Here is a 54,945-nt window from a genome sequence, read left to right on the forward strand (position 1 = left end):
CTGGTGTTGCAACGATCAACCTGGCCGATGACACCAACGGAAAGTCGGTAGTCACTACTGGTGCAGCCGCTGACGTGGTAACCATCTCTGCTTCTGACCTTGGTGACAACATCACGACTGGTCTAGAGGCTGACACCATCAAGGCTTCCAACGGTCACTTGACGGTACTTGACACCATCTCTGCTGGTGGCGGTACTGACATTCTTGAGTTGCTTACAGACGGAACAACTCTTGCTGATGCTGCATTTACTAACGTCACGAGCCTTGAGACGGTTACCTCTACAGCCGGCTCTCAAATTACCGCTTTGACACTGAGCACCCTTGCAGCTGCAGCTGGTGTTGAGACAGTTACCTTCAACGATGCAACAGCTGCCGATACCCTCACGGTTCAAGCAGGCTTTACTAACAACCTCACTGTCAACCTCGACGCAGATACCAACGCCAACAAAATTGATGCCACTAACTACACGAAGGTGTTGACTGTGGTTGCAGAAGCAGATGAATTTGACACCACTGCTTCAACAGTTACCGGTGGTACTGGATCTACTGACAAGATCAAGTTTGCTGGTGGTGGTAACGCCATTGTTGCCGCTGATTTGGCCAACGTTACTAACGTCGAAACCTTTGAAGCTACCGGTATTACCGCTGCATTCGGTCTGGCACTTAACAATGCTAATGCCACTTTTACCGATATCAGTAACTACCAAACCATTACGGTTGATGCTTCTTCTCTCACGACTGGTGTCGCAACGATCGATGCTTCAGCTGAGAATGATGCCAAAGTCGTAATTACAACTGGTGCAGCTGCTGACGTTGTTACTGCATCAACATCAGCTCACATTGGTGACAACATCACTACTGGACTAGAGAACGACACTATTCATCTTTCTGCTGATGGTGTTTTAACTTCCGCTGATACTATTGCTGCTGGTGGTGGTACCACTGACACAATTAGTATTTCGGCTGATTCTTCCATCGCTGATGCTGCATTTACCAACGTCACTGGAGTCGAAGTTCTTACGACGGCTACCGACATTGATTTCACAGCCCTGACATTGGGTGCCCATGCTATGGCTGCAGGCATCGATACAGTCACCTTCGTTGGCGATGGCACTAACACTTTGACGGTTGGATCTGGTTTTACCAACAACCTTGCAGTCAATCTGAGAGATGCCACTGTTAACGACAATGTTGACGCTTCTGGTTCTTCAGCTGCTATTGCTGTTGCAGCTAATTCAGATGATGTTGCTGCAACAGATACGATCAAAGGTGGTTCTGGCACCAGTGATTCGCTCACACTTACTGCTAATGACGGTACTTCTACCATCACATTGGTGACTGGTATTGAGACAATTACCGTCGCCTATGCAGCAAACAAGGACGCCACGATTGTTATGGGTGCCAATGACACCCAAATTGCATCCGGCAAGACTCTCACTGTTGATGCTTCTGCAATGACAGAGACTGATGAGATTCTTACTTTCACCGGTAACGCTGCAGAAACGGATGGCTTCTTGAACATCACTGGTTCAGCTGGTGCAGACGCTATTACAGGTGCTGGTGCAGCTGACACAATTACTGGTGGTGCAGGTGCCGACACTATTACTTCTGGTGCAGGTGCTGACTCCATTGTTGGTGGTGCAGGTGCCGACTCCATCACAGCAGGTGCTGGAGCTGACACCCTGACAGGTGGAACCGAGGCTGATACCTTCGTCTACACCGCAGTCGCTCAGTCGAATTCTTCAGCTACTGACACCATCACTGACTTCACCAGTGGTGCTGACAAGTTGAATATCACCTTGGATTACAGCGGACTCGGCGCAGGTTCTCATGCAACAGTCAATGCAACTGTTGTTACTGCAGCTGCTGGTATCACTGCTGTGCAAGCATCTCTCTCTGCTGAGCGTGGTCAGTACATCCATGACACGACCAACAACAAGTTGTACGTCAATGTCAACGATGACAACCTGATCACCACACTTGATTATTCGATTGCTACCACTACAGCTGCTGCTGATGGTGATATCAATTTCACTATCAGTGGTGGTGCTGGCAATGACACAATCACTGCAGGCGGTGGTGCAGACACGATTACAGGCGGTGCTGGTTCTGACAGCATTGTTGGTGGATCTGGTGCAGATACCTACATTCATGCTGGTACCGGAACTGGTGATGGCTTCGACTTGATTACTTTCGTTGCCGCCGATGACATCATCGACTTCACAACCAATAGTGCGTTGGTTAATGGAACAGCAGTGACTGCTTATGCAGAGGGAGCAAAGGGTAACCTTGGTGCTACTACGGCCTTCCAAGTCTTCTCCGACGACATTATTGTTGCTAACTCTCTTGTCGGTCCTACAGCAGCTGAGATTGAAACCTATCTGGCTGCTACAGAGGTCTTCAACAATGGTGCTACCAACGATTCGGTTTACATCGCCGCTGACAATGGTACTGACACCTTCATCTTCCTCGTTACTGAAGGAGCTGATGGTACCAACAAGCAGTTTGACGCTGCTGATGATTCCAGTATCGCCATGATGCGTCTTGTTGGAGTTGACGATGCTACAGGTCTGTCAGCCGCCAACTTTGCTGACTTCACCTGATCTGTCTTCCATATATTTCCCCTCCGAAAGGAGGGGTTTTTTTTGTCTAATTCTTTTTTGCTATGAATATTCTCTTTGTTCACCAAAACTTCCCTGCACAATTCAAGTTCCTAGCTCCTGAATTGGTCCGGCAAGGGCATAAGGTATATGCTCTTACCCTTCGTGAAGGCCTTGAAAATAGCTTTATGGGAGTCAAGGTAATTTCCTATCAACCCTTAAGTGGTAGTTCAAAAAGTATTCATCCTTGGATATCTGATTTTGAGACCAAGGTCATTAGAGCAGAATCGTGCTTACGTTCTGCTCTTGACCTCAAGGAAGCTGGTTTTACACCCGATTTAATTATTGCTCACCATGGATGGGGAGAACCTCTTTTTCTCAAGGAAGTTTGGCCTTCTGTAAAACTTGCTCTTTATTGCGAGTTTTTTTATAATACTTTTGGCTTCGATTTTGGTTTTGATAATGAGTTTCCAAATAATTCAATTGATGATATCTGCCGATTGCGACTAAAAAATCTTAATAATTTTATGCATTTTGAAGTAGCAGATGCTGGTATATCTCCTACTAAATTCCAAGCATCTACTTTTCCTGCCCCTTTCCGTTCTAAGATATCTGTCGTTCATGATGGTATAGATACTGCTCGTATTTCCCCCAATCAAAATATCCAATTAACTCTCAATAATAATCTTGTTCTCACCAGAAAGGACGAAGTTATCACTTTTGTCAATCGTAATCTTGAGCCCTATCGTGGTTATCATATCTTTATGCGCTCCTTGCCACGTATTTTGCGCGAACGTCCTTCAGCACGTGTTCTTATCGTTGGTGGTGATGATGTTAGTTATGGTCGCAAACCTGTTGCTGGTCAATCTTGGAAAACCATCTTTATAAATGAAGTTCGCCCTTCAATTCCTGAGCAAGACTGGCTGCGTGTTCACTTTCTTGGCTCAATTCCCTACCAGCATTTTATTGGCCTTTTACAACTGTCCTCTGTCCATATTTATCTTACATATCCGTTCGTATTGTCTTGGAGTCTCCTTGAGGCAATGAGTGCCGGTTGTTCAATCGTTGGGAGTAATACTGATCCCGTCAAAGAAGTCATAATGCATAACTATAATGGCTTGCTCGTCGACTTCTTTGACAGCGATGCACTTGCTTCTGAAGTATGCTACTTATTAGAAAATCCGATTAAAAGAAAGGAGCTTTCAACGAATGCTCGAAATTTCGCTATTGAACACTTTGATGTTAAGAGCAAATGTTTGCCTGAACAAATTGACTGGGTTAATCAGCTGTTAGACAGTTAGAGGTACTTGTTTTTATATATAATTTCCTAGATGAGAATGTCAATTGTTTTCTATTAATTGCTTTAGGGAGAGGGCATATGTTTTTTCAGCCGTTTTGTATACAGCGATTTGCGCTTCAAGTCTCCTCAATTCGGCTTGAACAAATTGCAGGCTGATTACATTCGCCTTTGCCTCTTCATTCATTTCTTCGGTGTTGTATTCTTCTCCGTTAATGTTGACAATTGTCATGATTGATTTCTTTTTTTTATTATATATCAGTTCGCTGGCCGATCATGTCTTTTCTTTACTGCGTAATATAGTGCAACAATTCTTTTATTTTCAGATTACGCATCAGCCGACTCTTTTCTTTAATATACTTTTCACTTTTCTTAGAATTCTATATGCTAACCCCTTTTTGTATATGTTTAATACCTTTTCTTTTTCTTTTATTTGTTTAGTAAGTTCTGATGTATGTAAGTTTAGTTGTTCTTCTCTTTTTTTCTGCCCTTCGTTTCTTAGATTTGCTATGGCTAATTTCTCTTTTGTTCTTCGTAGTTCATCAAGTAGGCACCCTTTAGCCTTCAGCACAGGTAATATCTCTATTAATTCATCATGCCATATTGGTTTTTGAATTGTCTTTGTGGCTATTGCTAATCCATGTCCGTTGGTTATTTCAATACAGTGAAATTCCCCTTTAGATTTTATTTCCTCCCATAATTTCCATACTCCAAAATCCTTCTCTCTGACATTCCAGTCGTGAAACATCATCGTTCCTCCTTCTTTTAACTTACTCTTCCATTTGTTGTAATCATGACTTACCGCTTCATATGTATGTAGGCCGTCTATATGTACTATGTCAATAGTATTGTTCTCGAAATGTTCTGCGGCTTCGTCAAATGTTGATCGTATTAGCCTGCCCCGTGTCTTATGTCTTGAGTTAAAGTGCTCGTATACTCTTTCATATACTTCATTATTGTAGTATCCGGCTTGACTATCTCCCTCCCATGTGTCAATTGCATATGTAAATGTGTTTGTAGCTAGCGTTTCAGCTGCTTCGCAAAAACTGAAAAAAGATACACCATAGTGTGTTCCCAATTCAACTATATATTCTGGCTTGAGCTTATCAATCAACCAATGCGCAATCGGTACATGTTCCCACCATGATGAGGGTGCATCATATCTAGGTATTAACTCTAAACTGCTTATATGCGCTTGATTCATAATTTCTCTACCTCAATAGAGTGCATTGGTACTCCAGCTTGTCCTGCTGCAATACTAGTACATCTTGACCTCAAAATTACGGCATCATTTACCCAATGCAGTATTTCATGGTTAATTTGATCTCCACTTGCCAATGCTGCAGTTATTGAATAATCTCCTCTGCTTAGCAACGGTAAGGTAAAAATAAACGTTGTTTTTATTGTATCTCCTTTTGTGGCCTCTCCTATTTTTTTAGATGGTAGAGCACTCAATGTATTATCTCCTAATAGAGCTAAGCCTTTGCTATTTTTCAAGATAAATCCTATGATTAGCTCTGTTATTTCTTCTTCTATTGCTGCTACTATAGTCAGTTCTACGACTTCTCCTCCTAATATTGTTTCTATCATGGTATTATCTTCCTCATTTTTTATTCTTGTACTTATTATCCTTGCCTTTCCCCCTCCATAGCTCTCTTTATTTGTAATATGTATTCCTATGGGTACAATATCAATAAAATTCGCATATTTGCTTGCATTTATTGCATGTTTTCTATAGTCGCTCCATTTCATTCTTTCAATATTATCTTCTCCCTTTTTATATTCTGGATTAGTGGAAACTCTCTTTGTTTTTCTATTATTTGTTTCCCCTTCATATATTGTTTTGTCGTTCTCCTCTTGATTTGTTCTTTGAAGTTGTTTTGTATACTCCTCCATGACTTCTTTTGGGGTTCCAAGTACTTGTTTTTCTCCATTTTGTAACAGTAATGCCTGATCGCATAAGCTCAATACTGCATTTGCATCATGGCTTACAAAGATTAGAGTTCCATTTTCCCTAAATCGTTCAATAAATCTCATGCATTTTTGAGTGAAGTATGCGTCTCCAACTGAAAGTGCCTCATCTATTATTAATATATCTGCATCGACATTAGTTATTATTGAAAATGCTAGTCGTACGACCATTCCACTTGAGTATGTCTTTGTTGGTTGGTCAACAAATTCACCAATTTCTGAAAATTCTACAATCTGTTGTATTCTTGCTTCAATTTGTTTCTTGCTTAGCCCAAATAATGTTGCATTAAGGTATATATTCTCTCTTCCTGTAAATTCCGGATTAAATCCACTCCCGAGTTCTAATAAAGCTGCGATCTTTCCATCTACTCTTACGCTACCTTTTGTAGGCTCCATTATATTGCAAATTATTTGCAGTAAAGTACTTTTGCCACTCCCATTCTTTCCTATAATTGCCAATGCAGTTCCTTTTTTCAGATCTAGAGATATGTTATCTAGAGCATTTATTTCCTTGTAGTTATTCTTGTCTTCCTTAAGCATCTGCTTTATTCTTGCTATTCTGCTTTTATATATTCTAAAAGTCTTTCCCACGTTTTTTAGTTCTACTATTGATTTTTCCGGCCTTGGGTTGCCATCATTCATAGTATATCGGCAAGTGTTTTTTGTGACTTTTTGAGAATCCTAAAGCAAATTTGACACCATAGTAATGAAACAAATATAGAAGTTATTAAGCCTCCAATTTTGGGTAACTCGCCTGCAATCAAGATGCTTCTTGTTCCCTCTATTGATGACACTAGTGGGTTTATCGCTGCTATCCATCTTATTTTTTCTGGCAACATTGAAGTCGGATAGAAAATTGGACTTAAAAACATAAGCATACTTACGGCTGCATTGATGACTTGACTTGTATCTTTTATTATTACACCAATCCATGAAAGGATCCATGTCATTCCTAAGCATCCAATTATTAGTGGCAGCCAAACTATTGGTAACAATGCCGCTGTAAGTGGCGCTTTTCCATCCCATATGATTTTTGCCATTACCAATATTACTGCGCTTATTGCCCCATGTATACATGCGCTTCCTGTAATCATTCCCCCAAGCGTATGGATTGGAAATATTATTTTTTTTACGAAGTTTGGGTTGCTCGTTATTAGTGTTGGTGATTTTGTTGCGCATTCCGCGAATATGTTAAAAACAATCAGTCCTGCGAACAAATTTAGTGCAAATGTTATCGGGGTTTCATCCCCTGTAGTAGTTCCTCCCCATCTAGCTTTGAATACTTGAGAGAATACTAAAGTATATACACTCAGCATCATTAGTGGATTAATAGCCGTCCACAAAATTCCAAGCATCGAACCCTTGTATCTGCCATTTATGTCTCTCAGTATGAGTTGCCTCAATAATGTCCTGTTCTTTAACATGTAACTCAAGAAGTCTTTTTTCATGTCTCTCCTTTCTCTTTTTCTTCCTCCATGTCGCCTAGTAATTCCAGTATTTCTCTGTCTTTAAGGTTTTGACTTTGGCCTCCTATGACTTTTGTTGTTCCTTCCATATTTGTTGTCAATCCTTGAAGCCTTCTTAGGTTTCTTACATCATTTTCTAGTTCATCAATGCGTTGCATTAGGTTCCTAATTATTGCAGCTTCTGCGTCTGGCAGTGCTGAGTGTGCTAATGGATTTATGCGTGTCCCGCTTTGATGAATTACTCGACCTGGTATTCCTACCACTGTACAATTAGCATCAACATTTTTTACTACTACTGATCCTGCGCCAATTCTGGTATTAGTCCCAATTGTTATTCCTCCTAATACTTTTGCTCCTGCACCTACAACTACATTTTCTGCCAGGGTTGGGTGTCGTTTTCCGTGTTCTTTTCCAGTTCCTCCTAATGTTACGCCCTGATACAGCAAGCATCTTTCCCCTATCTCCGCTGTTTCGCCGATTACTACGCCCATACCGTGATCGATAAAAACGCTGTGACCAATATGGGCTCCCGGATGAATTTCTATTCCTGTAATGCTTCGACCCACTTGGCTAAGTATGCGTGCCAATAGTTGAAGCGGCAGCCGGCTATTCCATAATCGGTGGCTCAGTCGATGTAGGCAGATGGCTTGAAAGCCCGGATAGCAACATATGATTTCAAGCCAGCCCCGGGCAGCAGGATCACGGTCGCGGATGATTGCGAGGTCAGTACGTATATAATCAAACATCTTGGAGAATTTAGCTGCCGGCGGTTTGTGTCTGTATTCCAATCTCCTTGCGAAGCTGATTAATCGTATCGGTGCTTAGGTAGTTTTCTGCGCAATGTACTTGTGGCATGCGCATTAATTGGGATCTGTTTTGTCGCAGGCATTGTTCTACCAGGGGCTGGCTTGGCCTATCACACAGCACATGACTTGACGCCCTCAGTAGGGCAAGTAAGCGGCTTCCAATATCTGGCGTGGCGGTCATCAGTAGCAATTCGTTGCCGCGCATCGAATGGAGAATTACTTCCGCAGCTCTTAGGATACCGGGGCTGATGCTCACTAGGCCGACACAGCTGCCGGGCCGTAGTTCTTTCAGCATTGCCAGCTCTTCCCGGAAATCATTTAGATCTATGGCCACGGCCCTCACACCGTGTTTCTTTGCGAGTGCCTCAATTGGTTGTAGGAAATAGCGGCTTGTCACCACAGTCCCATTGCTTGAATTCTCAAGTACGTTTTCTAGCTCTTCCATTGGCACCACTTCCACCGGTACGTTTAGGCACGGTTGGAGTTCTTCGGCGATCAGCATCGAGGCGCCGATGTCTTCCCTGGGTGTGCTGACCAGCACACGGGCACCGCAGCGTAGGCGCCAGTCGATCTCCCGGGTTAGCAATTCGCGGGTTTGCTGCAGAGTGCATCCAGCATTGAGCAGGCCGTCTACACATTTGCGCACTTCCCGGTCGAGGTCGGTCACTCCTCGATTGCGGATGTGTGGTGGGGTTTTTATCTCTCGCAATTTTTGTTGATCCCGCACGTAGATGCCGGAGCCCGCCATTGCTTCCACCACGCCATCGGTTTCTAGCTGTCGGTACACCTTGCTGATCGTGTTCCGGTGCAACCCGGTCTGCATCGCGAGCTGGCGGGTGCTCGGTAGACGATGCCCTGGCGGGTAGTGCCGCGCTGCAATGGCGAAACAGATCTGGTTGTAAAGCTGCGTTGAGGCCGGTATGTCGCTTTCCTGCTGGATATGAAATCGCACGCCGATGGACAGGTTCGAATGCGGCCACCATACGGACCGATTCGTCTGGTGACAATTGGGTGTGTGTCCTGTGACCCTGTGACAATTCCCAACTTGCTTCACCCTCGCTGGATTGACTGGCTGTTTGCGGTGTGCCACTCCGCTGCTTTCGTGTACCGCCGCCAGTCAAGCTGAACGTAACTGTCACGTAATTGTGTTAGCTTCGTGTATAGATCGTTCTTTTCTTGATTTTGGCATCTAATGCCTGGTTCCGCAGCGTTGTCGATTGCCCGACCGCTCACGGGCATCCGTTTCCTGTAGTCCCCCTTGTTTGACCGCTCGGCGTCTGATTTGTACTTGGTTTGCAAAGCGTCCGATCTGCCTCAAGGGCGACGCCACAAAAAGGCAACTACTGCTCGAACATGCTTTTGGTGGTGTCGCTCCAGTGCTCAGCTGGTTTCAAGTCCGTTTCCCATAAATTGCAACTCATCTGGTTGGGTTCTGCTTAGTTAGGTATGCCGCTTCTTCGGTGATCACGTTGCCCGGTGAAGAGCAGGCCTTCGATTTTCCCGCGCAGGTGTTTGTCGGATGCGGCCCTGTGGCGGCGAACCCTCCTTAAATCTGTTGCCTGAGGTAAAGGCGCGGCTCCCCTGTGTAATCGGCGCAGCAGACCGTCTGATCTCCGCCAAGAATCGCGAATCGGTAGTGGCTGCTCTGAGGAAGGACGATCCCACTCGGCGGCGCTTGCGCTTTGTGGTGTAGACCGGCGGCGTCCACGGCTCATGTACGAGGTCCGCAGCTTCAATGTCCAGGCCTCAGCCAGGTGATGGCGTTTTCTGCTGGGTAACGACCATATGGTCTACCCTTGGGAGTTGACCACTTTGGCGGCGGTGGGTCTCGGCGGTGCAGGTATGGTTCGCACAGCCTTGTTGGCGGCCTGCTGCTTTTCCTCTTTCTTCACCAGCGGCGTTTTGCGCGGGGTTAGGAACATGATCATGTTCCGGCCTTCTCGTTTAGGAGCCTGCTGGATCTCTGCCTTTTCTTCGAGATCTTTGGCCATTCGCCGCAGCAGAGTTTCCGCCAGCGCCGTGTGCTGAATCTCACGGCCGCGGAAGATCACGGTGCACTTCACCTTGTCGCCCGCCTTGAGGAAGCGCTGGGCTTGACCGATCCGTACATCGTAGTCGTGCTGGTCGATCTTGTAGCGCATCTTGACCTCCTTGACTTCTGTCTGGTGCGACTTTTTCTTGGCCTCTTTGGCTTTCTTTTCTTGCTCGAACTTGAACTTGCCGTAGTCCATGATCCGGCAGACCGGCGGGTCTGCCTTCTCGCTCACCAGCACCAGATCCAGTTCCCGGTCGCGGGCTACATCCAGGGCCTCTTCGCGGCTGATCACGCCGAGCTGAGCGCCGTCTGAGTCGACTACCCGCAATTGGGGGTAGTTGATCCGGTCGTTGATGTTGGGCAGCTCCCGAACCGGGGCACGACGGTCAAAACGGGGACGTGGGGGCATTCAGGCGGTGACGGGGACAGGTGCAGACGACTTCAGTGAACACACAATCTGCTTTTTTTACTTTAGATGTTGCTCGATCAATGTCATCGCATCCGTCAGCGTTGACGGGTCGTGCAGCCAGTGGGGGTTGTGCTGACGCCGGAACCAGGTGCGTTGGCGTTTGGCGAACTTGCGGGTGCGTTGGCTGGTGATTCGCACTGCATCTGCAGTGCTCAGGCTTCCGGTGATCACCTCTAGTGCTTCGCCATAGCCGATGGTCTGCAGTAGCGGCAGGTCAGCGCCGTAGCGTTCGCTCAGGCGCCTGGTCTCGTTCACCAGCCCATCGCGGTAAAGCTGCTCGGTGCGTTGTTGGATGCGCTGGCGCAGGTTGGCGGGATTGAGGCCCAGTTCCAGCACCCGCCACGGCGGAGGCGTGGCTGTGGCCTGGCGGCTCATCGGTTGTCCGGAGGCGTAGAGCACCTCCAGGGCGCGCTGGGTGCGCACGGCATCGGCGGGGGCGATTTTGGCGGCAGCTTGGGGATCGGCGGCCTCTAGCAGGGGGTGGCAGATGCTCTGGCCTAAGGCTGTCAGCTGCTGTCGCAACTGCGGCTGGGGAGCCACTGCCGGAGGCTTAAGGCCACCGGTGAGGGCTTTGAGGTAGAGGCCGCTGCCGCCCGCCAGCAGGGCCAGGCCCTGCTGCTCCAGCGCGTTGTTGATGCAGGGGGTGGCGATCGCCTGAAATTCCTGCAGGGTGATCGGCTGATCTGGCGTGCGCAGGTCCAGTAGATGGTGCGGCACCCGCGCCTGTTGCTCCGCCGTCGGCTTCGCGGTTCCGATGTCCATCTCCCGATAGAGCTGGCGGGAATCCACGTTGATCACGGGCAGATTCAGCCGTTCGGCGATGTCCAGCGCTAGGGCGGTTTTGCCACTGGCGGTGGGCCCGAGCAGCGTGATCACCAGGGGGTGGGAGCTGTTCAAAAGGGTGAGGGGGTGCAGCCAGGCGTGGAATGGGCGCTGAGAGGCCTCTGAAAGCCTCTATAGACAGCCGGTGGTAGATTGACATTGTCAGGTCGAGGTTTAGAGCCGTTGCGCCCGCCCATGACCCGGTTTCCTGGCTTGAGACTTTCTGAATGAGCGACGCTTCCAAGGTCCAGAACGCTTACGGCGCCGAGCAGATTCAGGTGCTGGAGGGGCTTGAGCCAGTTCGGAAGCGCCCGGGCATGTACATCGGCTCCACCGGACCGCGGGGCTTGCACCATCTGGTGTACGAAGTTGTTGATAACTCGGTTGATGAAGCCCTGGCGGGCCATTGCGACCGCATTGTTGTGGTCCTGGGGGAAGACGGTTCCGCCTCGGTGAGCGACAACGGCCGGGGAATTCCCACTGATGTGCACTCGCGCACCGGCAAGAGCGCCTTGGAGACGGTGCTCACCGTTTTGCACGCCGGAGGCAAGTTTGGCTCCGGTGGTTACAAGGTTTCTGGCGGTCTGCACGGCGTTGGCGTGTCCGTGGTGAATGCCCTGAGTGAATGGGTGCAGGTGACGGTGCGCCGTCAGGGCCAGGTGCATCGCCAGCGTTTTGAGCGCGGCGCGGCCATCGGAGCGTTGGCGTCGGAGTCGCAGCCTGCATCGGAGTCCGGCGAGACCGGAACTACAGTCTGTTTTAAGCCCGATCTAGAAATTTTCACCGGTGGCATTGTCTTCGACTACGCCACCCTCTCGGCCCGTTTGAGGGAACTGGCTTACCTCAACGGCGGCGTGCGGATCGTTTTCCGCGATGAGCGGCAGTCAGCCCGCGATGAGGAGGGGAGCCCCCATGAGGAGACCTACTTCTACGAAGGCGGCATCAAGGAATACGTCGCCTACATGAACAAAGAAAAGGACTCCCTTCACCCCGAGATCATCTATGTGAATTCCGAGAAGGATGGTGTACAGGTGGAAGCCGCGCTTCAGTGGTGCTCAGATGCATACTCCGACAGCATTCTTGGCTTTGCCAACAACATTCGCACCGTGGACGGTGGCACCCACATCGAAGGTCTGAAGACGGTGCTGACCCGCACCCTCAACGCCTTCGCTAAAAAGCTGGGCAAACGCAAGGAATCGGATTCCAACCTGGCCGGGGAGAACATCCGCGAAGGCCTGACGGCGGTGCTTTCGGTGAAGGTGCCAGAACCTGAATTTGAAGGACAGACCAAGACCAAGCTCGGCAATACTGAGGTGCGCGGCATCGTCGACAACCTGGTGGGCGAGTCGCTCGGCCAGTTCCTCGAGTTCAATCCCTCTGTAATCGGCCTGATCCTGGAGAAGGCGATTCAGGCGTTCAATGCCGCTGAAGCCGCTCGCCGGGCCCGCGAATTGGTGCGGCGCAAGAGCGTCTTAGAGAGTTCAACCCTGCCCGGGAAGCTCGCCGACTGCAGCTCCCGCGATCCCGGAGAATCCGAGATCTACATCGTGGAGGGCGACTCCGCTGGTGGCTCCGCCAAGCAGGGCCGCGACCGTCGCTTCCAGGCGATCCTGCCGCTGAGGGGCAAGATCCTCAACATCGAGAAGACGGACGACGCCAAGATTTACAAGAACACGGAGATTCAGGCGCTGATCACCGCCTTGGGTCTGGGCATCAAGGGTGAGGACTTCGATGTGAAGAACCTCCGCTACCACCGGGTCGTGATCATGACCGACGCCGATGTGGACGGTGCCCACATCCGCACTCTGCTTCTCACGTTCTTCTACCGATACCAGAAGGAGCTGGTGGAGGGTGGCTACATCTACATTGCTTGCCCACCCCTCTACAAAGTGGAGCGTGGTAAGAACCACACCTATTGCTACAACGAGGGCGATCTGCAGAAGACTCTGGCGGGCTTCGGTGAGAAGGCCAACTACACGATCCAGCGCTTTAAAGGCCTTGGCGAAATGATGCCCAAGCAGCTTTGGGAAACCACCATGGACCCCACCACCCGCACGATGAAGCGAGTGGAAATCGAAGACGCTCTCGAGGCCGATCGTATTTTCACGATCTTGATGGGCGACAAGGTTGCTCCTCGCCGGGAATTCATCGAAACCCACAGCGCTGAGCTGGATATGGCATCCCTCGATATTTGATGGGGCCTGTTCTGCGTTGGAGTTGGCTGCTGGGGGTGGCGTTGATTGCCCCGGCAGCTCTGCCAGCCGGAGGTGCTGACTGGCGACAACCGCAGCCCCGTCGCCGTCTGGCGTCTGGGCCCTTACATACGTCGACCGACCAGCCCCTGCACCTCAGTCCGCTGGAGGTTGCTCCACGGCTACGCACTCTCAAGGCGGGATCCTCCCTGCGGCTTCTGCGGCGTTGGTCCGCTGCCGATGGTCAGGATTGGTTGCACGTGCAAACGCTTTCGGGAGATCAACGCCGTGGTTGGCTCCGTGCCTGAGGCGGTTTTGGTGGGTCTTGGGGCGATCCCCGGGGCCTGGTTGCGCCTCAAGGTGGTGAACCACTTCCAGCCGATGGTGCCGAAGAAGCACTGGGGCACCTTCCTTGTGAATGTGGTTGCCTGCTTCGCCCTGGGTCTGGTGCTGGCGCTCAATGAAACCTGTGCCCCCAGCAACGGCATTGCTTTGCTGATGGGGGTCGGCTTTTTCGGCAGCCTCAGCACCTTCTCCACCTTCGCGGTGGAATTGCTGAACGAGTTGCGTGCTGGCCAGGCCCTTACGGCATTGGTGCTGGCGTTGGCTTCGATAGGGGCGGGCCTTTTGGCTTGTGCCGTTGGTTACGGATTAGGGACCCATGTCTGAAACCAAACCCAGCCTGCGATTGGAATTGCAGGAGCTGTTGTTAGTTGGTGCGGGTGCCGTGCCCGGAGCCCTGTTGCGCTGGCAGGTCGCTCTGCATATGGGGGATCAGAACCTTCTGGTGAATGTTCTGGGGGCTGCCCTCTTGGGCTTCCTGGCCGGGCTCCCCGCCGCGCCGCGGCTCCAGTTGTTCATAGGCATCGGCTTCTGTGGTTCGGTCACCACCTTCAGCAGCTGGATGCTGGCGGCCATGAAGCATCTGAGTTCAGGTGATTGGGCCGCCGCACTGGGCTTGATCGGGCTGACCGTCGGGCTGGGGCTTGGTGCCGCAGCCCTGGGGTTCAGCTTGGGACGACGGCTTAAGCCGCCAGAGCCGCCTCAATCTCTGACTTGAGGTCTTCAGGGGTGACGCCGCTCTTGAAGCGGGCGATCACCGTGCCGTCCTTGCCCACCAGGAACTTCTCGAAGTTCCACTCCACATCACCAGCGGGATCCATCTGGTTGAGGGTGGTGTAGGGCTCGGTGGTGCTTCCTTTGGCGTTCACCTTCTCAAACAGTTCGAAGTCGGCGCCGTAGGTGGTGGAACAGAAGGCCTTGATTTCGTCCAGGCTGCCGGGCTCCTGGGCGCCGAAGTCGTTGCAGGGGAAGCCCAGAACTGCCAGGCCCTTGGCGGCATAGGTGTCCTTGAGGGCCTGCAGACCCGCGTATTGCTTGGTGAAGCCACAGCGGCTAGCCACGTTCACGATCAGCAGCACCTTGCCGGCGTAGTCGCCCAGGGATTTGCTGCTGCCGTCAGGGGTGGTGACGGAGACGGCGCTGACGCTGATCGCCATGGTGGAACAGAGATGGAGCGCAGAGGTTAACTGGCTGTAGCGGCCATACACTGGGCTCCCGGCCGGAGGAGGGCATGACGGAGGCATCGGGGCTGAGCAGTGCTTGCGTGAGCGTGGAGCCCGAGTTACTGGCCGAGGCGGTTTCCCATGAGCTCGTCGCGATGCTCCAGGCGGGTAACTACGACGCCGTGAAACTGTTGCTGGAACCCGTGCAGCCGGTGGACATCGCTGAAGCGATTGGCAATCTTCCAGCCAACCTGCAGGCCATTGCTTTTCGTCTGCTCAGTAAAGATGAAGCCATAAGCGTTTATGAGTACCTCGACACTGTTACCCAACAGAGCCTGCTGAGCCTGCTGCGTTCCGGCGAGATGCGGGAGGTGATGGAGGAGATGTCGCCGGATGACCGCGCCCGATTGTTTGAGGAACTGCCTGCCAAGGTGGTGCGCCAGCTGCTGAGCGAGCTCAGCCCGGATGAACGCAAGGTGACCGCTGAATTACTGGGTTACCGCGCGGAGACGGCCGGGCGTCTGATGACGACCGAGTACATCGCCTTCAAGGAAAACCAGACGGCAGCGTTGGCGTTGGAGATCGTGCGGCGGCGTGCCCGCGACACCGAGACGATTTATTCGTTGTATGTCACTGATGCGAAGCGACGCCTCACCGGCATTCTCTCGCTCCGGGATCTGGTGACGGCAGAGCCCCAGGCCCGCATCTGCGATGTGATGACTGCGGAGGTGCTCAGCGTCAGCACCGACACGGATCAGGAAAAGGTGGCGCGCACGATTCAGCGCTACGACTTCCTTGCTGTTCCCGTGGTGGATCTGGAACAGCGTCTGGTGGGCATCGTCACGGTGGACGACGTGATCGATGTGATCGAGCAGGAGGCCACCCGTGATCTTTACGCCGCCGGCGCGGTGCAGGCTGGTGACGACGACGATTACTTCAGCAGCAACTTGTTCACCGTTGCTCGCCGCCGTGTGGTGTGGCTGGCGGTGCTGGTCCTCGCCAGCTTTTTCACATCAGAAGTGATTGCCGCGAATGAGGACGTGCTGCAGCGGGTGGTCTTGCTGGCGGCATTCATTCCCTTGCTCGGTGGCACCGGCGGCAACGTGGGGGCCCAGAGCTCCACGGTGGTCATCCGCGGTTTGAGTACCCAGAGCATCTCCAACCTCGGACCCTTGCGGGCGATTGGCCGCGAAGCAATGGCGGGGGCGTTGCTGGGGGTGTTGATGCTGCTGCTGGTGGTTCCCTTTGCCTGGTGGCGCGGGGAAAGCGCTTTGGTGGGCCTCTCCGTGGGGATGAGCCTGCTGGCGATCACCACCCTGGCGGCGACGGCCGGTGCAGCGTTTCCGCTGCTGTTTGACCGCATGGGTCTGGATCCAGCCCTGATGTCGACGCCCTTCATTACCACCTGCACCGACGTTGCTGGAACGCTGATCTACTTGAAGACGGCGGGGTGGCTTCTGATCCACCTGCCGCAGCTGGTGCAAGCCACAAGTATTTCTACTCATTTCTTCCTCCTGGGAGCTTTCTGAGAGTCTGTTTACGTTTCTTAGGAGTACTGTTCACATAACTCAAAGAAGCACTCCATGGCTCCGGCTGCGACCGCTGCTTCCAAGCCCAAAACTGCTTCGAAAGCAGCAAAAGCCATCACGGCTGACGTAGATCTGGTCCGCTCCTACCTGCGTGACATTGGCCGCGTTCCCCTCCTGACCCACGAGCAGGAAATTACTCTGGGCCGCCAGGTGCAGGAGTTGATGGATCTGGAATCTCTCGAGTCTGAACTGGAGAGCAAGGCTGGCGAAAAGCCCAGTCGCGACCAGCTGGCGAAGGCGTCAGGGCTGTCCTCAATACAACTCAAGCGCAAGCTGCAGAACGGTCGTCGCGCCAAGGAGCGCATGGTTGCCGCCAACCTGAGGCTGGTAGTGAGCGTGGCCAAGAAGTACACCAAGCGGAATATGGAACTTCTGGATTTGATCCAGGAAGGAACCATCGGATTAGTCCGTGGTGTTGAAAAGTTCGATCCCACCCGGGGTTACAAGTTTTCCACCTATGCCTATTGGTGGATTCGCCAGGGCATCACCCGGGCCATTGCGGAAAAGAGCCGCACGATCCGGCTGCCAATTCATATCACCGAGATGTTGAATAAGCTCAAGAAGGGCCAGCGAGAGCTGAGCCAAGAGCTGGGCCGCACGCCTACGGTCATCGAACTAGCCGAATTTGTCGAGCTTCCGGAGGACGACGTCAAGGACCTGATGTGCCGCGCCAGGCAGCCGGTGAGCCTGGAGATGAAAGTTGGTGATGGCGACGACACCGAATTGTTGGAATTACTCTCCGGCGATGGCGATCTGCCTAATGACCAAGTTGAAGAGGATTGCTTGAAAGGAGATCTGCGCAGCCTCCTTGGTCAGTTGCCTCATCTGCAAGAGCAGGTGCTGCGTATGCGCTATGGCATGGACGGGGAAGATCCGATGAGCCTCACCGGCATCGGTCGGGTTCTTGGTATGAGCCGCGACCGTGTCCGCAATCTGGAGCGGGATGGTCTTGCCGGTTTGCGCCGTGTGAGTGATCAGGTTGAGGCTTACGTCGCCTGCTGAGTTGTTTTTGTTTTGATTAGCCGTTGCAGCACTCGATTCACTTGATCCGGTGCTTCGTCGTGAGGGCAATGGCCTGCATTTTCAATCACTGTTAGTGATCGAACGCAGCTCAAGGTCTGTTCCCAGCTTTCGGCCTCAGCGATGGGCTCCCATGGATCCTGTTTGCCCCAGATCAGATCAACTGGAAGGCTTAGTTCTTCCATCAAGTGTGGTGCCAAATAATCGTCGAACAGGTTGATGAAGCCTCTAAAGGCTTCGGTGGCACCGTCGCGTTGGGTGGGTTGGTACAGCAGATTCACCAAGTCGTCGTCGATGTTTGCGCCACTGGGGTAGGCCTGCCTCAACACGCTGCTAATCACTCCAGGTCGTGCTGCATTGCGGAATAGTGCGGTGCTGAGCCAGCGCTGCCGCACCATCGTTTTCAGCAGCGGCCGGATCCAGGCCATCCATGCTGGTTGTGTGGCCAGTTGCTTGTCGTCCATCAAGCGTTGAGCGCAGTCGATCAGCACCACGCCACGGCAGTTCTCGCCCAACAGATGGGCGGCACGGAGGGCGACAACCCCGCCGATCGAGTTGCCCACCAGTAGTACCGGCCGTTGCACCACCGCATCGCAGAAGTCAGCCACCTGCTGGCCCCAGAGATCAAAGCCGTAGTGAACAGCATCCGCTGTGATTGCTTCGTCTTGCAAGCGGGCCCGGGGCTGATCGCTGCGCCCGAAGCCGAGCAGATCGATAGCGTAGGTAGGAAGAAGTTCGGCCAGCACTGGCTGGTTGAAACGCCAGTGGTTGGTGTTGGCCCCGAAGCCATGAATCAGCAACACCGCTTCTTCCGCATTGGCATCGCCCATCAGGCTCCAACCAATTGATCGTTCGTTCCAGCTCCAGAGGTTGTTGCTTGGGCCCACACCTTGACTTTCTGCGCCGGTGCATCCTGGCGAGCGAAGTACTTGGATGGACGGTCGTTGCTCAAGCCCTGCTCTGACACCAATTGCGAACTCATGGACGCGTTGACCGAGGCCGATGCTGCTGTTCTGTCGACAGCCTTGCTGGCCTGGTGGGAGCGCCATGGCCGCGGCGGTATGCCCTGGAAGCAGTTGCCTGGTGGCGTGTGTCCAGCGCCGGATCATCAGCTCGATCCCTACGGCATCTGGATCGCCGAGGTGATGCTGCAGCAGACCCAGTTGGCCGTCGCGCTCCCCTATTGGATGCGTTGGATGGAGGCGTTTCCCACTGTCGAGGCGCTGGCCGCGGCGTCCCTGGATGAGGTGCGGCTGCAGTGGCAGGGCCTTGGCTATTACTCCCGGGCCCGCCGGCTGCATGAGGCGGCGCAGCGGTTGGTGGGCGGGCCTTGGCCCCGCAACTTGGACGAGTGGATGGCGTTGCCGGGCATCGGCCGTACCACCGCCGGCAGCATCCTCTCCAGTGCCTTCAACGCACCGTTGCCGATCCTGGATGGCAACGTCAAACGGGTGCTGGCGCGATTGACGGCCCATCCGCGCCCGCCGGTCCGCGACGACGCCCTGTTCTGGTGTTGGAGTGAGGCCCTGCTTGATCCGGTTCGGCCACGGGATACCAACCAGGCGTTGATGGACCTGGGGGCCACGCTTTGCACACCCCGCCAGCCGGACTGCTCCCGCTGCCCCTGGCAATCCCACTGCGCTGCTTACGCTGCCGGCGATCCCTGCCGCTGGCCCGTGACCGATGTCCCCAAGCCCCTGCCTTTCCAGGTGATTGGTGTCGGTGTCGTGCTCAACGCGGCGGGGGAGGTGTTGATTGACCAGCGCTTGGAGGAAGGGCTGCTGGGGGGGATGTGGGAGTTCCCCGGTGGCAAACAGGAGCAGGGCGAAACGGTTGAAATCTGCATTGCCCGCGAATTGCAGGAGGAACTCGGCATTGCGGTGACGGTGGGCGCTGAACTGATCACGGTGGATCACGCCTACAGCCACAAGAAGCTGCGCTTCGTGGTTCATCTCTGCGACTGGGTGTCGGGGGAGCCGCAGCCCCTCGCCAGTCAGCAGGTGCGTTGGGTGAGCCCAGATGATCTGGGGAATTACGCCTTTCCAGCCGCCAATGCTCGGATCATTGAGGTGCTGCTTGGCAGGGCGGGCAGCTCTGCCCACCCTTAGGGAAGGTCCTGATGCGGTCGGATGGCGCTTGGTCCCGTTGTCGTCTGTCTTGGTGAAGCCCTGATCGATCGGCTTGGGCCGCCCGGAGGTGATCCGGCAGTGGATCGGCCGGTGGACGACCGTCTGGGAGGAGCACCGGCGAATGTGGCCTGTGGTTTGGCCCGTTTGGGCACCCCCGTGGCGTTTGCCGGTCGCTTGGGGCAGGACGCCATTGGCAAGGCCTTTTCCAGGTTGTTTGTTGAGCGTGGTCTGCAGACCGCGCTGCTTCAGAGGGATGACGAGCGTCCCAGCCGAATCGTGCTGGTGCGCCGTGCGCGGGATGGGGAACGGCAGTTTCAGGGCTTTGCCGGGGATGAAGGAACCGGTTTCGCAGACCAGGCTCTGGAGCCGGCTGCCTTACCCCAGGCCCAATGGTTGTTGATCGGCACGCTGCCGCTGGCGGCGCCAATGTCGGCCTCGGCCCTGCTATCGGCCGTACGCCAGGCCCAGAGCCAGGGCACGGCGATTGCCCTCGATGTGAACTGGCGTCCCACGTTCTGGGATGCCACGGCTGATCCCGAGGCGGGACCGTCCGCAGCGGCGAAGGTGGCGATTCAACCGCTCCTGGACCAGGCAGCCTTGATCAAGTTGGCGCGGGAAGAAGCGCTTTGGTTCTTCAAGACCGACGACCCCGGTGCGATCCAGCAGGCCTTACCCCAGCGGCCCGATGTGGTGGTCACAGATGGAGCGGCCCCGGTGCGCTGGCAATTGGCTGACGACTCAGGTCAGCAGGGCGCCTTTCAGCCTCCCACCGTCGTCGACACAACCGGTGCTGGCGATGCCTTCACGGCCGGTCTGTTGCACCGTTGGGAAGCAGCTCCCCGGGAACGCATCCGTTTTGCAGCCGCCTGTGGTGCGTTGGTCTGTGGCGGTGCCGGTGGGATTGATCCCCAGCCCACGCAGGCTCAGGTGGAGCAGTTCCTGGGGGGAGTGAGCTGAGCCAGTCGGCCCTCGTCCTGGTGACACAGCTCGAGGCGCCAGGCTTCCGGCAGCTCGAGGCCCAGCCGTTCCGGCCACTCCACCGCCATCAACGCCCCTACCGCGCGCGCTTCTTCCTCCTCCTGCAGAAACAGTTCATCGGCGGAAGCTGTGTCCTCGAGGCGATAGAGATCGAGGTGCATCAGCTGCGGCTGCCCCTGGGGATAGTGCTGCGCCAGGGCAAAGGTGGGACTGGTGATCGGCTCGCTGATCCCGAGGCCTTCGGCCAGCCCCTGCACCAGCGATGTTTTGCCGGCCCCCAGGGGGCCACTGAGTAGAAGAATTGCTTCACGTGGAAGTTCGCGAGCGAGGGATCGGCCCAGGGCCCGGGTCGTCTCAAGGGTCTCAAGAGCCCAGACATGCCCTGTAGAGTCCGGCTCAAGCGAGCCCGAAGCCTCGGCGTCTCTGCAGAGATTCAACTCCACGTTTGCTTTAGGGAGCATTAAAACCATGGTGGCAGCGCCCACGTCCTCGGCTGAGCTGAAGCTCGGCATAGATTTCGTCATTGCCGACATCAACCAAGCCGATTTCGGCCGCAAGGAGCTCAACATTGCCGAGACCGAGATGCCCGGTCTGATGGCGTTGCGCGAGAAGTACGGCAGCGAGAAGCCTCTGCAGGGTGCCCGCATCGCTGGCTCTCTGCACATGACGATTCAGACCGCGGTTCTGATCGAGACCCTGGTGGAGCTTGGAGCAGAAGTCCGCTGGGCCTCCTGCAACATCTTCTCCACCCAGGACCATGCCGCTGCGGCCATCGCCGCCAAGGGCATTCCGGTCTTCGCCGTCAAAGGCGAGACCCTGGAGGAGTACTGGGATTACACCCACCGCATCCTCGAGTGGGGTGACGGCGGCTCCCCCAACATGATCCTGGACGACGGCGGCGATGCCACTGGTCTGGTGATGCTCGGCAGCAAGGCTGAGCAGGACATCACTGTTCTCGATAACCCCAGCAACGAAGAGGAGACCTTCCTGTTCGCTTCGATCAAGAAGAAGCTGGCCCAGGACCCCATCTTCTATTCCCGCACCAAGGCCCAGATCCAGGGAGTGACCGAGGAGACCACCACAGGTGTAGCGCGTCTGTACAAGATGCAGAAAAGTGGTCAACTTCCCTTTCCTGCCATCAACGTCAACGACTCGGTCACCAAGAGCAAGTTCGACAACCTCTATGGCTGCCGCGAGTCGCTGGTGGACAGCATTAAGCGCGCCACTGACGTGATGGTGGCTGGCAAGCAGGCCTTGGTGATCGGCTACGGCGATGTGGGCAAGGGCTCAGCTCAGTCCCTGCGTGGTCTGGGTGCCACCGTCTGCATTGCGGAAGTGGATCCGATCTGCGCCCTTCAGGCCGCCATGGAGGGTTACCGAGTGGTGCGTCTCGAGGAAGTGGTCGAAGACATGGACATCTTTGTCACCGCCACCGGCAACTACCAGGTGATCCGCAACGAGCATCTGGTGAAGATGAAAGACGAGGCCATCGTCTGCAACATCGGCCACTTCGATAACGAGATCGATGTCGCTTCCCTCAAGGCGTACGAGTGGGAGAACATCAAGCCTCAGGTCGACCACATCACCCTGCCCAGCGGTAACAGGATCATCCTGCTGGCGGAAGGCCGTCTGGTGAACCTGGGATGCGCCACCGGCCACCCCAGTTTTGTGATGAGCAACTCCTTCACCAACCAAGTGTTGGCTCAGATCGAGCTGTTCACCAAGGGCGACGAGTACGGCGAAGAGGTGTACGTGCTGCCCAAGCACCTAGACGAGATGGTGGCTCGCCTTCACCTCGGCCGCATCGGCGCCAAGCTCACTGAGCTCAGCAAGGACCAGGCCGATTACATCAACGTCCCGGTGGAAGGCCCCTACAAGCCCGACCACTACCGCTACTGATCAAGATCCAGCGGATCGGAATCTGATCTTCACGGCCCCATGGAAGACTTGCGCCATCCAGCGCAGTCTCCATGGGGCTTTCTGATCTGATCACACAGCTGCCGGAGTTGATCGGCCATGCGGTTGAGGCGAACCAGTGGCTGGGTTACACCGCGATTTTCGCGGCGATGTTTCTCGAGAATCTGTTCCCGCCGATCCCGTCCGAGCTGATTATGCCCCTCGGCGGTTTCTATGTGCAGCAGGGTCAGCTTGACCTCGTGCCTGTGGTGCTGGCCGGTTTGCTGGGCACGGTCCTCGGCGCCTTGCCCTGGTACGGCATCGGAAGGTTGATCAACGAGGAACGGATCGAAGCTTGGTTGCAACGTCACGGTCGCTGGATTGGCATTAGTGCCGATGAGTTGGCCCGCAGCCGCCGCTGGTTTAGCCGTTACGGCACTGCCCTGGTGTTCTGGGGGCGTCTGGTGCCTGGCATTCGCACGCTGATCTCAGTGCCGGCCGGCATTGAAATGATGCCTATGGCGCCATTCCTGATCTGGACCACCGCTGGCAGCCTGATCTGGACGTCCCTGCTCACCGTGGCCGGCATGGTTCTCGGAGAGGGCTACAGCAACGTTGAGCTTTGGATTGACCCTGTCTCCAAAGCTGTGAAGGTGCTGCTAGTGGTGTCGGTGCTGGCTGGCGCGATTTGGGTGGGCCTGCGCATCTGGCGCCGGCGTCAGTCTTCCAACTGATCACCGGCGCTGGGGCCTCTCTCTGGCCGGGGGCTCAGAAGGGGATGTCCTCATCGGAGGCCTGGCCGCCAAAGCTGCCGGCGGCATCCTGGCTGTCGCGTTTGGAGCCGAGCAGTTCGAGCCGGTCAACACGGACCACAGGCTTGCTGCGTTCTTCACCGCTGGCACGGTCGGTCCAGCGATCCAGCTTGAAGCTGCCGATGATGCCGAGCAGGGATCCCTTCTTCACGTAATCCGCGGCAACCTGGGCCTGCTTGCCCCAGATCTCGAGGTTGAACCAGTCGGGTTCATCGTCGCGGCTGCGACGGTTCACCGCCATGGTGAGGTTGGCCACCATGCTGCCGGACTCGAAGTAACGCACTTCGGGATCGCGGCCGGCACGGCCGACGAGGGTGACGGAATTAACGCCCATAGACAATTCATCTCCTGAATTTGGATTCATGATGCGGCACCGGTTGGGTGACTGCTTTTAAGGAGTTCCACCCAAGCCGCTGGGTGCAACAGGCAACCACTGAGAACGCCCCTATGATCTGGCGGTATTGGTTGCGGTGTCTGTGTTCTTTCGTCGATTCCAGCTGTCGCGCGACATCGGCATCGACCTGGGCACTGCTAACACTCTGATTTACGTTTCCGGTCGGGGCATCGTGCTGCAGGAGCCCTCAGTGGTGGCTCTTGATCTCGAGCGTGGCACCACCATGGCTGTGGGTGATGAAGCCAAGTTGATGCTTGGCCGCACCCCTGGAAACATTCGGGCGGTCCGCCCGTTGCGAGATGGGGTGATTGCCGATTTTGATGCCGCTGAGCAGATGCTCAAAACCTTCATCACCAAAGGTAATGAGGGCCGCGGCATCATGGCTCCTCGGCTCGTGGTCGGCATTCCCAGTGGTGTGACCGGTGTTGAGCGTCGCGCCGTTCGAGAAGCGGGCATGGCTGGAGCCCGTGAAGTGCATCTGATTGATGAGCCGGTGGCAGCTGCCATCGGCGCGGGCCTTCCGGTCACCGAGCCCGTTGGAACGATGATTGTTGATATCGGCGGCGGCACCACTGAGGTAGCGGTGTTGAGCCTGGGCGGAACGGTGCTGAGTGAATCCGTCCGCGTCGCCGGTGATGAGATCAGCGACTCCATCAGCGTCTACCTCAAAAAGGTGCACAACATGGTTGTGGGTGAGCGTACGGCCGAGGAAATCAAGATCCGCATCGGCTCCGCCTTCCCCGACGACCAGTTCGATCAGCAGTCCATGGATGTGCGGGGTCTGCACCTGCTCTCTGGTTTGCCGCGCACCATCAATCTCAAGGCCGGTGATCTGCGGGAAGCCATCGCCGAACCGCTCAATGTGATTGTCGAAGCGGTGAAGCGCACCCTAGAGCGCACACCCCCTGAGCTGGCGGCCGACATCGTGGATCGCGGCATCATGCTGGCCGGTGGTGGTGCGTTGGTGCGGGGCATCAGCGACCTGATCAGCCATGAGACCGGCATCTTTGTGCACATCGCCGAAGACCCTCTGCTCTGTGTGGTGAACGGATGTGGTCAGGTGCTGGAGGACTGGAAACGCCTGCAGCGGGTGGTGGATACCCCGGAATTCGTCCGAACCGCGGCAGGCGTCTGAAGCGATGGCCCCGACGCTCCGTTCCGGCAAGAGCCGCTGGCGCGTATTAGGGCAACTCACCCCCTGGCTGCTGCTTGTGGCCGGCCTTCTGATGGTGCGTCTGAGCAAGGGTGCTGGTTTCATCGATGCCTATGCCCTGCTCAGCCGTCCGTTCTGGCCTGGGTCTGCCCAGCGGGAATGGGTCATGGCTGCAACGGATTTGGAGGAGCGGTCTCGCCTGCAGCTGCTGGAAGACGACAACCGTCGCTTGCGCGCTCTGCTGGAGTTGCAGCAACAAGGATCAGCGCAAGGCAACGTTTCGGCTGCAGTGATCTCCCGCTCGTCGCGGGGGTGGTGGCAGCAATTGCAACTGGGCAAGGGTTCGCTGCAGGGCATTGGTCGGAGCGATGCGGTTCTTGGCCCCGGCGGTTTGGTGGGCCGCATCGACAGTGTTACCCCCGCCACGGCGCGGGTGAAGTTGCTCACCGCCCCGGGTCATGAGATCGGCGTCTGGCTGCCTCGCATCCGCCGCCACGGATTGCTGGTGGGCCGCGGCAGCAGCCGTCTGTCGCTTCGTTTCATCGAAAAGGACCCCGACGTGCGTCCGGGGGATCTGGTGGCCACGTCCCCGGCCAGCACCCTTTTGCCCCCCAACGTGCCGGTGGGGGTGATCCAGTCGGTGGATGAACAGGCTGTTCCTGCACCTGTAGCGGTGGTGCAGTTAATAGCAGCACCGGAGGCGATCGACTGGGTGCAAGTGCAGACCCGTTGAGATGAACTACTGACATGACGCGTCTGCACCGACAACCAATCTGTGTGGCCTCGGCATTGATGGTGCCCTTTCTGGCCTTGGCGTCGCCGCCTTTGTTGGCCATCGATGGGGTTGGTCCCGCCTGGGCTGTGCTCTGGCTGTTGCCCTGGGCTCTCGTGGATGGTCCGGTGTCGGGGGCGTTGTCGGGTGTGGTTTTGGGGCTGGTCCTGGATGGTCTCAATCTGGGGGGTGTCAGTCAGGTGCCGGCGCTGCTGCTGCTGGGCTGGTGGTGGGGACGGCTGGGTCGGCGTGCAGCACCGATCCAACGCAGCCTGAATCTGGGCTTTTTGGCCTGGCTCGGGTCCGTGGGTATTGGTTTGTCGTTGATCCTTCAGCTCTGGTGGCGTCAAGACGGAGTGTTGGATCCCCTCACCCAGAGCTGGGGCCTGCATACCCTTTGGTGCCAGGCTCTGGTGACGGGTTTGCTGGCGCCGATGTTGGTGTCTTTGCAGTTGCTGCTCTGGCGAAGGAGAGTTCCCTCATGAGGCTCAGCCGTCGTGATCTCCTATTGGGGGCAGCGGCCCTGGGACTCGCGGCTTGCGCTCCTAAAAACCCACAGACCAGGGCATTGGAGTTGTGGACCCTGCAATTGGCCCCCAAGTTCAACCCCTATTTCGCGGACGTTTTGGGGGACTGGAGCCGCCTCCATCCTGGCGCACCTGTGCGCTGGACGGATCTGCCCTGGGGGTCGGTGGAGCGCAAGTTGCTGGCGGCAGTGTTTGCTCGCACGGCCCCGGATGTGGTGAACCTCAATCCGCCCTTTGCGGCCAACCTGGCCAGCAAGGGTGGACTGGCCGACTTGACGCCGCTGCTGCCGGCGGACGCCGCTGGCCGCTATCTGCCATCCGTATGGCAGGCCTGCCGCGACCCCGATGCCGGGCAGATCGCCCTGCCCTGGTACCTCACGGTGCGACTGAGTCTGGTGAACCGGGCCCTGTTGGATCAAGCCGGCATCCCAGCGCCGCCCTCACGATGGGATCAGGTTCCGGCCTTTGCCCGTCGTATCCGCGAGCGCACTGGCCGCTATGGCCTCTTCCTCACCACCGTTCCGGATGACTCAGCAGAACTCCTTGAAACCCTGGTGCAGATGGGGGTGACCCTGTTGGATTCCCAACGCAGGGCTGCTTTCGACAGCCCTGCGGGGCTCCGGGCCTTCCGCTTTTGGAGTGATCTGTACCGGGAGGGGCTGTTGCCTCGCGAGGTGGTGAGCCAGGGGCAACGCCGAGCGATTGAGTTGTTCCAGAGCGGTGATTTGGCCCTGGCGGCCACGGGGGCGGAATTCCTGCGCAGCATTCAGACAAATGCGCCTGGGGTGGCCGCGGTGACGGAGCCCCATCCCCCGGTGACCGGTGCAGATGGCACCGCCAATGTGGCTTTGATGACCTTGGTGGTGCCGCTTCAGAGCCACCGTGCTCAAGAGGCCGTGGATCTGGCGCTTTTTCTCACTAATGCTGATCAACAGGCTCGCTTTGCAGCCGAGGCTCGGGTGTTGCCGTCTTCGCTGGAGGCCCTGGCCCGGGTTCGTGAGGCGTTGGATCAGGAGGTTCTCGGTTCAGCCGCGGAGCGTCAGATTCGCCAGGCCCGTTTGTTGTCGGTCAGCACGTTGGACCAGGCCGAGGTGTTGGTGCCGGCCCTACCGGGCATCAAGCGTCTGCAGAAGATCATCTATACCCAGATGCAGCGATCGATGTTGGCCCAGGTCAGCCCTGAGCAGGCCTTAACAGCTGCGGCGTCGGAATGGAACAGATATGCCAGTTCTCGCTGGCCTGAGGTCACCCCAAATTCTTAAAACAATCGGTAAACCAGCTGCACGCCAGGGTGATTATGTCTATCTCCATGTCCTGACGGGTATGGTTGCACCTCGTTAAGGATTTGGTTCGGATGACGGGCAACCTGCCCTCACAACCCAAAGCGACCATTCTTGTCGTTGATGACGAGGCTGCGGTCCGACGCGTTCTGGTGATGCGCTTGCAGCTGTCGGGCTACCGCGTCATCTGCGCAGAAGATGGTGAGCAGGCTCTGGAAATGTTTCACAACGAGTCGCCCGATCTGGTGGTGCTCGATGTGATGTTGCCCAAGCTGGATGGCTTTGCGGTGTGTCGGCGCCTGCGGTCCGAATCCTGCGTACCGATCATTTTCCTTTCCGCTGTTGAAGCGATCTCCGAGCGTGTAGCTGGATTGGATCTGGGAGCCGACGACTATCTCCCCAAACCTTTCAGTCCCAAGGAACTGGAAGCTCGTATTTCAACAATTTTGCGCCGGGTGGGCCGGGGCAATGCTGTCGTTGAAAGCCGTGAACTGCCCACCGGGCAAGGTGTTTTGCGGCTTGGCGATTTGGTGGTGGACACCAACAGACGCCAAGTCACCCGCGGGTCGGAGCGGATCAACCTCACCTATACGGAATTCAGTCTGCTCGAGTTGCTGTTCCGCGACCCTGGCCATGTTGTGCCCCGGGCCGAGATTCTGGAGCAGCTTTGGGGTTATCCCCCTCGCCGTGCAGCCGATCTGCGCGTGGTGGATGTCTACGTGGCGCGTTTGCGAGGAAAACTTGAGCCTGACCCTCGCAATCCCGAGCTGATCCTGACGGTGCGAGGGATTGGCTATGCCTCCCAACGCATTGGTGAGGCTTCTGCCGCAGGTTGATTAACCCTCGGGAGGGCAGGATGGCGCCCGACTGACCTGCTGCTGTGTCTGAGCTGCGCGACACCCGTCTTGAAAAGGCAAAGACATTGGAGGAGCTGGGGCAGGGCCCCTATTCCCTCACTTTCAGCCCCAGCCACCGTATGGCTGAGCTGCAGGAAGCCCATGCCGATCTGCCCAAGGGTGAAGAGCGGGATGTGCTTGTTTCCGTGGCGGGACGGGTGATGACCCGCCGGGTGATGGGAAAGCTGGCTTTTTTCACCCTGGCCGATGAGACGGGATCCATTCAGCTGTTCCTGGAGAAGGCGGGTCTGGAGGCCCAGCAGGAGGGTTGGTTCAAACAGATCACCTCGTTGGTGGACAGTGGCGACTGGCTGGGGGTGAGCGGCACCCTGCGCCGCACCGACCGCGGTGAACTATCGGTACGGGTGAGCGACTGGCGCATGCTCACCAAGGCGCTGCAGCCTCTGCCGGACAAGTGGCATGGTCTGGCTGACGTAGAGAAGCGCTACCGCCAGCGTTACTTGGATCTGGTGGTGTCTCCTGACAGCCGGGAGACGTTCCGGCGCCGGGCTCGCCTGGTGAGTGGCATTCGCTGCTGGCTCGATCAGCGCGATTTCCTCGAGATCGAGACCCCGGTTCTCCAGAGCGAACCTGGTGGTGCTGATGCTCGACCGTTCGAGACCCATCACAACGCCCTCGACCTGCCCCTCACACTGCGGATTGCTACCGAGTTGCACCTGAAGCGCTTGGTGGTTGGTGGCTTTGAGCGGGTGTATGAACTGGGTCGGATCTTCCGCAATGAAGGGGTCAGCACCCGCCACAACCCCGAGTTCACCTCGGTGGAGATCTATCAGGCCTACAGCGACTACGTCGGAATGATGGAGCTCACCGAGCAGATGGTCAGCGCGGTGTGTGAAGAGGTCTGCGGCACGACCTCCATCACCTACCAGGGCACCGCGATCGATCTGGCACCGCCGTGGCGGCGCGCCACGATGCACGAGCTCGTGCAGGACGCGACGGGGCTTGATTTCAATGGCTTCAGCAGTCGGGAGGAGGCCGCTGCGGCGATGACCGCCAAGGGCATGCATGCACCTGAATTGGCCGACTCAGTGGGCCGTCTGCTCAATGAAGCCTTCGAGCAGGCGGTGGAGACGACCCTGATTCAGCCCACCTTCGTCACCGATTACCCGATGGAGATTTCGCCCCTGGCTCGGCCTCATCGCAGCAAGCCTGGCCTGGTGGAACGCTTTGAGTTGTTCATCGTCGGCCGCGAGCACGCCAATGCCTTCAGTGAGCTTACCGATCCTGTGGATCAACGGCAGCGCCTCGAAGCTCAGCAGGAGCGCAAGGCGGCGGGTGATCTGGAGGCCCAAGGGTTGGACGAGGATTTCGTCATGGCCCTGGAGGTGGGTATGCCCCCCACGGGAGGTCTGGGGATCGGCATCGATCGGCTGGTGATGTTGCTCACCGACAGCCCTTCGATTCGGGATGTGATCGCCTTCCCGCTGCTGCGGCCCGAGTCCCGCCAAGGAGAACCACCCTCAGTGGAATAATGGGAGGAGTGGCATGGTTCTATCCCCATGAGTGGAGAACGCGTCGGGTTTCGCTTCAAGCACGCTGATGCCGTGGTCAAGCGGAATCCCCAGGGCCGTTCCCGTCGGGGATGGGTGATGGAGCCGGTGGAGCAGACCACCAGCCGCGGCACAAAAATGCCTGCTTATCGCATTCGCTGGCGTGACAGTGAGCGCCCTGAAATCGTGCTGCAGCACATGCTGATCGCCGATCCGGATCCCACACCTCCGCCCGACGGTGTCAGCCTGGAGCCCCCAGCGCCCAAGGCTTGATCTAACTCAGCCCAGCATCGCGGCGCAGCTGTTCAAGCTCCTGTTCCGCCTCAAACAACGCCCAGTCCTTCTCAAGTGTTGAGGGGCTGGGCGTTTGCTTTTGCTGGTGAAGCTCCTGCAGCAGTCCCTCCACCTCGTTGAAGCGGCGTCCCAGATCCTCCAGGTCAGCCCAGAGGGCACGGCCTTGGTTCATCAGGCTGGTGAGGTGTTGTTCGGCTCGCCCGGCTAGATCGGCTGCGTCGGCTGCCCTGGCACGCTCCACCCGGCTGCGCCAGGCCCGTACGTCCTCGGCCAGCCTCAGTAGCTGTTGGCGTTGCTGCTTCGCTTCGCCCTGCAGCTGATGGCGTTGCCGTTGCAGGGCACCAGCCCGGTCCTTCAGGTGCTGCTCGCTGAACAGGTGCTCCTGGACGGGGGAGTTGCGCAGAAAGGCGGAGAGCCTGGCGTCCAGCTCCCGCTCCAATTGCTCCAGCCAGCTGCTCATGCCTCACCTGGGGTGGTGATCACCGGTTTTTCGATCTCTTTCTCCAGGGGCTCGATCGCGGCTGTTTTGGAGTTGAGGATCATCTGGGTGAGTTGCGCTGCTTTCACTTCTCCAACTTCACCTTCTAGTTCCCCCAGGCGATCGAAGGCCGCCATGTACACCGCTTCCAGGTCTTGAATCAGCTGCTCACGCTGTCGCTTGATGGCCTGACGCCGTTCGTCTGTCTTCATACCGCCTGAGCTCCTGGGCTCCGTCTGTGGGATAAGTCTGTGGGCTTAGTTTGCCGACAAAAGCAGATGCAGAGCGATCTGCTGGTGCGGATCGCTCCAGGTGCGTTCAATCCGCCAGCCGGCCTGAACCGCAAGATCGCCCGCGGCGTCTGGGGAGTATTTGACGCTGTGTTCGGTGATCCAGGCTTCGCCCTGGCGAAAGAACCAGGTCTCACCGCCTAGGTGCACAGACTGGTCTTGCGTGCTCACCAGAGCCATTTCAATGCGCTGCTGCTGCGCTTGCCAGCGGGCCCGGTAGCGGAATTGCTGGGGATCGGCATCGCCCTGAAGGTCTCGGTTGAGCCGCAGCAGCAGGTTGCGGGCGAAGGCGGCGGAGACGCCGGCGGCATCGTCGTAGGCGGCCTCCATCAGGGCCGGCTCGCGCGGTTGATCCAGCCCCAGAAGCAGTGGTCCGCCGGCCAGCAACTGCCGGGCGTTGTGAAGGAACTGAACAGCCTCCTCCGGGGTGAAGTTGCCCAGGGAGCTGCCGGGGAAGAAGCCGATGCGCCGTTGTCCCTCCAGGGCGGGATGTTGAGGCAGCTGCACCAGGCGGGTGTGGTCACAGCAGATGCCCACCATGGCGGTGTTGGGATGTCGGGTGGCGAGCCCGGAGAGAGCTTCTTCCAGAGCACTAAAACTGATGTCCAACGCAGCGAAGACGCTGCTGTTGAGGGCCGTGAGCAGCGGATCGACTTTGCGGGCGTTGCCAATGCCGAATTCCACCACCAGCCCGGGGCCCGTGGCGGCAGCGATGGCGGGTGCGTTGTCTTCCAACAGTGCGATTTCCCGTTGGGTGAGGGTGTATTCCGGTTGCCGACAGATCTCGGCGAACAGCCGTGATCCTTCGGCGTCGTAAAGCAGCCAGGCCGGCAGCTGGCGAGGGCTGCGCAGCAAGCCATCTCTCACCAGGCGCTGAAGGTCCGCAGGAGCTGGGTGGAGGTTGAGCAGGGTGATGCTCATCGGGCCAGACGGATGCCAGCGGCCATCCAGCGGCTCGCTGGCGCAAAGAAGTTGCGGTAGCTGTCGCGTTCGTGGCTCGGGGGTGTGAGCCAACTGCTTCCGCGGAGCACCATCTGGGAGCTCATGAATTTGCCGTTGTATTCGCCGATAGCCCCCTCCACCGGCCGAAACCCGGGATAGGGGCTGTAGGCACTGGCGGTCCACTGCCACAGCACCCGGTGGGCGTGCTGCATGGCGCTGCCATGCAGACCAGAGGCGTGCTCCCATTCCGCTTCGGTGGGGAGCCGGGCTCCATTCCAGCGGGCATAGGCATCCGCCTCGAACCAGCTGAGATGCCGCACCGGTGCCTTGGGGTTGCGCCGGCGACGGCCCGCCAGGGTGAATTCCTCGTTGTCTTCCCGCCAGTAGCGCGGCGCCAGCCACTGGTGCTGTTGCACCAGCGACCAGCCTTCACTCATCCACAGCTCGGGGCGTTGATAACCCCCGTCAGCGATGAAGGCGGCGTAGGCGGCGTTACTCACAAGGCTGCTGTTCAGCTCAAACGGCTCCAGCCACACCCGGTGGCGCGGTGTCTCATTGTCGAAGTGGAACCCGTCGCTCCGGTGGCCGATCTCCGTCAACCCGCCAGGGCAGGCCAGCCACTGCTCCTCCTCCAGGGTCAGGGTCAGCTCAGCCTCAGGGTTGTAGACGGGTTCCAACGGCTGGCGGTTGAACCCGTCCAGGAGGTCCATCAGCAGCAGTTCCTGGTGCTGCTGTTCGTGCTGCAGGCCGAGCTGAACCAGGGTTGTGCCCCCTTCGGGAGGATCCATCAGCAGCGCCTCAAGCTCGGCATCCACCCTTTTGCGCCAGGCCAGAACGTCTGTGATGGATGGGCGGCTCAGCAGGCCCCTTTGCGGCCGGGGATGACGCGCTCCGATGGTCTCGTAATAGGAGTTGAACTGATAACTCCACACCGGGTCGCAGGCCTGGTGTCCAGGTGCGTGGGGCTGCAGCACGAAGGTGTCGAAGAACCAGGTTGAGTGGCCTAGATGCCATTTGGGTGGGCTGGCATCGGCCATCCCTTGGAGCATCAGATCTTCCGGTTCCAGAGGTTCGATCAGTGCTTCGCTGCGGCGCCGCACCGCCAGCAGAGTCTCCAGCAGCACAGGCCTTATCAATCCTGTTCGGACCCTAGGGGGTGCTGGAAACCATCGGTACCATCAGCCCATTGAAGCGGCTGAATCCCTTGAGAGGTTCCGGCACGGTGCTGGTGGAGCGATATCGCCTGGAGGAACGGCTGAGTGGACCCGATTCGGTACAGGGTTCCCTGTGGCGTGCCATAGATGTGATGGCGGGTGATCTGCCGGTGGCCATGCGCCAACTGGAGACCCCTGCAGCCCAGCAGAGGCTGCTTGGGGTTTGGCCTCAATTGCAGACGCTGTTGCATCCCCAGTTGCCCCGCTGCGGTGAGTTTTTCGAGCTGGATGGTGCGCTGTGGCTCGTGCGTGATTGGCAGGACGGCATCGCTTACGAAGTGCTGCTGCGTCAAAAGCGGTTCAGTGCGGATGAGGTGCTGCTGTTGCTGCGCCAAGTCCTGCCGGTGCTGTCGGTGTTGCATGGCAGTGGTCTGGTGCACGGTGATCTGAATCCCCGCCATCTGCTGCGCCGCAGCAGCGACGGCCTTCCTGTGTTGCTGGAGGGTGGCCGGCTGCAGCGGTACGGCGTCACACCGATAGATGCTCCCTGGAGTGATCTGCACGACCTGGGGGTCACCGCCCTGGGGCTGCTCAGCGGTACGGCTCACCATGGCGGCGGCTTGCCGGAGCACCTAGAGGTGGACTCAGGATTCCGTCAGGTGCTGGAGCGCCTGCTCTCTGCGGCACCGGAGCGCCGTTTTGACGAGGCCGCTGAGGTTCTGAGGGCTCTGGAGTCGGTGGTTTTGCCCGCGTCCACAACAGAGCTGGCCGTACCGGCGCGAACCCGGCGGGCGTCGGCTCGCGAGCAGGGTGCGGAAGGTCTTCTCTGGCCCGTGGTGATCGCCCTTGGGCTATCGGCGCTGGCGGGTTCTGCCATCGGTTGGTTTCTCCTCCCACGCAGCTCACCCGCAGACACTGCACCCGATCATGCGGCTCAGCAGCCTGCCGTCAGTTTGCCGCCAGAGGAGCTTGATCAACGCCAGCAGCTGTTCACCCGGCTGCGGGCGCTTCAGGTGGATCGTGGATGGTTCATCAATCTGGTGGATGCCAGCCAGCTCAGCTCGGAATCGCTGGAGGATGCGAGGCTGCGAAGGGTCTGGACCCAGCTGGCGGAGGAGTGGCTGGCACGGATCGAGCAGCTGCCGCCGGCGATTCGGGCAGAGTTGGGGCGTCTCAGGGCAGGGGACTGGCAGCAGCCTCGTGAGGCGCTGTTGAAACAGGGCGTTCATCCGATGGTGGTGGAGCATCTTGTGAGTGCTGGCGCCCAGGATCATCTGCCGGTAACCATGCGGGGCCGCAAACCCGCTGAACCCTTTCGTCAGCTCTGGATTGCGGCGGCGATGCAGAGCCTTGATGACGTCGAGATCGTGAGGCTCAAGGCGCGCCCCCTGAAACCCACCAAAACCTCTTTGCGTATTCCTGCCGGTGGTGCGCGTTTGGTGCTTGTAGAGGTTCCGGCAGGTGATGACCTGGCCTTGGACATCGATGGCACACCGCTGATGCAGATGATGGTGTTTGGTGCCAATGGAATGGTCGTGGAGCAGCTGCACCCTCTGCGGGTGGTCCGGATTGCGGCGGCGGCGGGCTCGCCCTTGCAGGTGTTGGTCACCAACGAGGGGGTCTCTTCCGGTGTGTTCACCCTGTCCTGCCGGGCAGACCCGCTCAATCAGTAGCGAGCTATCGCTGCCTTCACCTCTTTCTTGGATTGCTTTTCCTTTTCTGCGGCCCGCTTGTCGTGCAACTTTCGGCCTTTGCCCAACCCGATGGTGAGCTTGATCCATGAACCCTTGAGCTGGAGGCTCAGCGGGATCAGTGTCAGCCCTTTCTGATCCACCAGACCGCGAAACTTATCGATCTCGCGGCGGTGGGCCAGCAGTTTGCGGGTGCGCAGCGGGTCGTGGTTGAAGTAGCTACCGGCGTGGGTGTGGGGTGAGATGTGCACGTTGTGCAACTGCAGTTCCCCATTGCGAATGAGGCAGAAGCCATCGCGCAGGTTGGCTTTGCCGTTACGGATCGACTTCACCTCGGTTCCCACCAGCTCGATGCCGGTTTCTAGGGTTTCGAGGATCTCGTATTGATGCCGGGCCTGACGGTTGTCCGCCAGCATCCGATTGGCTGCGGCCCTCGCTGCGGCTGCGGCTGCTTTTTTTGCTCCTCCCTTGGCCATGGCTGCGGCTGCGTCTACCGACCCTATCCAGGTCTGGGTACCCTGCCCGCATGGCGATTGTCTCCTCCAGCTCCGGTCGCAAGCCACCACGCCGTCCCGAAGCGTTGGTGGACCCCAAGCTGGCCCTTGAAGAGGCGGTGAGTCGGCCGAAAGACAAGTTGCGGCCTCAGCGCCTGGACGACTACATCGGCCAAAGCGAGCTCAAACAAGTGTTGGGGATCGCGGTGGAGGCGTCGCTCGGCCGCGGTGATGCCCTCGATCATGTGCTGCTCTACGGCCCGCCGGGCCTGGGCAAAACAACCATGGCCATGGTGCTGGCCGAAGAAATGGGGGTGCAGTGCAAGGTCACCAGTGCACCAGCCCTAGAACGCCCGCGCGACATTGTTGGCCTGTTGGTCAATCTGCAGCCCCGTGATCTGCTGTTCATTGACGAGATACATCGCCTGAGTCGGGTGGCGGAGGAGTTGCTCTATCCGGCGATGGAAGACCGTCGCCTCGATCTCACTGTGGGCAAGGGCAGCACGGCACGGACCCGTTCACTCGATTTGCCGCCCTTCACCCTGGTGGGAGCCACCACCCGCGCCGGATCGCTGAGCTCCCCGCTGCGGGATCGGTTCGGCTTGATTCAGCGGTTGGAGTTTTACGGCCAGGACGATCTAGAAGCGATCGTGGAGCGCACCGCAGGCTTGATCGGCGTCGCCCTCACGCCGGAGGCCCGGAGCAGCATTGCCGCCTCCTGTCGCGGCACCCCCCGGATCGCCAATCGCTTGCTGCGCCGGGTGCGGGATGTGGCCAGCGTGCGCGGCGGTGGTTGTGGAGCCATTGATCAGGCCCTGGTGGGTGAGGCCCTGAGCCTGCACCGCGTCGACCATCGCGGCCTTGATGCCAGCGATCGGCGCTTGTTGCAGCTGCTGATCGACCACCACGGTGGCGGCCCGGTGGGCCTTGAGACCCTGGCAGCGGCCCTCGGCGATGACCCCGTCACTCTGGAGACCGTGGTGGAACCGTTTTTGCTGCAGCAGGGTTTGCTAATGCGCACCCCCCGCGGCCGGATGGTCACGGATGCGGCCCGTAGTCACCTGGCGGAGGCGGCATGAACAGGATCCTGGTGCTGCTACTGAGCCTGGTGCTGGCACTCCCGGCTCAGGCCCTCGATCTGCAGGGGCTCTACGCGCAGGCATTGACGGCCAGCCGTCAGGGCGATTTCGCGGAGGCGCTGCCCCTGTGGGATCGGTTCCTTGAACAGGCCCCAGAGGATGCGGCTGCTTTGAGCAACCGCGGCAATGTGCGTTTGGCCCTGGGTGATCCTTCCGGGGCCATCGCTGACCAGACGGCCTCGATTGTTCTGGCGCCGGAGGAAAGCGACCCTCGCCTCAACCGGGGCACGGCAGAGGAGGCCCTTCAAGACTGGTCGGCGGCAGCGAACGACTATCTCTGGATCCTGGAGCGCGATCCGCAGGATGCTTCAGCTCTCTACAACCTTGCCAATGTGCGCGGCTCGCAAGGGGATTGGCCTGAGGCCCGAGCGCTTTATGGCCAGGCCGCCCTCGCCCGCCCTGGTTTTGCCATGGCCCGCTCAAGTGAGGCCCTGGCGGCCTGGCAGGCGGGAGATCTTGACTGGGCGGAAGCGGAATTTCGCAAACTTATTCGCAGATATCCCTTGTTTGCTGATGCCCGGGCGGCCCTCAGCGGCCTGCTTTGGCGTGAGGGATCCAGCGGTGAAGCCGAAAGCCACTGGGCCGCGGCTGCAGGGCTGGACCAGCGTTACCGCCAGGCCGACTGGTTGCAGCAGGTGCGCCGCTGGCCACCACAGCCGACGGCGGATCTGATGGCGTTCCTTGCTTTGGAGGCGTCCTGAGATGACCCAGGCGTCGGCCCTTTCCGATCGACTCATCCGAGAGCTGCCTGAGTTGCTTGAGCTGCGCCGGCATCTGCATGCTCACCCCGAACTCAGCGGTGAGGAACACCAGACGGCGGCTCTGGTGGCAGGTGAGTTGCGCCAGTTGGGGTGGCGGGTGCGCGAGGGGGTTGGACGCACGGGCGTGGTGGCCGAATTGGGTCCGGATCACGGCCCCACGGTGGGCTTACGGGTGGACATGGATGCCCTGCCAGTGGAGGAGCGCACCGGTTTGCCCTATGCCTCCACCCGCCAGGGCTTGATGCATGCCTGCGGCCATGACTTGCACACTTGCACAGGCCTCGGGGTGGCGCGGTTGCTGTCCCAGGAGCCGAGTTTGTCGGCTCGGGTGCGCTTGCTGTTTCAACCCGCCGAAGAGCTGGCCCAGGGGGCGGTTTGGATGCGGGATGCGGGGGCTGTGGACGGCCTTGATGCTTTGTATGGGGTGCATGTGGTCCCGAATCTGCCGGTGGGCACGGTGGGAATTCGGCGGGGCTGTCTGACGGCGGCGGCCGGCGAGCTGGAGATTCTGGTGCAGGGGGAGGGTGGCCATGGTGCTCGTCCCCATCAGTCGGTGGATGCTGTTTGGCTGGCGGCTCGGGTGATCACAGAGCTCCAGCAGACCATCGCCCGCCGCTTGGATGCGTTGCAGCCGGTGGTGATCAGTTTCGGCAAGGTGCAAGGAGGGCGTGCCTTCAACGTGATTGCCGATCAGGTGCGTTTGCTGGGCACGGTGCGTTGCCTGGATCTTCAGCAGCATGCCCAACTGCCGGCCTGGATCGACGAGACGGTGCAGGGGATCTGTGCCAGCGGTGGCGGCACCGCCGTCGTGAACTACCGCTGTATTGCGCCACCGGTGCACAACGATGCGCAGCTCACGACCTTGCTCGAACGCTGTGCGGTGGAGTGTCTGGGCCGCGACAAGGTGCTGCCGGTGGAGCAACCCTCCCTGGGGGCGGAAGACTTTGCTGAGCTGCTTCGGGATGTCCCGGGAATGATGGTGCGGTTGGGGGTGGCCGGGCCCGAAGGGTGTGCGCCGCTGCACAACGGAGCGTTTGCACTGGAGGAAGGTGCCCTTGGTGTTGGTATTGCGGTTCTCACGGCCACCGTGCTGGCGTGGATCGCGGAGAACACTTCGGTATGAACCAACGTCGTTCGGTGATTTGGGTCTCGCTCGGGGCACCGTTGCTGATCCTGCTCGCGTTGCTGGCCACAAATCAGCGCCAGGGCAAGGACCGGGTGCAGGTGCTGCCTGCCGTGCTTGTGGGTTCGGGTCTCATCATCAGCAGCGCTCTCGGTCGGCAGCGCCGCCGCGCCAGGCTGTTGGCCGATTTTCAGAGGGCGCGCACCCCTGGCAGCAACCCATGAGTGAGACCGATCCGAAAAGCCCTGATCTCGAGGCGGTGCGCCTGGCTATTGCCAGTGGAGATCCTGTGAAGGCGATGCCAGCGATCACTCAGCTCCGCCATTGCTCGGACACTGAAGCTGTGCCGTTGTTGGTGCTGGGCACGGAGCAGAAGCCTTTTCTGGTGCGCTCCTTGAGTTGCAGCGGACTGGGCTACAAGCGCACCGAGCAGGGTTGGGCTGTGCTCAGTGAGCTGATCACGGCTGACGAAGACCCCAATGTTCGCGCTGAGGCAGCCAATGCCCTGGCCAGCTACGGGGTGCAGCGGGCCTGGCCCTTGTTGCGCTTGGCTTTTGAAGCTGATGCCGCCTGGTTGGTGCGCTGCAGCATCTTGTCGGCTCTGGCAGAACAGCCGGAGATAGATCTCACCTGGCTGCTGGAGCTGGCCACCATGGCCATTGCTGATGCTGACGCGATCGTGCGGGTCAGTGGAGCCGAGATCCTTAGTCGGATCGTCCGTGAAAGGGGCAGCGACCCTATCGGGGCAAAGGCCAGAGGCTTTCTGCAATCTCTGCAGCAGGACAGCGATCACCGGGTAGTGGCTGCGGTGCTCAATGGTTTGCAAGCCAGCTGAATGGTCCTTTGACCAACGCTTGCTAGCGTTTAACTATCACTAGGGGTGTCTGGGTTTCACCAAAACCCAGACTGAGATCACACCCTCCGAACCTGATACCGGGTCATGCCGGCGCAGGGAAGTGTTTGAGCGTGATCCACGGCCACAACGTCGACCCCTGGGCTGTCCGTCGCACCTCAGATCATGCGCGCTTCCTGGGTTGAGTCCCGCAAGGGCCAGGCCAACGTCTCTCAGATGCATTACGCCCGCCAGGGCGTTGTGACCGAAGAAATGGCCCATGTGGCGAAGCGGGAGAACCTGCCCGAGTCGCTGGTGATGGAAGAAGTGGCCCGGGGTCGGATGATCATCCCGGCCAACATCAATCACACCAACCTGGAGCCGATGGCGATCGGCATCGCCAGCAAGTGCAAGGTTAACGCCAACATCGGCGCGTCCCCGAATGCGTCCGATGCTGCCGAGGAGGTGAAGAAGCTGAAGCTGGCCGTCAAGTACGGCGCCGACACCGTGATGGATCTCTCCACCGGCGGCGTCAACCTCGATGAGGTGCGCACCGCGATCATTGGTGCATCTCCAGTGCCGATCGGGACGGTGCCTGTCTATCAGGCCCTCGAGAGTGTCCACGGCTCGATTGAGAAGCTGGATGAGGATGATTTCCTCCACATCATCGAGAAGCACTGCCAGCAGGGCGTTGACTACCAGACCATCCACGCAGGCCTGCTGATTGAGCACCTGCCGAAGGTGAAGGGCCGCATCACCGGCATCGTCAGCCGCGGGGGCGGGATCCTTGCCCAGTGGATGCTCTATCACCACCGTCAGAACCCGCTTTACACGAGGTTTGACGACATCTGCGAGATCTTCAAACGCTACGACTGCACCTTCTCCCTCGGTGACTCGCTTCGCCCCGGTTGCCAGCACGATGCGTCAGACGCCGCTCAACTGGCCGAACTGCACACCCTCGGTGAACTGACCCGTCGCGCCTGGGAGCACGACGTGCAGGTGATGGTGGAGGGTCCTGGACATGTGCCCCTCGATCAGATCGAGTTCAACGTGAAGAAGCAGATGGAGGAGTGCAGCGAAGCTCCCTTTTATGTGCTCGGTCCCCTCGTTACAGACATTGCCCCTGGTTACGACCACATCACCTCCGCGATCGGCGCGGCTATGGCTGGTTGGCATGGTACGGCGATGCTCTGTTACGTGACGCCGAAGGAGCACCTTGGTCTGCCCAACGCTGATGATGTGCGCGAAGGCCTGATCGCCTACAAGATCGCGGCCCATGCGGCTGACATCGCCCGTCACCGCCCCGGCGCTAGGGACCGTGATGACGAGCTCAGCCGGGCCCGTTATGCCTTCGATTGGAACAAGCAGTTCGAGCTGTCCTTGGATCCTGAGCGGGCCAAGGAGTATCACGATGAAACCCTTCCGGCAGACATCTACAAGCAGGCTGAGTTCTGCTCCATGTGCGGACCCAAGCATTGCCCGATGCAGACCAAGATCACTGATGAGGACCTTGAAGGTCTCGAAAAGGTGCTCGAAACCAAAGCCGGTGCTGCAGAGCTCACTCCGCTCAAGCTCGATAAAGCTGATTGATTTCGTTGTCTGAATTCAGGTGTTGGCCCGGCGTCCGTTAGGACGTCGGGCTTTTTGTATGAGGCCACTGGTTTGTGGCATTAAAAAAAGACCCTCTGCCGCGGCAGAGGGTCTTGGTTTTGAAGTGTTCTGGTGATCAGCCGAGCAGAGCCTTGGCTTTAGCCACCACGTTCTCCACGGTGAATCCAAATTCCTTCAGGCAGGTGCCGCCGGGGGCAGAAGCGCCAAAGCGGTTCATGGTGACGCTGTCGCCGTCGAGGCCGATGAAACGGTGCCAGCCGAAGGATTCAGCAGCTTCCACCACCATGCGCTTGCGCACGGCGTTAGGGAGCACCTCTTCCTTGTAGGCGTCGGTCTGTTCGTCGAACAGTTCGACGCAGGGCATGGAAACCACGCGCACCTTCTTGCCTTCAGCGGTGAGTCGCTTGGCTGCCTGGACGCAGAGGTCCAGTTCGGTGCCGGTGCCGATCAGGATCAGATCCGGTGTGCCGGCGCAGTCTTCGAGGACATAACCGCCCAAGGCCACCTTGTCGATCGAGGAGTTGGCTTGGTTGGCCATGCCCTGGCGGCTGAGGCAGAGGGAGCTGGGGCGATTGCGGTTTTGGATGGCCACCTTGTAAGCACCGCTCGTCTCGTTCCCGTCGCCAGGGCGGAACACCAACATCCCTGGCATGGCGCGGAGCGATGGGATGGTTTCGATCGGCTGGTGAGTGGGGCCGTCTTCGCCGACGCCGATGGAGTCATGGGTGAGTACGTAGATCACACCCAGCATGCTCAGGGCTGACAGGCGCATGGAGCCGCGCATGTAGTCGGCAAACACCAGGAAGGTGCCGCCATAGGGGATCAGGCCACTGTTGTGATATGCGATGCCGTTGAGGATGGCCGCCATGGCGTGTTCGCGCACACCGAAGTGCAGGTAGCGCTTCTCAGGGCTGCTGGCCTGATAGGAGCCTGTCTCGCCCTTGATGTCCGTGTAATTGGAGTGGGTGAGGTCGGCGGAGCCGCCGATCAGTTCGGGCAGGTTTGGGCCCAGTGCGCCCAGGCAGATCTGGGAGTGCTTACGGGTGGCCAGGCCACCGTCTTCCGGGGTGTATGTGGGCAGGTCCTTGTCCCAGCCCTCGGGCAGCTCACCGCGCAGCATCCGCTCGAATTCGGCGGCTTCGGAGGGGTACTTGGTGCGGTAAGTGGCCAAGGTCTGGTTCCACTCGGCTTCGAGGCTGGCGCCGCGGTCGATTGCTTTGCGGAACTGGTCGTAGGCGTCCTGGGGGATTTCGAAGGGGGCGTAGTCCCAACCCAGCTGCTGGCGGGTCAGAGCGGCTTCCTCTTCGCCAAGAGCTGCACCGTGAACACCAGCGGTATCGGCCTTGTTGGGGGAGCCGTAGCCGATGGTGGTGGTCACTTTGATGATCGACGGCTTGTCGGTGACGGCCTTGGCGGCTTCGATCGCCTTGGCGATCGCATCCACATCGGTGTTGCCTTCGGCCACGTGTTGCACGTGCCAGCCATAGGCCTCGTAGCGCTTCAGCACGTCCTCGGTGAAGGACACATCGGTGCGTCCGTCAATAGTGATGCTGTTGTCGTCATACAGAGCAATCAGCTTGCCCAGCTTCAGGTGGCCAGCCAGGGAGGCAGCTTCGGAAGAGACACCCTCTTGGTTACAGCCGTCGCCCATCACCACATAGGTGTAGTGATCCACCACGGTGGCGTCAGCCTTGTTGAACTTGGCCGCAAGGTGCGATTCAGCGATGGCCAGGCCCACAGCGTTGGAAATGCCGGCACCCAGAGGGCCGGTGGTCACTTCAACACCCGGGGTTTCAAAGGTTTCGGGGTGACCGGGAGTCTTGGAGCCCCACTGACGGAACTGCTTGATGTCCTCGATCGTCACCGAGTCGTAACCGGTGAGGTGCAGCAGTGCGTAGAGCAGCATGCAGCCGTGGCCAGCCGACAGCACGAAGCGATCGCGGTTGAACCACTTGGGATTCTTGGGGTTGTGCTTGAGGAACTTGTCCCAGAGGGCATAACCCATGGGTGCGCAGCCCATCGGCAGGCCGGGGTGGCCGCTGTTGGACTTGTTGATGGCGTCGACAGCCAGCATCCGAATGCTGTTGATGCAGAGCGTGTCGAGTGACGCGGGCGCAGCGACCATGGTGTTAAGAGGAAAAGTTGGAGCGATTTTGACGCACGGCGTGAGCGCGAAGGCTCAGCTGGCGCGTTTGAAAGCCAGGCAGACGTTGTGGCCGCCGAAGCCGAAGGAGTTGGACAAGACGGTCCCAAGTGTCTGATCCCGCGCCGTATTCGGCACGACATCCAGATCACAGTCGGGATCCGGGGTGGTGTGGTTGATCGTGGGGGGCACGACGCCGTGTTGTAGCGCCAGAACACAGGCCACGGCCTCGATGCCGCCTGAGCCACCCAGCAGGTGACCGGTCATCGATTTGGTGGAGCTCACTGGAATCTGCAGCGCTCGGTCGCCGAGGGCGCTCTTGATCGCCGAGGTTTCGTTCTTGTCGTTTGCCGGGGTGCTGGTGCCGTGGGCGTTGACGTAGTCAACTTCAGAAGGATCAATGCCGCCATCCGACAGGGCCAAACGCATCGCCTCGGCACCACCGACGCCGCCTGGCGTGGGTGAAGTGATGTGGTGGGCATCGCAGGTCATGCCGTAACCCACAACTTCACCGAGGATGGCGGCGCCACGGGCTTGGGCGTGTTCGAGGGTTTCAAGCACCAGCACGCCGGCACCCTCCCCGATCACGAAGCCATCCCGCTCCTTATCGAACGGACGACTAGCCGTGGCCGGATCGTCATTGCGGAACGACAAGGCCTTGGCGCTGGCGAAGCCTGCAACCCCTAGGGGTGTGATCGCCGATTCGGCGCCACCGCAAACCATCGCGTCCGCCTTGCCCAGCTGCAGCAACCGGAAGGCATCACCAACAGCATTGGAGCCGGCAGCGCAGGCGGTGGCCACTGCTGAGCTAGGCCCCTTGGTGCCAAGAGCGATGGCCGCCAAACCCGTGGCCATGTTGGGGATCATCATTGGCACCGTGAACGGGCTCACCCGTCCCGGACCGCGACCCTCCAGCACGTGGGCTTGAGTTTCCATCGTCAGCAAACCGCCGACGCCGGAACCGATGATCGTGCCGATCCGATCCGCATTTGCGTCGTTGATCTCAAGTCCGGCATGGGCCACAGCTTGTTTGGCAGCCACCACGCCGAACTTGCAGAACCGATCCCAGCGCTTGGCTTCCTTCGGTTCGATGAAACCGGACGGATCGAAATCCTTCACCTCCGCCGCAAAGCGACAGGCGTGCTCGGATGCATCGAACAGAGTGATGGCCTCAACTCCGTTCCTGCCGGAGGTGAGGCCGTTCCAGTAGTCCTGAACCGTGTTGCCGATCGGTGTGACCGCGCCGAGGCCGGTGATGACGACGCGATGGAGACCATCCACCATTGCGTTGCTCAGGCCTGCTTGTCTTCGATGTACTTGACGGCGTCCCCAACTGTGGTGATGCCTTCAGCGGCTTCGTCGGGAATCTCGATGTCGAAGGCCTCTTCCAGGGCCATCACGAGTTCCACGGTGTCCAGAGAATCAGCACCCAGATCGTTCTGGAAGTTGGATTCGGGCTTCACTTCGCCGGAGTCAACGCTCAGTTGCTCCGCAACGATCGAGCGCACCTTTTCGAGAATCGCTTCCTGGGACATAGCCGTGGCAACGGGACACTGCATCTTACGGGCACGCCTTCAGTGTCTCCTCACCAACGACTGCGCCGTTAACAACGGTGACGGCCTGGCCATGGACCGCCGAGGGACGGGTACGTTTGCCGCAAGCCTTCGTATGCATCGGGCACATGTCCCACGCCGTCAAGATCTACGACACCTGCATCGGCTGCACCCAGTGTGTGCGTGCCTGCCCTCTCGACGTGCTTGAGATGGTCCCCTGGGACGGCTGCAAGGCCGGCCAGATTGCTTCATCCCCACGCACCGAAGATTGCGTCGGTTGCAAGCGTTGTGAAACGGCGTGCCCCACAGACTTCCTCAGCATCCGCGTTTACTTGGGAGACGAAACCACTCGCTCCATGGGTCTGGCTTACTGATCTGCCCAGTTTCACCTCATAAGCTCGGCCCGGCTTAGCCGGGCTTTTTTTGTATGTGCGGAATCGTTGCCCTGGTCGGCTCCCGCGAAGCGGCGCCTCAGCTTCTGGAGGGCCTGCGGCAGTTGGAGTACCGCGGTTATGACTCCGCTGGGATCGCCACGGTGGCCGCCCAGGGGCAGCTGACCTGCCTGCGGGCCAAGGGCAAGCTGCGCAACCTCACCGCTTGTTTTGACGCTGAAGGGGCTCCCGGCCAATGCGGCATCGGCCACACCCGCTGGGCCACCCACGGCAAGCCGGAAGAGCGCAATGCGCACCCGCACCGCAGCAGCGATGGCGCGGTGGCTGTGGTGCAGAACGGAATCATTGAGAACCACCGTGCCCTGCGGGAGCAGCTGGAAGCTGCAGGGGTGGTCTTCCAGTCGGAGACTGACACTGAGGTGATCCCTCACTTGCTGGCAGCGGAACTGCAGCAACTACAGGCCGAAGCTGGAATACCTGGGGGTGGCTTGTTGTTGGAGGCCCTGCAGCGGGTATTGCCCCAGCTGCAGGGGGCCTATGCCCTGGCGGTGATCTGGGATCAGGCGCCGGGGGCTTTGGTGGTGGCCCGCAAGGCGGCCCCTTTGTTGATCGGTTTGGGGGAGGGTGAATTCCTCTGTGCCAGCGACACACCGGCCTTGGCGGGCTTCACCCGCACGATCCTTCCCATGGAAGACGGAGAGGTGGCCCTGCTCTCACCTCTGGGGGTGGAGCTCTACGACGCTGCAGGCTTGCGGCAGCAACGCATGCCCACCCAGCTCAGCGGCGTAGACCACGTGGCGGACAAGCGTGAGTTCCGTCACTTCATGCTCAAGGAAATCCACGAGCAACCGGAGACGGCCGAGCTTTGGGTGACCCGTCATTTGCCCCAGGGATTGCCGGTTGAACAGCCCGTGGCACTGCCGCTGGACGATGCGTTTTACGAAGGGATCGAGCGGATTCAGATCCTGGCCTGTGGCACCAGCCGTCACGCCGCGCTGGTGGGGGCTTATTTGCTGGAGCAGTTCGCCGGGATTCCCACGTCGGTGCACTACGCCAGTGAATTTCGCTACTCCCCGCCCCCGCTGGTCCCCCACACCCTCACGATCGGGGTAACCCAGTCCGGTGAAACGGCAGACACCCTCGCTGCCCTGGCCATGGAGTCGGAGCGGCGTCTGGCCCAAGGGGATCCTGCCTTTGCGCCCCGCCAATTGGGGGTGACCAACCGACCGGAAAGCTCCCTGTCGCGCCAGGTGCCTCACATCCTCGATATAGGGGCCGGCATTGAGGTCGGGGTGGCTGCCACCAAAACCTTCCTCGGTCAGCTCTTGGCCTTCTATGGCCTGGCGATGGCCTTTGCCGCCCGGCGTGGCGCTCGTCCCGTGGCGGAGATCAAGGCACTGGTGGATGAACTCCGCAGCCTGCCGCAACAGTTGCGCCATTTGGTGGATCTACACGACCAGCGTTCCGAGGCACTGGCCCATCGTTTTGCCGACACCCAGGATGTGATTTTCCTGGGCCGGGGAATCAACTATCCCATCGCCTTGGAAGGCGCGTTGAAGCTCAAGGAGATCAGCTACATCCATGCCGAGGGCTACCCGGCCGGTGAGATGAAGCATGGTCCGATTGCCTTGCTTGATTCCCGCGTGCCGGTGGTGTCGATCGCCGTGCCCGGTGTGGTGTTTGAGAAGGTGCTCAGCAACGCTCAGGAAGCCAAGGCCCGCGATGCCCAGTTGATCGGTGTGGCGCCCCAGGGGCCCGACACTGACTTGTTTGATGAATTGCTGCCGGTACCTTCCGTGAGCGAATGGATCAGTCCTCTGCTCACCGTGGTGCCGATGCAGTTGCTGAGCTATCACATCGCAGCCCATCGCGGCCTGGATGTGGATCAACCCCGCAACCTGGCTAAGAGCGTCACGGTGGAGTGATCCTCAGCTGGCACTCATGCTGAGATCACTACTGCTGAGGTCGCTGCGGCCGTAGCGGTCCTGGAAGCGCACGATGTCGTCTTCACCGAGGTACTCGCCGCTCTGCACTTCGATCAGTTCCACCGGGATCCGACCGGGGTTGGAGAGCCGGTGTTTGCAGCCCATTGGGATGTAGGTGCTCTGGTTTTCACCCACCAGCTGCTCTGCGCCATCGCGCTCAACCAGGGCCGTGCCCTTCACCACCACCCAGTGCTCGGCGCGGTGGTGGTGCATCTGCAGCGACAGGCTGGCGCCGGGTTTCACTGAGATCCGTTTCACCTGCCAGCGGGTTCCCTCGGTCACACCCGTGTAATGGCCCCAGGGGCGATAGATCTTGCGGTGCGCCTTCCCCTCTGGGCTGCCGGCCTCCTCCAGCTGGTTTACCACGGTCTTGATCTCCTGGGCCTTCGAGCGATCCGCAATCAATACGGCGTCGTCGGTTTCCACCACCACCAGGTTTTCAACCCCCAGCCCCACCACCAGACGGTGTTCGCTGCGCAGGTAGCAGTCGCGGCTGCCTTCGGCGATTACGTGGCCCTGCAGCACATTGCCCTGGGCATCCCGCTGCTCTGAGGTTTCCCAGAGGGCACTCCAGCTGCCTACGTCGCTCCACCCCGCATCCAGCGGCAGCACACTGCCCAACTCAGTTTTTTCCATCACGGCCACATCAATGGCCACGTTGGGGCACTTGGCAAAGGCCTCGCGTTCCAGTCGATGGAATTCCAGGTCGGCCGTGTCCTGCTCTAAAGCTGCTCGGCAGCAGCTCACCACCTCCGGGGCCAGCCGTTCCAGCTCCGCCAGCATGGCGCTGGCGCGGAATAGAAACATGCCGCTGTTCCAGGTGAAGCGGCCGGTGGCGAGGAACTGCTCTGCAGTGGTCTGGTCTGGCTTCTCCACAAAGCGCTTGATCGGCACATGCGCCGGTCCTCCAAGGGAGAAGGGTTCGCTGGCCTCGATGTAGCCGTAGCCGGTTTCCGGGGCCGTCGGCACGATGCCGAAGGTCACCAGGCGCCCCTCTTCAGCGGGCTTGCGGCCGGCGTCGATGGCCTGGCGGAATTGGGCGGCATCGCGGATCAGGTGATCCGCCGCCAGCACCAGCAGCAGCGGGTCGTCGCCGTTGGCCGTTGCTTGTAGTGCGGCCACCGTCACGGCGGGGGCAGTGTTGCGGCCCATTGGTTCCAGAAGGATCGCGTTCGGCTCCACACCGATCTGGCGCATCTGCTCGGCCACGATGAAGCGGTGGTCTTCATTGCAGAGCAACAGCGGAGCCGCGAGGGCCTCCAGGCCATTGAGGCGTTGCTGGGTCTGTTGCACCAGCGTCGCTTCGCCGTCACCACTTAACGGCCAGTACTGCTTGGGGTAACTCGCCCGCGATAGAGGCCACAGCCGTGTGCCGGTTCCTCCGCAAAGGATCACAGGAATCAGCGGTGTGGCGGCCATCACGTCCTGAAGGCGGTGACCCAGATTCGCTCGCTCTAGGGGCTTCTGTCGATGCCCGCGAGAGATTTGTCAGAGCTCCAGCAGGCCCGGTGGCGGCGTGAGCAGCAGCCAGCCCTCTTCGAGCTGCACCTCCGGCACGATCGCTTCCACAAAGGGGATCAGCTGCTTGCGGCCATCGGTGGTGGTGATCTCCAGCAGATCGTTGCCGCCACTGATCAGGTCGCTCACCGTGCCGATGGCTGGGCCATCGGCAGTGAGCCGCGCCTCCAACCCCATCAGATCGAGCAGGTGAAACTCACCTTCTTCAAGTTCGGGCCGATCGTTCGCCGACACCAGCAGTTCCTGTCCCACCAGGGCTTCGGCGGCGCTGCGGTTGTCGATTCCCTCGAAGCGCACGACAAACAACGACTTGCCGGGCAGTTGCCGGCCTTTTTTGAGCTGGATTTCCGTGGGGTCACCACCTTTGCGGCTGCGTAGCCAGCGGGGCCCTGGCGCCGTGAAACGCTCGGGGAAATCACTGGCGGGGTTCACTCGCAGCTCCCCTTGGAGCCCTTGGACTCCCACGACCTTGCCGACGCTGAGCCAGTCGTCGCTCTCCGCCATGCCATCCGCCACACACTCTGCCGATAATGGCGCCAGATCAGTCCAAGACCGAGCCATGGCGTCTGCAACCGCTCCGATCCTTCCCGGCTCCACCGTGACCGTGGCCGATGCCACCTCGATCTACAACGGTTACACCGGCTTCGTGCAGAGGATCAGCGGCGACCGTGCGGCTGTTCTCTTCGAAGGCGGCAACTGGGACAAGTTGGTGACCCTGCGCTTGAAAGACCTACAGCCGGCCTGAGGCGATGGACACGGACCGCACCTGCGACAACGCCTGCAGGCCACGGTGCTGGAAGCCAGCACCCCTGCGGGTAAGGCCTACAACACCGTCATCTTCGGGGCGATTCTGCTGAGTGTTTTGGCGCTGCTGCTGGAGCCAGACCCCTTGGGTAACTCGGCCCTGCGCCAGACCAATGTGCTTGGATCGATCTGGTGCAGAACCTCTGCCTTTCGGTGTTTGCTGCGGATTTCGTTCTGCATCTGGCCCTGGTGGAGAAGCCCCGCCGCTACCTGTTCAGCTTCGCCGGATTGATCGACGCGTCAGCGGTGCTGTTTTTCTTTGTGCCGCAGGTGCGCAGCGAGCTGTTGCTGTGGGTGTTCAAGTTCGGCCGCATCCTGCGGGTGTTCAAGCTGCTCAAGTTCATTGATGAGGCCCGTGTGCTTGGGCAGGCCCTGCGGGCAGTGCCCGCACCATTGGCGTCTTCCTGTTCTTCGTTGTTCTGCTGCAGGTGGTGCTCGGTTACAGCATCTTCGTGATCGAAAGCGAACGGCCCGATTCCCAGTTCCAGACGGTGGGGAGCGGTGTTTACTGGGCGATAGTCACCATGACCACAGTTGGCTATGGCGACGTGGAGCCCCAGACAGAGCTCGGGCGGTTGCTGGCCTCGGTGGTGATGATTCTCGGTTTCGGCATCATTGCGATCCCTACAGGCATCCTCACGGTGTCAGGCGTGCAGCATCACAAGCAGCGCGGGCTGGAAATGACCTGCAGCAGCTGCGGGCGCCAGGGCCATCGCAAGGACGCCCTTCACTGCGATGCCTGCGGCGCGTCGTTGCCCTCCAGGATCTGAAGGGCAGCAGCTGCGGCGTACTGCTCCGCCTCTTTGCGGGATCGGCCTTTGGCCTTTGCCAGCTCCCGGGCTTGAATGCTCACCCGGCAGAGGAAGCGTTCGGGGTCTCCGTGCTGCTGGCTGCATTCCTCCGTGGCGTACTCGGGTAGTCCCAGCCCTTGGCCTTGGCTCCACTCCTGCAGGGCGGTTTTGCCGTTGAACTGATGGGGAGTCGCCAGCACCGCTTGGGCGGTGGCACGCCAGTGGGGGGTGAGCCAGCGGTGAACAGGCTCCAGATCTCCTAGGGCGCTGTACAACGCTCCGATGAGTGCCTCGGTGGCATCGGCCCGCAGCCTGGATTGGGCGGAACGATCCCCTTGGGCGTGCCGCCCCAACAGCAGGTGCTGTTCGATGGCAAGCGTTGCACCCACGTCCGCCAGCCATCGATCGCTGACCAGCTGGGCCCGCAGGTTGGAACAGGCACCCACCGCGAGATTGGCGTGGTGGCGGTCGATGAATTCGGTGGCGGCGAGCCGCAGCACTGCATCACCAAGGAATTCCAGCCGTTCCAGGTTGCGGGCTTGGCCGGTCGACACGTGGGTCAGGGCCTGATCCACCAGGCCCAGCAGCTTCGGTTCGATCGGGATTCCAGCATCGAGGCGCTGGATCAGGTTGGTGAGTTCTGCGGCGCGGGATGGATCCACAGGGACTCCTGAGCAACGCGGAAAGGGGGTTGAAAGCAGGACATAAGCCGGGTTCTGTTCACGCCCCACAGAGGTTGGTCTGCAGAGGGTGGGTGGCCATCTATCTGGGACCGCCGTTACCGACGGCCTCAAGCGGCGCTTTAAAGCGGAACGGGGCCAATGGCCAGCCGTCGTTCCTTGGCCTTGCTCCCAGCTGGGGTTTACCGAGCCAGCACCTCTCGATGCTGCTGGTGCGCTCTTACCGCACCTTTGCACCCTTGCCTGTGCCGGCGAGCCGGCCATCGGCGGTGTGTTTCTGTGGCACTCTCCTCACGGTCACCCGCACTGGGCGTTACCCAGCAAGCCTGGCCATCAGGGAGCCCGGACTTTCCTCAGCCGACACTCAAAGAGATCGGCCGCAACCACCTCGCCTGCTTTCAGGTCTCATCATGCCTCGTGGGCATAATTCAGAGGTCTGGGGCTGTAGCTCAGCTGGATAGAGCGACGGTTTCCTAAACCGTAGGTCGTGGGTTCGAGTCCCGCCAGCCCCGTGAGAATTGCTGAAGAAGTAGTGAGCGCTACATCTGGTGGGGTGGGCAGATCGTTCACCACCGCTAGGGTTGTCCCAACCGGGTGTGGGTGCCATGACCCAGCTTCACGATCTTCGTCTGCGGCTGTTGGTGCAGCAGGAAAGTGAGCGGATTGCAGAATCCCAGCCCACGGATCTGGACCTATCGGTGGTTCAAGCCCGCTGTCTCTGCTGGCTTGCTCTTCTGGCAGAGGCCCATGAGGACCAGGCCAGTGATGCCGAACGCCGCGGCGACACAGAACAAGCCATGGGTTGGTTTGCGGACTCCATGCGGCTGCGGGATGTGATCGGTGTTGTGTCGTCCATTGAAATCCCTCTGCCCGACACGGCTGCTGAGGATGGCCCCCAGGCCGAGGAAGATTTGGGACCTCAGGCGGCTTGATCAGTGGCATAGTGGGAAATGATCGCGAGGGACTGCATTGCCGGAAGAGCCCTGCCAGTGCCCGGATTGCCAACGGTTTTACCGGGAGCATGACCGGCTGATCCGGGAATCCCCCACTCTTCGTCAACAACAGGAGCTCAACTGGGCAGCCCTCCAGTCTTTCCGGACCCTTTCCGGACGCGTTCTCGAGGACTTACAAAAGCAGCACGGCTCCCGTCAAACAGCAGACGCAGCAGCCTCAAAGCCTGCAGCAGCAGGAGTGCCCCTCCCTGAGGAATCAGGTGATGGTCTCCAGCAGGCCATCGCTGATCTGGAGAACATCAACGCTCATCTGTTCTCGATTGAGGCCTTGATGGAACGGGTCTTTGATGTGCGCGTTCCCGAGGAAATTGAGCAGAAGTTCCGCGAGCTGGCCGGTGAGTTGGCTCCAGATCCGTTGAATGTGGACCGTCTGCGGCTCAATCGCCTGTTGCACCAGACTCCCGATCTACCCGATCGGAACTGACACTTGATGTCTGGTCAGAGCCCTGGGGAAGACCCCAGGGCTTCTTTTATGGCTGTTTTCAACGCACGTCGCAGGTGATCTCCACATTGAGTGGATCCACGGCCCAGATGTTGTTGCAGTACTCGCTGATGGAACGGTCGGAGGAGAAGAACCCGGTTCGGGCCGTGTTCAGCAGCGACATCCGATTCCAGTGCATCCGATCGCTCCAGGCGCGGCTGACTGCTTCCTGGGCCCGCAGGTAATCGGCGTAGTCGGCCATCACAAAGAAAGGATCATTGCCGGTGAGGTTGTCGAGTAGAGGTCGGAACAGTTCTCCGTCGCCGTTGCTGAAGTGCCCCATTTCGATCAGCCGCAGGGCCTCCTGCAGCTCCGGAAGTGCTGAGATCACGTCGCTCGGGCGGTAACCGCTTTGCTTGAGGGCAGTGATCTCTTCCACGGTTTTGCCGAAGAGGAAGAAATTTTCGCTCCTCACCAGCTCGCGGATCTCCACGTTGGCCCCATCGAGGGTGCCGATGGTGAGGGCACCATTCATGGCAAATTTCATGTTGCCGGTGCCGGAGGCTTCCTTGCCGGCGGTGGAGATCTGTTCGGACAGATCCGAAGCGGGGTAGACCTGCTCTCCCAATTTCACGTTGTAGTCCGGCAGGAACACCACCCGCAGCAGGCCGTCCATGTCGGGATCGGCATTGATGGTGTCGGCGATGCCGTTGAGGAAGCGGATGATCAGCTTCGCCATGTAGTAGCCGGGAGCGGCCTTCCCGCCGAAGATCACGGTGCGGGGCGCCATGCCGTCGGTCTGGCCGTTCTTGATTCGCAGGTACTGGGTGATCACCTGCAGGGCGTTGAGGTGCTGGCGCTTGTACTCGTGGATGCGCTTCACCTGCACGTCGAACAGGCTGGAGGGATCCACCAACACACCTGTGTTGCGATGGATATAGGTGGCCAGCTTGCGCTTCACCGACAGCTTGGTGTTGCCCCAGAGCTCCAGGAAGCCCTGGTCGTTCTGTCGTTCCTCCAGCTTCCTAAGACTCTCCATGTTGGAGATCCAATCGGGCCCCACGTGCTCATCCAGCAAGGCGGACATCTCGGGGTTGGCTAGGGCTACCCAGCGGCGCGGGGTGACGCCATTGGTGACGTTGGTGAACTTCTCGGGCCACAGCGCTGCGAATTCCGGCAGCAGGTCGGTTTTCACGAGATCGGAGTGCAGCGCTGCGACACCGTTCACATGGTGTGCGCCGATCGTGGCTAGGTGGGCCATGCGCACGGCTTTGCTGCCCTCTTCATCGATGATCGACAGCTTTCGCTGGATCTCGTCGTTGCCGGGGTAGCGCAGCCGCACCTGCTGAAGGAAGCGTCGGTTGATTTCGTAGATCAGCTCCAGATGGCGAGGCAGCAGGCTGCTGAACAGGTTGAGGTCCCACTTCTCCAGGGCTTCCGGCAGCAAGGTGTGGTTGGTGTAGGCCACGGAGCGGGACGTGATGTCCCAGGCCCGGTCCCACTCCAGATGCCGATCGTCGATCAGCAGGCGCATCAGCTCCGCCACGGCGATGGCCGGATGGGTGTCGTTGAGCTGAACCGTCCAGTAGTTGGGGAAGTCTTCGACGGCAAGCCCACGGTTGTCGAGGCTGCGCAGCATGTCCTGCAGTGAGCAGCTGACGAAGAAATGCTGCTGCTTCAGGCGAAGACGTCGGCCTTCGTCAGTGCCGTCATTCGGATACAGCACCTTGGAGAGGGTTTCGCTGCCCACCTTTTCCTCAACGGCGCCGTAGTAGTCGCCGATGTTGAAGGCATAGAAGTCGAAGCTTTCGGTGGCATCGGCACGCCACAGCCGGAGCCGATCGCAGATGTTGACCCGGTACCCCAGCACTGGCACGTCGTGGGGGATGCCGATGGCGTGTTCCGCTGGAATCCAGCGGGAGCGGTAATTGCCTTTGTCGTCGATGTAGCTCTCGGTGCGGCCACCGAAGCCCACAAAACAGGCCTCATCGGGTTGGGGCAGTTCCCATGGCCAGCCTCCCTTGAGCCATTTGTCGGTGATCTCCACCTGCCAGCCATCGCGGATCAGCTGGTCGAAGATGCCGAATTCGTAGCGGATGCCGTAACCGGTGGCCGGGATCTTCAGGCTCGCCAGCGACTCCATGTAGCAAGCCGCTAGGCGACCGAGCCCGCCGTTGCCCAGACCCGGTTCCTCCTCCACATCAAGGATTTGCTGCAGCGACTCGATGCCGAAATTCTTCAGGGCCTCTTCGGCCTCATTCTGGATCCCCAGGTTCAGCAGGTTGCTGTGAAGTTGCGGGCCGATCAGGAATTCTGCCGACAGGTAGGCCACCGATTTCTGCGGTCGGGCCCTCATCGCTTCGGTGGTGGCCAGATATCGCATTATCAAGCGGTCGCGCACTGCATAACTCAGGGCCATGTAGAGGTCATGGCGGCTGGCAGTGGGAGCCAGTTTGCCGAGGGTGAAGAACAGGTGCTCCGTCATGCCGTCGAACACGCTCTTGGCATCGAGGCCGGCGCGTTCGGGGTCGTTGTGACAGCCGGGTGTCGGCAGACGCAGATCGAACGGTTGGGACGTGGTCATGGGGGGTCAGCGAGCCAAGGAGCGTGGAATCACCGTCAGGCCAGGGGTGCTCGGAGCCCAACTCAATGAATTACATGGACCGTAGCGATCACAATTGGGGCTGCCTGCAAAAAAGCGTGCTTCTACAGCATT

Annotated in this window: 56 protein-coding genes, 1 tRNA gene, 1 other RNA gene, 1 pseudogene and 1 riboswitch; of the genes and pseudogenes, 34 read left to right on the forward strand and 25 right to left on the reverse strand. The window is 58.9% G+C overall.

Annotated elements, in window-relative coordinates; translation table 11 throughout:
- Both FZX09_RS10060 and FZX09_RS10065 read left to right on the forward strand, forming a co-directional pair.
- On the forward strand, window positions 1-2,603 hold a 2,603-nt coding region (locus tag FZX09_RS10060), incomplete at its 5' end, for a calcium-binding protein (RefSeq protein WP_226402457.1).
- A gap of 62 nt (window positions 2,604-2,665) precedes the next feature.
- The gene (locus FZX09_RS10065) at window positions 2,666-3,901 is read left to right on the forward strand and encodes a glycosyltransferase family 4 protein (RefSeq protein WP_226402459.1); all 1,236 of its coding nucleotides are present in this window, start codon (window positions 2,666-2,668) and stop codon (window positions 3,899-3,901) included.
- A 39-nt stretch (window positions 3,902-3,940) separates the two neighbouring features.
- Here the strand turns inward: FZX09_RS10065 and FZX09_RS10070 are convergent, their stop codons facing one another.
- The 6 genes from FZX09_RS10070 to FZX09_RS10095 all read right to left on the reverse strand — a co-directional run bounded on the left by FZX09_RS10070 (window position 3,941) and on the right by FZX09_RS10095 (window position 9,092).
- Window positions 3,941-4,129, reverse strand: coding sequence for a DUF6447 family protein (locus tag FZX09_RS10070; RefSeq protein ID WP_226402461.1), 189 nt, complete (start codon window positions 4,127-4,129; stop codon window positions 3,941-3,943).
- Window positions 4,130-4,231: 102 nt separating this feature from the next.
- Window positions 4,232-5,011 (reverse strand): class I SAM-dependent methyltransferase, encoded by a 780-nt coding sequence (locus FZX09_RS10075; RefSeq protein ID WP_226402463.1) that lies wholly within the window; start codon window positions 5,009-5,011, stop codon window positions 4,232-4,234.
- An 86-nt stretch (window positions 5,012-5,097) separates the two neighbouring features.
- Window positions 5,098-6,510 carry an ABC transporter ATP-binding protein gene (locus FZX09_RS10080; protein WP_226402466.1) on the reverse strand — a complete coding sequence of 471 codons (1,413 nt, stop codon included), beginning with the start codon at window positions 6,508-6,510 and terminating at the stop codon, window positions 5,098-5,100.
- Window positions 6,507-7,316 (reverse strand): ABC transporter permease, encoded by an 810-nt coding sequence (locus FZX09_RS10085; protein WP_226402468.1) that lies wholly within the window; start codon window positions 7,314-7,316, stop codon window positions 6,507-6,509. The genes FZX09_RS10080 and FZX09_RS10085 overlap by 4 nt, the downstream gene beginning before the upstream one ends.
- Window positions 7,313-8,080: a serine O-acetyltransferase gene (cysE, locus tag FZX09_RS10090; protein WP_226402470.1), complete on the reverse strand. Its 768-nt coding sequence runs from the start codon at window positions 8,078-8,080 to the stop codon at window positions 7,313-7,315. Before cysE ends, FZX09_RS10085 begins: the two co-directional genes overlap by 4 nt.
- 10 nt (window positions 8,081-8,090) lie before the next feature.
- Entirely contained in the window at window positions 8,091-9,092 is a 1,002-nt protein-coding gene (locus tag FZX09_RS10095; RefSeq protein ID WP_226402472.1) for a GntR family transcriptional regulator, read from the reverse strand.
- A 603-nt stretch (window positions 9,093-9,695) separates the two neighbouring features.
- Here FZX09_RS10095 and FZX09_RS10100 point away from each other — a divergent pair.
- Window positions 9,696-9,833: a hypothetical protein gene (locus FZX09_RS10100; RefSeq protein ID WP_226402474.1), complete on the forward strand. Its 138-nt coding sequence runs from the start codon at window positions 9,696-9,698 to the stop codon at window positions 9,831-9,833.
- A 97-nt stretch (window positions 9,834-9,930) separates the two neighbouring features.
- Here the strand turns inward: FZX09_RS10100 and infC are convergent, their stop codons facing one another.
- Both infC and miaA read right to left on the reverse strand, forming a co-directional pair.
- Window positions 9,931-10,584: a translation initiation factor IF-3 gene (gene infC / locus FZX09_RS10105; RefSeq protein ID WP_226402476.1), complete on the reverse strand. Its 654-nt coding sequence runs from the start codon at window positions 10,582-10,584 to the stop codon at window positions 9,931-9,933.
- Window positions 10,585-10,641: 57 nt separating this feature from the next.
- Complete coding sequence (gene miaA / locus FZX09_RS10110; protein WP_226402478.1) at window positions 10,642-11,541, reverse strand: tRNA (adenosine(37)-N6)-dimethylallyltransferase MiaA; 900 nt, start codon at window positions 11,539-11,541, stop codon at window positions 10,642-10,644.
- A 152-nt stretch (window positions 11,542-11,693) separates the two neighbouring features.
- Here miaA and gyrB point away from each other — a divergent pair, with 152 nt between their 5' ends.
- From gyrB to FZX09_RS10130, 4 genes are read left to right on the forward strand one after another with little or no spacing between them, the layout of a single operon-like run.
- Window positions 11,694-13,661 carry a DNA topoisomerase (ATP-hydrolyzing) subunit B gene (gene gyrB, locus FZX09_RS10115; RefSeq protein ID WP_226402480.1) on the forward strand — a complete coding sequence of 656 codons (1,968 nt, stop codon included), beginning with the start codon at window positions 11,694-11,696 and terminating at the stop codon, window positions 13,659-13,661.
- On the forward strand, window positions 13,661-13,966 hold the full coding sequence (locus FZX09_RS10120; RefSeq protein ID WP_226402482.1) for an SH3 domain-containing protein: 306 nt from the start codon (window positions 13,661-13,663) through the stop codon (window positions 13,964-13,966). The genes gyrB and FZX09_RS10120 overlap by 1 nt, the downstream gene beginning before the upstream one ends.
- On the forward strand, window positions 13,947-14,327 hold the full coding sequence (locus FZX09_RS10125; protein WP_226402484.1) for a CrcB family protein: 381 nt from the start codon (window positions 13,947-13,949) through the stop codon (window positions 14,325-14,327). The genes FZX09_RS10120 and FZX09_RS10125 overlap by 20 nt, the downstream gene beginning before the upstream one ends.
- The gene (locus FZX09_RS10130) at window positions 14,320-14,718 is read left to right on the forward strand and encodes a CrcB family protein (RefSeq protein ID WP_226402486.1); all 399 of its coding nucleotides are present in this window, start codon (window positions 14,320-14,322) and stop codon (window positions 14,716-14,718) included. Before FZX09_RS10125 ends, FZX09_RS10130 begins: the two co-directional genes overlap by 8 nt.
- Here FZX09_RS10130 and FZX09_RS10135 read toward each other — a convergent pair.
- Window positions 14,684-15,157 carry a glutathione peroxidase gene (locus FZX09_RS10135; protein WP_226402488.1) on the reverse strand — a complete coding sequence of 158 codons (474 nt, stop codon included), beginning with the start codon at window positions 15,155-15,157 and terminating at the stop codon, window positions 14,684-14,686. The two genes, FZX09_RS10130 and FZX09_RS10135, sit on opposite strands and share 35 nt — an antisense overlap.
- A gap of 74 nt (window positions 15,158-15,231) precedes the next feature.
- Here FZX09_RS10135 and mgtE point away from each other — a divergent pair, with 74 nt between their 5' ends.
- A complete protein-coding gene (mgtE, locus tag FZX09_RS10140) occupies window positions 15,232-16,692 on the forward strand; it encodes a magnesium transporter (RefSeq protein ID WP_226402490.1) in 1,461 nt (486 codons plus the stop codon).
- 54 nt (window positions 16,693-16,746) lie between these two features.
- The gene (locus FZX09_RS10145; protein WP_226402492.1) at window positions 16,747-17,754 is read left to right on the forward strand and encodes an RpoD/SigA family RNA polymerase sigma factor; all 1,008 of its coding nucleotides are present in this window, start codon (window positions 16,747-16,749) and stop codon (window positions 17,752-17,754) included.
- On the opposite strand, the gene FZX09_RS10150 is transcribed toward FZX09_RS10145, so the two are convergent.
- Entirely contained in the window at window positions 17,739-18,602 is an 864-nt protein-coding gene (locus FZX09_RS10150; protein WP_226402580.1) for an alpha/beta fold hydrolase, read from the reverse strand. The genes FZX09_RS10145 and FZX09_RS10150 overlap by 16 nt on opposite strands.
- Before the next feature lie 150 nt (window positions 18,603-18,752).
- Here FZX09_RS10150 and mutT point away from each other — a divergent pair, with 150 nt between their 5' ends.
- Entirely contained in the window at window positions 18,753-19,880 is a 1,128-nt protein-coding gene (mutT, locus tag FZX09_RS10155) for an 8-oxo-dGTP diphosphatase MutT (protein ID WP_226402494.1), read from the forward strand.
- Between the two features lie 21 nt (window positions 19,881-19,901).
- Window positions 19,902-20,858, forward strand: a complete 957-nt coding sequence (locus FZX09_RS10160; RefSeq protein WP_226402496.1) for a carbohydrate kinase — start codon at window positions 19,902-19,904, stop codon at window positions 20,856-20,858.
- Here the strand turns inward: FZX09_RS10160 and tsaE are convergent.
- The gene (gene tsaE, locus FZX09_RS10165) at window positions 20,825-21,340 is read right to left on the reverse strand and encodes a tRNA (adenosine(37)-N6)-threonylcarbamoyltransferase complex ATPase subunit type 1 TsaE (RefSeq protein WP_226402582.1); all 516 of its coding nucleotides are present in this window, start codon (window positions 21,338-21,340) and stop codon (window positions 20,825-20,827) included. The genes FZX09_RS10160 and tsaE overlap by 34 nt on opposite strands.
- Before the next feature lie 7 nt (window positions 21,341-21,347).
- Between tsaE and ahcY the strand changes: the two genes are divergently transcribed.
- Together ahcY and FZX09_RS10175 are read left to right on the forward strand one after the other, a co-directional pair.
- Window positions 21,348-22,778: an adenosylhomocysteinase gene (gene ahcY / locus FZX09_RS10170; protein ID WP_226402498.1), complete on the forward strand. Its 1,431-nt coding sequence runs from the start codon at window positions 21,348-21,350 to the stop codon at window positions 22,776-22,778.
- Between the two features lie 71 nt (window positions 22,779-22,849).
- Window positions 22,850-23,509: a DedA family protein gene (locus tag FZX09_RS10175; protein ID WP_226402500.1), complete on the forward strand. Its 660-nt coding sequence runs from the start codon at window positions 22,850-22,852 to the stop codon at window positions 23,507-23,509.
- A gap of 34 nt (window positions 23,510-23,543) precedes the next feature.
- On the opposite strand, the gene FZX09_RS10180 is transcribed toward FZX09_RS10175, so the two are convergent.
- Window positions 23,544-23,921, reverse strand: a complete 378-nt coding sequence (locus tag FZX09_RS10180; protein WP_226402502.1) for a single-stranded DNA-binding protein — start codon at window positions 23,919-23,921, stop codon at window positions 23,544-23,546.
- Between the two features lie 142 nt (window positions 23,922-24,063).
- Between FZX09_RS10180 and FZX09_RS10185 the strand changes: the two genes are divergently transcribed.
- From FZX09_RS10185 to FZX09_RS10215, 7 genes are all read left to right on the forward strand, one after another.
- Window positions 24,064-25,116 (forward strand): rod shape-determining protein, encoded by a 1,053-nt coding sequence (locus FZX09_RS10185; RefSeq protein WP_226402584.1) that lies wholly within the window; start codon window positions 24,064-24,066, stop codon window positions 25,114-25,116.
- A 4-nt stretch (window positions 25,117-25,120) separates the two neighbouring features.
- A complete protein-coding gene (gene mreC, locus FZX09_RS10190; protein ID WP_226402504.1) occupies window positions 25,121-25,867 on the forward strand; it encodes a rod shape-determining protein MreC in 747 nt (248 codons plus the stop codon).
- A gap of 14 nt (window positions 25,868-25,881) precedes the next feature.
- Window positions 25,882-26,391 (forward strand): rod shape-determining protein MreD, encoded by a 510-nt coding sequence (locus tag FZX09_RS10195; protein ID WP_226402506.1) that lies wholly within the window; start codon window positions 25,882-25,884, stop codon window positions 26,389-26,391.
- On the forward strand, window positions 26,388-27,695 hold the full coding sequence (locus FZX09_RS10200; protein ID WP_226402508.1) for a sugar ABC transporter substrate-binding protein: 1,308 nt from the start codon (window positions 26,388-26,390) through the stop codon (window positions 27,693-27,695). The genes FZX09_RS10195 and FZX09_RS10200 overlap by 4 nt, the downstream gene beginning before the upstream one ends.
- 92 nt (window positions 27,696-27,787) lie before the next feature.
- Complete coding sequence (gene rpaB / locus FZX09_RS10205; protein ID WP_226402510.1) at window positions 27,788-28,549, forward strand: response regulator transcription factor RpaB; 762 nt, start codon at window positions 27,788-27,790, stop codon at window positions 28,547-28,549.
- A 44-nt stretch (window positions 28,550-28,593) separates the two neighbouring features.
- Window positions 28,594-30,102 (forward strand): lysine--tRNA ligase, encoded by a 1,509-nt coding sequence (gene lysS, locus FZX09_RS10210; RefSeq protein WP_226402512.1) that lies wholly within the window; start codon window positions 28,594-28,596, stop codon window positions 30,100-30,102.
- 27 nt (window positions 30,103-30,129) lie between these two features.
- On the forward strand, window positions 30,130-30,393 hold the full coding sequence (locus tag FZX09_RS10215) for a hypothetical protein (RefSeq protein WP_226402514.1): 264 nt from the start codon (window positions 30,130-30,132) through the stop codon (window positions 30,391-30,393).
- A 1-nt stretch (window position 30,394) separates the two neighbouring features.
- On the opposite strand, the gene FZX09_RS10220 is transcribed toward FZX09_RS10215, so the two are convergent.
- From FZX09_RS10220 to egtB, 4 genes are read right to left on the reverse strand one after another with little or no spacing between them, the layout of a single operon-like run.
- Window positions 30,395-30,874: a hercynine metabolism protein gene (locus tag FZX09_RS10220; RefSeq protein ID WP_226402516.1), complete on the reverse strand. Its 480-nt coding sequence runs from the start codon at window positions 30,872-30,874 to the stop codon at window positions 30,395-30,397.
- The gene (locus FZX09_RS10225; RefSeq protein ID WP_038551723.1) at window positions 30,871-31,104 is read right to left on the reverse strand and encodes a hercynine metabolism small protein; all 234 of its coding nucleotides are present in this window, start codon (window positions 31,102-31,104) and stop codon (window positions 30,871-30,873) included. The genes FZX09_RS10220 and FZX09_RS10225 overlap by 4 nt, the downstream gene beginning before the upstream one ends.
- 45 nt (window positions 31,105-31,149) lie before the next feature.
- Window positions 31,150-32,103: an L-histidine N(alpha)-methyltransferase gene (gene egtD / locus FZX09_RS10230; protein ID WP_226402518.1), complete on the reverse strand. Its 954-nt coding sequence runs from the start codon at window positions 32,101-32,103 to the stop codon at window positions 31,150-31,152.
- Window positions 32,100-33,248, reverse strand: coding sequence for an ergothioneine biosynthesis protein EgtB (egtB, locus tag FZX09_RS10235; RefSeq protein ID WP_226402520.1), 1,149 nt, complete (start codon window positions 33,246-33,248; stop codon window positions 32,100-32,102). Before egtB ends, egtD begins: the two co-directional genes overlap by 4 nt.
- A gap of 80 nt (window positions 33,249-33,328) precedes the next feature.
- Here egtB and FZX09_RS10240 point away from each other — a divergent pair, with 80 nt between their 5' ends.
- Window positions 33,329-34,951, forward strand: a complete 1,623-nt coding sequence (locus tag FZX09_RS10240; protein ID WP_226402522.1) for a serine/threonine protein kinase — start codon at window positions 33,329-33,331, stop codon at window positions 34,949-34,951.
- On the opposite strand, the gene smpB is transcribed toward FZX09_RS10240, so the two are convergent.
- Entirely contained in the window at window positions 34,945-35,445 is a 501-nt protein-coding gene (smpB, locus tag FZX09_RS10245) for an SsrA-binding protein SmpB (protein ID WP_186571143.1), read from the reverse strand. The genes FZX09_RS10240 and smpB overlap by 7 nt on opposite strands.
- A 50-nt stretch (window positions 35,446-35,495) precedes the next feature.
- Here smpB and ruvB point away from each other — a divergent pair, with 50 nt between their 5' ends.
- The 6 genes from ruvB to thiC all read left to right on the forward strand — a co-directional run bounded on the left by ruvB (window position 35,496) and on the right by thiC (window position 40,908).
- Complete coding sequence (ruvB, locus tag FZX09_RS10250; protein WP_226402524.1) at window positions 35,496-36,542, forward strand: Holliday junction branch migration DNA helicase RuvB; 1,047 nt, start codon at window positions 35,496-35,498, stop codon at window positions 36,540-36,542.
- On the forward strand, window positions 36,539-37,303 hold the full coding sequence (locus FZX09_RS10255; RefSeq protein ID WP_226402526.1) for a tetratricopeptide repeat protein: 765 nt from the start codon (window positions 36,539-36,541) through the stop codon (window positions 37,301-37,303). Before ruvB ends, FZX09_RS10255 begins: the two co-directional genes overlap by 4 nt.
- Before the next feature lies 1 nt (window position 37,304).
- The gene (locus FZX09_RS10260; RefSeq protein ID WP_226402528.1) at window positions 37,305-38,486 is read left to right on the forward strand and encodes an amidohydrolase; all 1,182 of its coding nucleotides are present in this window, start codon (window positions 37,305-37,307) and stop codon (window positions 38,484-38,486) included.
- Window positions 38,483-38,710 (forward strand): DUF3188 domain-containing protein, encoded by a 228-nt coding sequence (locus FZX09_RS10265; protein ID WP_226402530.1) that lies wholly within the window; start codon window positions 38,483-38,485, stop codon window positions 38,708-38,710. Before FZX09_RS10260 ends, FZX09_RS10265 begins: the two co-directional genes overlap by 4 nt.
- Window positions 38,707-39,321, forward strand: coding sequence for a HEAT repeat domain-containing protein (locus FZX09_RS10270; RefSeq protein WP_226402532.1), 615 nt, complete (start codon window positions 38,707-38,709; stop codon window positions 39,319-39,321). The genes FZX09_RS10265 and FZX09_RS10270 overlap by 4 nt, the downstream gene beginning before the upstream one ends.
- A gap of 31 nt (window positions 39,322-39,352) precedes the next feature.
- Window positions 39,353-39,458, forward strand: a riboswitch (TPP riboswitch).
- A gap of 46 nt (window positions 39,459-39,504) precedes the next feature.
- Window positions 39,505-40,908, forward strand: a complete 1,404-nt coding sequence (gene thiC, locus FZX09_RS10275) for a phosphomethylpyrimidine synthase ThiC (RefSeq protein ID WP_226402534.1) — start codon at window positions 39,505-39,507, stop codon at window positions 40,906-40,908.
- 136 nt (window positions 40,909-41,044) lie between these two features.
- On the opposite strand, the gene tkt is transcribed toward thiC, so the two are convergent.
- From tkt to acpP, 3 genes are read right to left on the reverse strand one after another with little or no spacing between them, the layout of a single operon-like run.
- Entirely contained in the window at window positions 41,045-43,054 is a 2,010-nt protein-coding gene (gene tkt, locus FZX09_RS10280) for a transketolase (protein WP_226402536.1), read from the reverse strand.
- 54 nt (window positions 43,055-43,108) lie between these two features.
- Window positions 43,109-44,356, reverse strand: coding sequence for a beta-ketoacyl-ACP synthase II (gene fabF / locus FZX09_RS10285; protein WP_226402538.1), 1,248 nt, complete (start codon window positions 44,354-44,356; stop codon window positions 43,109-43,111).
- Between the two features lie 8 nt (window positions 44,357-44,364).
- Complete coding sequence (gene acpP / locus FZX09_RS10290; RefSeq protein WP_011363161.1) at window positions 44,365-44,607, reverse strand: acyl carrier protein; 243 nt, start codon at window positions 44,605-44,607, stop codon at window positions 44,365-44,367.
- 146 nt (window positions 44,608-44,753) lie between these two features.
- Here acpP and psaC point away from each other — a divergent pair, with 146 nt between their 5' ends.
- Together psaC and glmS are read left to right on the forward strand one after the other, a co-directional pair.
- The gene (gene psaC, locus FZX09_RS10295) at window positions 44,754-44,999 is read left to right on the forward strand and encodes a photosystem I iron-sulfur center protein PsaC (RefSeq protein WP_006850103.1); all 246 of its coding nucleotides are present in this window, start codon (window positions 44,754-44,756) and stop codon (window positions 44,997-44,999) included.
- 53 nt (window positions 45,000-45,052) lie between these two features.
- Window positions 45,053-46,942 (forward strand): glutamine--fructose-6-phosphate transaminase (isomerizing), encoded by a 1,890-nt coding sequence (gene glmS, locus FZX09_RS10300; RefSeq protein WP_226402540.1) that lies wholly within the window; start codon window positions 45,053-45,055, stop codon window positions 46,940-46,942.
- Window positions 46,943-46,945: 3 nt separating this feature from the next.
- Here the strand turns inward: glmS and FZX09_RS10305 are convergent, their stop codons facing one another.
- A complete protein-coding gene (locus FZX09_RS10305; RefSeq protein WP_226402542.1) occupies window positions 46,946-48,421 on the reverse strand; it encodes a mannose-1-phosphate guanylyltransferase/mannose-6-phosphate isomerase in 1,476 nt (491 codons plus the stop codon).
- Between the two features lie 69 nt (window positions 48,422-48,490).
- Window positions 48,491-49,024 (reverse strand): ribosome maturation factor RimM, encoded by a 534-nt coding sequence (gene rimM / locus FZX09_RS10310; RefSeq protein WP_226402586.1) that lies wholly within the window; start codon window positions 49,022-49,024, stop codon window positions 48,491-48,493.
- A gap of 55 nt (window positions 49,025-49,079) precedes the next feature.
- Between rimM and FZX09_RS10315 the strand changes: the two genes are divergently transcribed.
- Together FZX09_RS10315 and FZX09_RS10320 are read left to right on the forward strand one after the other, a co-directional pair.
- Window positions 49,080-49,265: an NAD(P)H dehydrogenase subunit NdhS gene (locus tag FZX09_RS10315; protein WP_226402544.1), complete on the forward strand. Its 186-nt coding sequence runs from the start codon at window positions 49,080-49,082 to the stop codon at window positions 49,263-49,265.
- 21 nt (window positions 49,266-49,286) lie between these two features.
- Window positions 49,287-50,094 (forward strand): annotated as a pseudogene (locus tag FZX09_RS10320) (ion transporter).
- Here FZX09_RS10320 and rnc read toward each other — a convergent pair.
- Window positions 50,052-50,777: a ribonuclease III gene (gene rnc, locus FZX09_RS10325; protein ID WP_226402546.1), complete on the reverse strand. Its 726-nt coding sequence runs from the start codon at window positions 50,775-50,777 to the stop codon at window positions 50,052-50,054. The pseudogene FZX09_RS10320 and the gene rnc sit on opposite strands and share 43 nt — an antisense overlap.
- Before the next feature lie 27 nt (window positions 50,778-50,804).
- An RNA gene (rnpB, locus tag FZX09_RS10330) (RNase P RNA component class A) lies at window positions 50,805-51,195 on the reverse strand.
- A gap of 38 nt (window positions 51,196-51,233) precedes the next feature.
- Here rnpB and FZX09_RS10335 point away from each other — a divergent pair.
- From FZX09_RS10335 to FZX09_RS10345, 3 genes are all read left to right on the forward strand, one after another.
- Window positions 51,234-51,307, forward strand: a tRNA-Arg gene (locus tag FZX09_RS10335).
- Window positions 51,308-51,400: 93 nt separating this feature from the next.
- On the forward strand, window positions 51,401-51,727 hold the full coding sequence (locus FZX09_RS10340) for a hypothetical protein (RefSeq protein ID WP_186494314.1): 327 nt from the start codon (window positions 51,401-51,403) through the stop codon (window positions 51,725-51,727).
- Window positions 51,728-51,764: 37 nt separating this feature from the next.
- Entirely contained in the window at window positions 51,765-52,232 is a 468-nt protein-coding gene (locus FZX09_RS10345; RefSeq protein WP_226402548.1) for a hypothetical protein, read from the forward strand.
- A gap of 58 nt (window positions 52,233-52,290) precedes the next feature.
- Here the strand turns inward: FZX09_RS10345 and FZX09_RS10350 are convergent, their stop codons facing one another.
- Window positions 52,291-54,813, reverse strand: a complete 2,523-nt coding sequence (locus FZX09_RS10350) for a glycogen/starch/alpha-glucan phosphorylase (protein ID WP_226402550.1) — start codon at window positions 54,811-54,813, stop codon at window positions 52,291-52,293.
- Window positions 54,814-54,945: the final 132 nt, after the last annotated feature.

Source organism: Synechococcus sp. MU1643, assembly GCF_020514095.1.
GTDB lineage: Bacteria > Cyanobacteriota > Cyanobacteriia > PCC-6307 > Cyanobiaceae > Parasynechococcus.

Coding starts and splice junctions, on each gene's coding strand:
- FZX09_RS10065 (WP_226402459.1), top strand. CDS start 2,666: ATGAATATTCTCTTTGTTCACCAAAACTTCCCTGCACAATTCAAGTTC.
- FZX09_RS10070 (WP_226402461.1), bottom strand. CDS start 4,129: ATGACAATTGTCAACATTAACGGAGAAGAATACAACACCGAAGAAATG.
- FZX09_RS10080 (WP_226402466.1), bottom strand. CDS start 6,510: ATGAATGATGGCAACCCAAGGCCGGAAAAATCAATAGTAGAACTAAAA.
- FZX09_RS10085 (WP_226402468.1), bottom strand. CDS start 7,316: ATGAAAAAAGACTTCTTGAGTTACATGTTAAAGAACAGGACATTATTG.
- cysE (WP_226402470.1), bottom strand. CDS start 8,080: ATGTTTGATTATATACGTACTGACCTCGCAATCATCCGCGACCGTGAT.
- infC (WP_226402476.1), bottom strand. CDS start 10,584: ATGCCCCCACGTCCCCGTTTTGACCGTCGTGCCCCGGTTCGGGAGCTG.
- gyrB (WP_226402480.1), top strand. CDS start 11,694: ATGAGCGACGCTTCCAAGGTCCAGAACGCTTACGGCGCCGAGCAGATT.
- FZX09_RS10120 (WP_226402482.1), top strand. CDS start 13,661: ATGGGGCCTGTTCTGCGTTGGAGTTGGCTGCTGGGGGTGGCGTTGATT.
- FZX09_RS10130 (WP_226402486.1), top strand. CDS start 14,320: ATGTCTGAAACCAAACCCAGCCTGCGATTGGAATTGCAGGAGCTGTTG.
- FZX09_RS10135 (WP_226402488.1), bottom strand. CDS start 15,157: ATGGCGATCAGCGTCAGCGCCGTCTCCGTCACCACCCCTGACGGCAGC.
- mgtE (WP_226402490.1), top strand. CDS start 15,232: ATGACGGAGGCATCGGGGCTGAGCAGTGCTTGCGTGAGCGTGGAGCCC.
- FZX09_RS10145 (WP_226402492.1), top strand. CDS start 16,747: ATGGCTCCGGCTGCGACCGCTGCTTCCAAGCCCAAAACTGCTTCGAAA.
- FZX09_RS10150 (WP_226402580.1), bottom strand. CDS start 18,602: ATGGGCGATGCCAATGCGGAAGAAGCGGTGTTGCTGATTCATGGCTTC.
- mutT (WP_226402494.1), top strand. CDS start 18,753: ATGGACGCGTTGACCGAGGCCGATGCTGCTGTTCTGTCGACAGCCTTG.
- FZX09_RS10160 (WP_226402496.1), top strand. CDS start 19,902: ATGGCGCTTGGTCCCGTTGTCGTCTGTCTTGGTGAAGCCCTGATCGAT.
- tsaE (WP_226402582.1), bottom strand. CDS start 21,340: ATGCTCCCTAAAGCAAACGTGGAGTTGAATCTCTGCAGAGACGCCGAG.
- ahcY (WP_226402498.1), top strand. CDS start 21,348: ATGGTGGCAGCGCCCACGTCCTCGGCTGAGCTGAAGCTCGGCATAGAT.
- FZX09_RS10175 (WP_226402500.1), top strand. CDS start 22,850: ATGGGGCTTTCTGATCTGATCACACAGCTGCCGGAGTTGATCGGCCAT.
- FZX09_RS10180 (WP_226402502.1), bottom strand. CDS start 23,921: ATGGGCGTTAATTCCGTCACCCTCGTCGGCCGTGCCGGCCGCGATCCC.
- mreC (WP_226402504.1), top strand. CDS start 25,121: ATGGCCCCGACGCTCCGTTCCGGCAAGAGCCGCTGGCGCGTATTAGGG.
- FZX09_RS10195 (WP_226402506.1), top strand. CDS start 25,882: ATGACGCGTCTGCACCGACAACCAATCTGTGTGGCCTCGGCATTGATG.
- FZX09_RS10200 (WP_226402508.1), top strand. CDS start 26,388: ATGAGGCTCAGCCGTCGTGATCTCCTATTGGGGGCAGCGGCCCTGGGA.
- rpaB (WP_226402510.1), top strand. CDS start 27,788: ATGACGGGCAACCTGCCCTCACAACCCAAAGCGACCATTCTTGTCGTT.
- FZX09_RS10215 (WP_226402514.1), top strand. CDS start 30,130: ATGAGTGGAGAACGCGTCGGGTTTCGCTTCAAGCACGCTGATGCCGTG.
- FZX09_RS10220 (WP_226402516.1), bottom strand. CDS start 30,874: ATGAGCAGCTGGCTGGAGCAATTGGAGCGGGAGCTGGACGCCAGGCTC.
- FZX09_RS10225 (WP_038551723.1), bottom strand. CDS start 31,104: ATGAAGACAGACGAACGGCGTCAGGCCATCAAGCGACAGCGTGAGCAG.
- egtD (WP_226402518.1), bottom strand. CDS start 32,103: ATGAGCATCACCCTGCTCAACCTCCACCCAGCTCCTGCGGACCTTCAG.
- smpB (WP_186571143.1), bottom strand. CDS start 35,445: ATGGCCAAGGGAGGAGCAAAAAAAGCAGCCGCAGCCGCAGCGAGGGCC.
- ruvB (WP_226402524.1), top strand. CDS start 35,496: ATGGCGATTGTCTCCTCCAGCTCCGGTCGCAAGCCACCACGCCGTCCC.
- FZX09_RS10255 (WP_226402526.1), top strand. CDS start 36,539: ATGAACAGGATCCTGGTGCTGCTACTGAGCCTGGTGCTGGCACTCCCG.
- FZX09_RS10260 (WP_226402528.1), top strand. CDS start 37,305: ATGACCCAGGCGTCGGCCCTTTCCGATCGACTCATCCGAGAGCTGCCT.
- FZX09_RS10265 (WP_226402530.1), top strand. CDS start 38,483: ATGAACCAACGTCGTTCGGTGATTTGGGTCTCGCTCGGGGCACCGTTG.
- FZX09_RS10270 (WP_226402532.1), top strand. CDS start 38,707: ATGAGTGAGACCGATCCGAAAAGCCCTGATCTCGAGGCGGTGCGCCTG.
- thiC (WP_226402534.1), top strand. CDS start 39,505: ATGCGCGCTTCCTGGGTTGAGTCCCGCAAGGGCCAGGCCAACGTCTCT.
- tkt (WP_226402536.1), bottom strand. CDS start 43,054: ATGGTCGCTGCGCCCGCGTCACTCGACACGCTCTGCATCAACAGCATT.
- fabF (WP_226402538.1), bottom strand. CDS start 44,356: ATGGTGGATGGTCTCCATCGCGTCGTCATCACCGGCCTCGGCGCGGTC.
- acpP (WP_011363161.1), bottom strand. CDS start 44,607: ATGTCCCAGGAAGCGATTCTCGAAAAGGTGCGCTCGATCGTTGCGGAG.
- psaC (WP_006850103.1), top strand. CDS start 44,754: ATGTCCCACGCCGTCAAGATCTACGACACCTGCATCGGCTGCACCCAG.
- glmS (WP_226402540.1), top strand. CDS start 45,053: ATGTGCGGAATCGTTGCCCTGGTCGGCTCCCGCGAAGCGGCGCCTCAG.
- FZX09_RS10305 (WP_226402542.1), bottom strand. CDS start 48,421: ATGGCCGCCACACCGCTGATTCCTGTGATCCTTTGCGGAGGAACCGGC.
- rimM (WP_226402586.1), bottom strand. CDS start 49,024: ATGGCGGAGAGCGACGACTGGCTCAGCGTCGGCAAGGTCGTGGGAGTC.
- FZX09_RS10315 (WP_226402544.1), top strand. CDS start 49,080: ATGGCGTCTGCAACCGCTCCGATCCTTCCCGGCTCCACCGTGACCGTG.
- FZX09_RS10340 (WP_186494314.1), top strand. CDS start 51,401: ATGACCCAGCTTCACGATCTTCGTCTGCGGCTGTTGGTGCAGCAGGAA.
- FZX09_RS10350 (WP_226402550.1), bottom strand. CDS start 54,813: ATGACCACGTCCCAACCGTTCGATCTGCGTCTGCCGACACCCGGCTGT.